Genomic DNA, 55556 nt, shown 5'->3' on the forward strand with positions numbered 1-55556 from the left:
ATGGCAGCACCGGCACGCGACGAGACGGCGATCCTCGATCGCGTGAACGCCCGTCTCAAGGCGCAGCTCGGCCCCGATGTCTTCGCCTCCTGGTTCGCCCGCCTGAAGCTCGAGCACGTCGGCAAGGGCATCGTTCAGCTGTCGGTGCCGACGGCGTTTCTCAAATCGTGGATCAACGGGCATTACCGCGATCTTCTGCTGCAGATCTTCGCCGAGGAGGTGCCGGGCACGCTGAAGGTGGACGTCGCCGTCCGCTCGGCCGTGCGCGGCGCCAGCGTTCTGCCCCCGGCCGCCAATGCCGACCAGCCGACGCCGGCGGCGGGCGACGCGCGCACGGTGGGAAGCGTCGCCCCGCGCGTCGCCGCCCCGACCGAGCGCACGGCGCCCACCGAAGGCGCGCGCGCCGAATTCGGCTCGCCACTCGACCCGCGCTACGTCTTCTCGACCTTCGTCGAGGGCGCGTCGAACCGCGTGGCACTCGCCGCCGCCCGCTCGATCGCCGAGAACGGGCCGCAGTCCGTGCGCTTCAACCCCCTGTTCCTCCACGCCTCGGTGGGCCTCGGCAAGACGCATCTCCTCCAGGCGATCGCCAACGCGGCCGTCGCCCGCGAGGACAAGCCCCGCGTCGTGTACCTCACGGCGGAATACTTCATGTGGCGGTTCGCCACCGCGATCCGCGACAACCAGGCGCTCGACTTCAAGGAGAACCTGCGCGGCATCGACATCCTGATCATCGACGACATGCAGTTCCTGCAGGGCAAATCGATCCAGCAGGAGTTCTGCCATCTCCTCAACGCGCTGATCGATTCGGCGCGTCAGGTGATCGTGGCGGCCGACCGCCCGGCCTTCGAGCTCGAATCGCTCGACAGCCGCGTGCGCTCGCGCCTGTCGGGGGGCGTCGCGATCGAGATGGTGTCGCCGGACTACGAGATGCGCCGCGGCATCCTCGCCTCGCGCGTCTCGGCGATGAAGGCGGGTGATCCGAGCTTCGCGATCCCCGAGACGGTGGTGGACACGATCGCGCGCCGCGTGGTCGGCTCGGGCCGCGACCTCGAGGGCGCCTTCAACCAGATCGCCTTCCGCCACGCGGTCGGCCAGCCGCTGTCGGCCGAGCATCTCGACGACCTCCTGAATCAGCTGACGCGGGCCGGCGGCGAGAAGCGGGTGCGCATCGAGGACATCCTGAAGTTCGTCTCGCGCCACTACAACGTGTCGCGCACCGACATCCTGTCGGCCCGGCGCACGCGCACGATCGTGCGCCCGCGCCAGATCGCCATGTATCTAGCCAAGACCATGACGCCGCGCTCGCTGCCCGAGATCGGCCGCCGCTTCGGCGGGCGCGACCACACGACGGTGCTCCATGCCGTGCGCAAGATCGAGGCCGAGCGGGCGGGCGACGAGAAGCTGTCGGAGGAGCTCGACGTCATCCGCCGCATGATCGAGGAGTGAGGCTGCCGGCCTGACCCGTGCCGCCGGAAACGCGACGTTTCCGGCGGTTTTCCTTTGCGCCCGCCGGCCTTTGCTCTAAAACGTCGGGACCTTTTCTCGGAGGGGTCCGACGGGCTCGGCGCCCTTTCGACCCTGCGAACGGTTGTCGTCCATGCGTATCATCATCGAGCGGTCGAACCTTCTGAAGTCGCTGAGCCACATCCAGCGTGTGGTGGAGCGGCGGAACACGATCCCGATCCTCTCCAACGTCCTCCTGAAGACCGAGGACGGGGCGATGCGCCTGAAGGCGACCGACCTCGACATCGAGATCACCGAAAGCGTGCCGGCGAGCGGCGACGTGCCGGGCGCGACGACGGTTCCGGCCCACCTTCTCTACGACATCGTGCGCAAGCTGCCGGACGGCTCCGAGGTCAAGCTCGAGACGACCGGCGACGGCGCGCAGATGACCGTCTCGGCCGGGCGTTCGACCTTCCGCCTCCAGTGCCTCCCCGAGGCCGACTTCCCCGACATCACGGCCGGCGCCTTCACCCACGCCTTCACGCTGAAAGCGTCCGATCTCGCGCGGCTCGTCGAGCGCACGCAGTTCGCGATTTCCACCGAGGAGACGCGCTACTACCTCAACGGCATCTTCCTCCACACGATCGAGACCGGCGGCGCCCTGACGCTGCGCGCGGTGGCGACCGACGGCCATCGCCTGGCGCGCGCCGAGATGCCCGCGCCCGCAGGCTCGGAGGGCATGCCGGGCATCATCGTGCCGCGCAAGACCGTGGCCGAGATCCAGAAGCTTCTCGGCGAAGGCGCCGAGACCGTCTCGATCGAATTGTCGGACTCCAAGATCCGCTTCTCGCTCGGCGCCGTGGTGATGACGTCGAAGCTGATCGACGGCACCTTCCCGGACTACCAGCGCGTCATCCCGACCGGCAACGACAAGGCGCTGACGCTCGACCGCCAGAGCTTTTCGGCCGCCGTCGACCGCGTGTCCACCATCTCGTCGGAGCGCGGGCGCGCGGTGAAGCTCGCGCTCTCGGGCGGCCAGCTCGTCCTCACCGTCAACTCGCCGGACGCGGGCACCGCGACCGAGGAACTGCCCGTCGGCTACGAGGCAGAAGAGATCGAGATCGGCTTCAACGCCCGCTACCTCCTCGACATCACCGGCCAGCTTTCCGGCGACAGCGCGGTCTTCATGATGGCCGATCCCGGCTCGCCGACCCTGATCCGCGACGGCGGCGACGAGGGCACGCTCTACGTCCTGATGCCGATGCGCGTCTGACGCGGCGCATCGCCGCGCCGATGGACCCCGCCCGCGATGCCCGGATCCGCGTGACCGGGATCGGCCTCGTGGACTTTCGCAACTACGAGACGCTGAACCTCGTCATCCGCTCGCGCTTCGTCGTGCTCCATGGCGACAACGGCTCGGGCAAGACGAACCTCCTGGAAGCCCTGTCGCTCCTGTCGCCCGGCAAGGGCCTGCGCCGCGCCGCCTATGGCGAGATTGCGCGCAGCACGGGCGGCGCTGCGACGGGCGGCTTCTCCGTGCGCGCGCGCCTCGCCGCGCCGACGCCCGAGGACGAGCCGACCGACGTCCTGACCCTTGTGCGCCCCGACGAGGGCACGCCCGCGCGCGTCCTGCGCATCGACGGCACCACCGCCCGATCGATCGACGAGCTTCTCGACGTCCTGCGCGTCGTCTGGCTGACGCCCGCGATGGACGGGCTGTTCACCGGCCCCGCCACCGAGCGCCGCCGCTTCCTCGACCGCATGGTGCTGACGGTCGATCCCGAGCACGGGCGGCGCACGCTCGACTACGAGAAGGCGATGCGCGGGCGCAACCGTCTCCTCTCGGAGGATCGCCTCGACGACCGCTGGCTGGCCGGGATCGAGCGGCAGATGGCCGAACTCGGGCTGGCGATCGCGCTGGCGCGCGCCGATCTCGTCGCCCGCCTCGCCGGGCTCCTCGATGCCGCCTCCGCCTCGCCCTTCCCGGTGGCCGAACTCGATCTCCAGTCCGGCTACGACGACCTCCCGCTCGAAGGCGCGGCGGTGGACCTCGAGGACCGCGTCACCGAGCGCCTGGCGCGCCGACGCATGGTCGACCGCGCCGCCGGCCGCACGCTGGAAGGCCCCCATCGCGGCGACCTCGCCGTCACGCACCGCGCCAAGGCGATGCCGGCCGCCCTCTCCTCGACCGGCGAGCAGAAGGCACTCCTGATCGGCCTAGTCCTCGCCCATGCCCGCCTCGTCGAGGCGGCGTCCGGCATGGCGCCGGTCCTTCTTCTCGACGAGATCGCCGCCCATCTCGATCCCGGCCGCCGGGCCGCCCTTTTCGACATTCTCGACGATCTCGGCGTCCAGTCCTTCCTGACCGGCACCGACGCCGCGCTGTTCGAGGCGCTCGACGGGCGCGCGCAGATGCTCCTCGTCGCCAACGGAGCCGTGACATGACGCTCTCGCCCTCCCCTCCCCCGCTCTCCGCCGACGAGCTCGGCCGCTACGCCCGCCACATCGTGCTGCCCGAGATCGGGGGGCCAGGGCAGCAGCGGTTGAAGGGAAGCCGCGTGCTCCTCGTCGGCGCCGGCGGCATCGGCTCGCCGGCCGCTCTCTATCTCGCGGCGGCCGGCGTCGGCACGATCGGGCTCGTCGACGACGACCACGTGTCGCTGTCGAACCTCCAGCGGCAGGTGCTGTTCGAGACCGCGGATCTCGCCCGGCCGAAGGTGGAAGCTGCGGCCGAAGCGCTGGGGCGGCTTAACCCGCATGTCGCGATCGAGGCCCATCCCGTCCGCCTCGATGCGTCGAACGGGCCGGCCCTCGTGTCGCGCTACGACGTCGTCGTGGACGGCTCTGACAACTTCGCGACGCGCTTCCTCGTCGCCGATCTCTGCGAGGCCGCGAGGGTCCCCCTCGTCACGGTCGCGGTCCAGCGCTTCTCCGGATCGCTGACGACGCTCATGCCTCACAGGCCAGGCCCGGACGGGCGGCTCTCGCCCCGCTACCGCGACCTCTTCCCCGAGCCGCCCCCCGAGGGCACCGTGCCGACCTGCGCGGAGGCCGGAATTCTCGGCGTCGTCACCGGCATCATGGGCACGATGGGCGCGGCGGAGGCCATCAAGCTCGTCGCCGACGTCGGCGATCCGATGGTCGGACGCCTGCTTCTCGTCGACATCCTGCGAATGCGCTTCGAGGAAATCCGCTACCGCCGCCTGGCCGATCCATCGCCGTAAGGTGCTGCCGCTACGGAACACGTCAGGTGTCCTGACGGACGATCTTCGTTAGCCTTAAGTCGAGATACCCATCATGGGAGGGTCACGGGCCCGTGATTTCATCGAATTGCGAATGTATCCTTCCCCCATTGTTCACCGACGATCTGCTTAGGTTCGCTCGACGAATGGGGAGAAGACGATGAAGCCGATCGCGGTACTGGGAGCGGGTCTCGCCGGATTGACGGCCGCGGCCGAACTCAAGCGACGCGGCCTGCCGGCGGTGGTGTTCGAGGCGGGCAAGGCGGTCGGCGGCATGGCGGCCTCCTTCAAGGACGCCGAGGGCTTCTCCTACGACTACGGCGCGCACTTCATCTCCAACCGGCTCGCCAAGGCGCTCGGCGCGGAGGACATCTGCCGTACGGTTCGCCACTACGGCGAGGCGGTGCGTATCGACGGTCGCGACCGGAGCCATCCCTTCGGCCTGATGGCCGAGCCGCGCTTTCTGGCGAGCGCCCTGAAGAGCCGTTTTGCCAGCCGTCCGAAGACGCCCGCCGCCAACGCCGAGGACTGGATGCGCCGCTCCTACGGCGACGCCATGGCCGAGGAGGTGGCGATGCCGCTGGTCGAGGCCTGGTCGGGGGCGCCGGCGCGCGAGCTCTCGTCCTCGGTCGGCGAGAAGTTCGGCAACAGCATCGTCAAGTCGCTCTATCTCAGCGCCGCCGCCAAGGTGACGCGGCGGGCCGTGTGCAACGGCTACACCCGCACGATGCCGGAAGGGGCGGGCGTCTATCACGTCTATCCCGAGGGCGGCCTCGCCCGGATGCTCGAGCCGACGCTGCGCAAGCTCGACGGCGCGGTGCGCCTCCAGTCGCCAGTGGAGCGCATCCTCGTCGACAAGGGCCGGGTGGTCGCGATCCGCAGCGCGGGAACCGAGATCCCGGTCTCGGCGGTCATCTCCACCGCGCCGGTCAACGTCCTGCCGCGTCTCGTGGAAGGCACCGATGCGCTGAAGCCCCTTTCGGCGTTCCGCTACCGGCCGATGATGTTCGTGAACCTCCGGTTTTCCGGTCGCGCCATCCTGCCGAACACGATGGTCTGGGTGCCCGACCGCAGCCAGCTGTCGTTTCGCCTCACCGAGGCGCCGATCTCGATGCCGTGGCTGGCGCCCGAGGGCAAGACGCTGGTCACCTTCGACATCGGCTGCGAGGTTGGCGACGCACGGTGGACGATGAGCGACGAGGACCTCGCCCGCACCTGCCTCGACCAGATCTGCGCGCTCTACGGCGAGGAGCTTCGCGGGCGGTATCTGGGCGCCGGCGGCACGATCCGCACCCCGATCTCCTATCCCGTCTATCTCGGCGCCTACGAGACCGAGCGCAAACTTTTCTCCATGTCGACCGGCGTCGACGGCCTCTACAGCGTAGGGCGCAACGGCGAGTTCGCCCATATCCTGATGGAGGACGTGTTCTGGCGCACGATCCGGAGGATGGAGGACGTCGCGCGCTACGTCGCGTCCCCGTCCGAAGGCAGCCAGCCCGCCGTATCCCTGGAGGAGCGTCTGGCGGGGCTCGGCCTCTCGGCTCCCGGACTGTCGCAGCCGGCCTGAGAGGCGCGCTCCGATCAGCTTCGGGCAAGGGGTTGTTAACCCCGATGCGCGATCATGGCGATGCGTCGGGCATACGGGTCATCTTTTGAAAAGATCCTTGTGCGCCCGGCTACCCGGCTCCGCCGGGCCGAAGCCGTCCCGCATGTCCGGAGCCCTCCCCCCGTGTCCCGCTCGTCCCTTCTCGCCTCGATCGCCCTTGCCCTTCTCGCCGCCCTGCCGTCGGTCGGCGCGGTGCATGCCCAGTCTCCGGCCGCCGCCGCGACGCCGCCGGTGGCCGCACCGGCCGCCGCTGAGGAAGGCGAGGACGCCGAGATGCAGCGCAAGCTGCCGCTGCCGCGCTTCGTCTCGCTGAAGTCCGCCCGCGTGAACCTTCGCGTCGGCCCCGGCAAGGACTACGCGGTGTCCTGGCTCTACCTGAAGCCCGGCCTGCCGGTGGAGGTGATCCAGGAATACGACCTCTGGCGCCGCATCCGCGACTCCGAAGGCACCGAGGGCTGGGTCTACCATTCGCTCCTGTCGGGTGAGCGCACGGCGCTCGCGGCTCCCTGGCTGAAGGGCAAGACGCAGGCGACGATCACCATGCATCGCTCCGCCGCGACCGACGGACCGATCGTCGCCGAGATGGAGCCGGGCGTCCTGACCAAGGTCCGCGAGTGCTCGTTCGGCTGGTGCGAGGTCGAGGCCGCCGGCCGGCGCGGCTTCGTCACCCAGAAGGAAATCTGGGGTGTCTACCCCGACGAACGGTTCTGAGGCGCCTCGTCCCCCCGCCTCGAAAGCAGGAAGGCCGGTCACCCGCTGGGGCGACCGGCCTTCTTCGTTTCTGCTGCTTGGATCGTGACGTCAGGCGTACGGCTTCGCACCCGTCTTGCGGCGCAGGCGTACCACGACGTCGACATTGACGATCTCCATGCCCTCGGGCGGCTCGGGCAGGTTGTCGATCGTGATCGTTCCGTCGGGAATGTCGATCATCGTGTTGTCGGCCTCCACGAAGAAGTGGTGGTGGTCCGACGTGTTGGTGTCGAAATAGGTCCGCTGCCCCTCGCCCGAGAGCGGGCGTACGAGGCCGGCGTCCGTGAACTGGTGCAGCGTATTGTAGACGGTGGCCAGCGACACCGGCTCGCCCGCCTTGTGCGCTTCCTCGTGCAGCTCTTCCGCCGACAGGTGGCGGTCGCCGGCACCGAAGATCAGGTTGCACAGCGCCACGCGCTGGCGGGTCGGCCGGAGGCCCGAGGCGCGCAGGCGCTCGAAGACGCAGAAGCTCTGAGGCCGACCGGCCGTGCGCGCGTCCGCTGCCGCGAGGGGCTTGGCCCGATTGTCCATGACGTCGACCACCGAAAACTTGACTCTTCTATTCACCTTTAGACGAGCGTCATACGCCGCCGCAAGGCCTTGCCGCGATTCAATATAGTCGGATTTCGCACCGCGAACAACGGACGGCCTCACGGCGCGGCGCAGGCCGGTGCGAGCGCTGCGATCGCGCGGCCCGACCCGGCGAGCGGCAGGCGGACATGGCCGGCCGGGCTCGACACTTCGAGGCTCCGCCCCCGCTTGAGGGCGGCGAGCAGCGACGCTGCGTCCTTGCCTTCGACGGTGCGCACGAAGCGCGAGCCGCCGCCCGCCCCCTCCGGCTCGACGCGGGCCTCGCCGGCATAGGCCATGCCGTCGACCGACAGGATCAGCGTCACCGGCCGGTCCGCCGGAAAACGCGCCCCGTTGCCGGCCGCCGTGACGCCGAGCCGGCCGCCGGGAAGGCACGCGATCTCGGCACCGGCCGGACGCCCCTTCAGGGTGAAGTAGGCGCGCGCGCCCTCGCTCCCGCCGCTCGCGCGCCACTCCTGCGACAGGGCGGGGCCGATCGAGGCGGCGAGGGCGATCAGCACGAAAAAGACACGCATGTCGGCTCCATGACGGCGGCGCCCGGCGCGAAACCGTGACACCTCTCTAGACGTTAACGGATTTGCCCTCGGGCGCTCGCGTGGTAAGGGCCGTCCCGCGAACGATTTGAGACAAGTTGGAACGGCGGCGGCATACCGTTCCCCAACCGGACGGATCAATGGACACGGTGAAGACCTATTTCGGCAAGGACGAGATTCTGGCATGCGGCCGGGGCGAGCTCTTCGGCGCGGGCAACGCGCAGCTCCCCCTGCCGCCGATGCTGATGTTCGACCGGATCACCGAGGTCACCACCGACGGCGGCGAGTTCAGCAAGGGCTCGATCCGCGCCGAGTTCGACGTCTCGCCCGACCTCTGGTTCTTCGACTGCCACTTCAAGGGCGATCCGGTGATGCCGGGCTGCCTCGGCCTCGACGCGCTCTGGCAGCTGACGGGCTTCTATCTCGGCTGGCTCGGCGAGCCCGGCCGCGGTCGCGCGCTCGGCGTCGGCGAGGTCAAGTTCACCGGCCAGGTGACGCCCAAGGTCAAGCTTGTGGAATACGGCGTCGACTTCCGCCGCGTGATGCGCTCCAAGCTCAAGCTCGGCATCGCCGAGGGCTGGATGAAAGCGGACGGCGTCGTCATCTATCAGGCGAGCAACCTGCGCGTCGGCCTGTTCCAGGACGAGCAGGCGGACGAGACGGCCGGCGGCTGATATCCGCCCGCCCATCGAAGAATCCGGGTCCTTGAGACCCTTGCAAGGGAGTTTGCCATGCGGCGCGTCGTCGTGACCGGAATGGGCATCGTGTCCTCGATCGGCAACGATCTGAACGAGGTCACCGCCTCGCTGCGCGAGGCGAAGTCGGGCATCAGCTTCGCCCCGGACTTTGCCGACAACGGCTTCCGCTGCCGCGTCTGGGGCAAGCCCGAGATCGACGTCTCGGACATGGTGGACCGGCGCGCCATGCGCTTCCTCAGCCAAGGCGGCGCGTGGAACCACGTCGCCATGCGCCAAGCCATCGCCGACTCAGGGCTGCCCGAGAGCGACATATCCGGCAACGAGCGCACCGGCATCATCATGGGTTCGGGCGGTCCCTCGACGCGCACCCTGATCGAGGCCGCCGACATCACCCGCAAGAACAACTCGCCGAAGCGCATCGGGCCCTTCGCCGTGCCGAAGGCGATGTCGTCGACGGCCTCCGCGACGCTTGCGACCTGGTTCAAGATCCACGGCGTCAACTACTCGATCTCGTCGGCCTGCTCGACCTCGGCGCACTGCATCGGCAACGCCGCCGAGATGATCCAGTGGGGCAAGCAGGACGTGATGTTCGCGGGCGGCCACGAGGACCTCGACTGGACGATGTCGAACCTCTTCGACGCCATGGGCGCCATGTCCTCGGACTTCAACGACCGTCCGTCGGTCGCCTCGCGCGCCTACGACAAGAACCGCGACGGCTTCGTCATCGCCGGCGGCGCGGGCGTCGTGGTGCTCGAGGAGTACGAGCGGGCGGTGGCGCGCGGCGCCAAGATCTACGCCGAGCTCGTCGGCTACGGCGCGACCTCGGACGGCTACGACATGGTGGCCCCGTCCGGCGAGGGCGCGATCCGTTGCATGCGCCAGGCGCTGTCCACCGTGAAAGGCCGGGTCGACTATGTGAATACGCACGGCACCTCGACGCCGGTCGGCGACTCGAAGGAGATCGGCGCGATCCGCGAGGTGTTCGGCGACGACATGCCGTTCGTCCAATCGACCAAGTCGCTGACCGGCCATTCGCTGGGCGCGGCGGGCGCGCAGGAGGCGATCTACTCGCTCCTGATGATGCAGGCCGGCTTCATCGGCGAGAGCGCCCATATCGAGGAGCTCGACCCCGAATTCGAGGGCGTTCCGATCGTGCGCAAGCGCATCGACGACGCGAAGATCGACATTGCCCTGTCCAATTCGTTCGGCTTCGGCGGCACCAACGCCACGCTTGTGTTCCAGCGCGTCGGCGCCTGAGGAAGCTTCCCTGATGACCGGACTGATGACGGGCAAGCGCGGCCTCGTGATGGGCGTCGCCAACCACAATTCGATCGCCTGGGGCGCGGCGCGCTCGCTCGCCGCCCAAGGCGCCGAGATCGCCTTCAGCTACCAGGGCGAGGCCTTCGGCAAGCGGCTTCGCCCGCTCGCCGCCGAGATCGGCTCCACCCTCCTCGTCGATTGCGACGTCGAGGATATCGCCTCGGTCGACAACCTTTTCGCCACGCTCGAAAAGGCGTGGGGGCGCATCGACTTCGTAGTCCACGCGATCGGCTTCTCCGACAAGAACGAGCTGAAGGGCCTCTACGCCGACACGACGCGCGAGAATTTCACGCGCACCATGGTGATCTCCTGCTTCTCGTTCACCGAGGTCGCCAAGCGCGCCGCCGCGATCATGAACGAGGGCGGCTCGATGGTGACCTTGACCTATGGCGGGTCGATGCGCGTCATGCCGAACTACAACGTGATGGGCGTCGCCAAGGCCGCGCTGGAAGCCTCGGTGCGCTATCTCGCGGCCGATTTCGGCCCCCGCGACATCCGCGTCAACGCCGTCTCGGCCGGCCCCTTGCGCACCTTGGCCGGTGCCGGCGTCTCCGACGCGCGCCTGATGCTGAACTACCAGCGCCGCAACTCCCCGATGCGCCGCAACGTGACGCACGAGGAGGTCGGCAATTCGACGCTCTACCTCCTGTCCGACCTGTCGCGCGGCGTCACCGGCGAGATCCACTATGTGGACGCCGGCTACAACATCATGTCGATGCCCGCGCTGGACGAGCTGAAAGCGCAGGAGCGCAGGGCCGAGATCGCCGGCGAGGCCGACGCCACGGCCGGCTGACCGGCCCTCACTCCTGGCGGAGACGCTCGCCGATCTCCGCCATCGAGCCTGACACATGGTCGGCCCCGGCGGCCCGGAGCGCTTCCGCCGCGTCCGGCCCGGCGTGGCTCGCGCCGATATAGCCGATGGCCCTCATCCCGGCGGCCTTGGCCGCCGCGATCCCGTAACGCGAATCCTCCACGACGACGCAGCGCCGGGGATCAACGCCCATGCGCGCGCTCGCGTGGAGAAAAAGGTCCGGCGCCGGCTTGCCGCGGGGGACTTCGGACGCCGAGAAGACGGCATCCACCGGAAAATACGCGTCGAGGCCGGTGACGGAGAGGCTGAGCCGCAGGCGGTCGGGGTGCGACGACGAGGCGACGCAGCGGCGAAGGTCGGAGGCGGTCAGTAGGTCGACGACGCCCTCGCAGGGTTTCAGCCGCTCGCGAAACACCGCCGCCGTCGCCGGCCAGAGGTCGGCCTCCGCGCCCGGCGGCAGCGCCCGGCCCGTGCTGGCTGCGAGCGCCGCCAGTCCGTCGACGGTCTTCATGCCGATGATGCCGGCGAAAAGCTCGGCCGAGACATCGATCCCGTGCGTGCGGTGAAGCGCGCGCAACGCGTCACCGGCGAGATGCTCGCTGTCGACCAGCACCCCGTCGCAGTCGAAGATCACGAGATCGGGCACGCCCCGTCTCAGGCGAAGCGCGCGCGGATCGCGGCTGCGACCCGCATCGGCGCCTCGAGGCTCGGCAGGTGCCCGCATTCCTCCAGGAGCACGAACTCCGCATCGGGCATCGCCTCCGCCATCGCGCGCCCGGCGTCCGGCGCGGAGAAGCTGTCCGCCTCCCCCCAGACGAGAAGCGAGCGGCAGGCGAGGCGTCGGAGATCCGCCGTGCGGTCGGGCCGCGTCATCAGCGCCTCGTTCTGGGCGAGGAGCCGGTCGGTGCCGGCGCGCGCCGCCATCGCACGGAAGATGTCGGCCGCCTCCTGGCCGCGCCCGTCCGGCTCGAACACGATCGCGCGCGCCATCTCTTCCAGCATGTCGGCGCCGCCGTCCGCCTCGATGGCGGCCCTGCGCCGGTCGAACGGCTCGCGGCTCGCCGGCCCCTGCGGCGCTGCTCCCATGACCACGAGGCCCTGAACGAGCGAGGGCGCGGCCAGCGCCGCCTCGCGCGCGACATGCCCGCCGAACGACGTCCCGGCGACGACGAACGGCTTGCCCTCCGCCGCGTCCACGACCTTGCGGGCGCAGGCCGCCATGTCGGGCGCGGCCGGCACGACCGTGCGGCAGTCGAAGTCGGGCCGCAGGAGCGCGATCAGCGGCTCGTAGAGATCGCCGTCGCAGGCGAAGGCGGGCACGAGGATCAGGCGCATGGACACTCCGGCGGTCGGGATGGAGGCCCTGATCTAGGGCACGGGCATGAGGATGCGATGACAACCCCGCCGTTGCCGCCGGGGCGATGCAGGTCTAAAGCGAAGGCGAAACGCCCCTCCCCTCACCCTACGCTCTCGGAACCCATCATGCAGCAACGACCGCTCGGGCGCACGGATCTGCGCGTCAGCCGGATCTGCCTCGGCACCATGACCTTCGGCGAACAGAACACGGAAGCCGAGGCGCACGAGCAGCTCGACCGCGCCGTGGAGCGCGGCGTCAACTTCCTCGACGCGGCCGAGCTCTATCCGATCCCGCCCAAGGCGGAGACGCAGGGGCGCACGGAGGCCTATATCGCCTCGTGGCTGCGGGCGCGCGGCAACCGCGATCGCATGGTGATCGCGACCAAGGTGGTCGGCCGCTCCACCTCGACCTGGTTTCGCGCCGACGGCTCCGAGCCGCGCCTCGACCGTCGCAACGTCATCGAAGCCGTCGAGGGGTCGCTGAAGCGCCTCGGCATCGACTGCATCGATCTCTACCAGATCCACTGGCCGGACCGCCCAACCACGGGCTTCGGCTCGGTGCCGACGCGATGGAAGACGCCCGATCCCGTTCTGGACGAGGTAGCGATCGAGGAAACGGCGGACGTCTTCCAGGACCTCGTGCGGGACGGCAAGATCCGCCACGCCGGCCTGTCGAACGAGAGCGCCTGGGGCACGATGCGCTGGCTGACGCTTGCCGACGCCGGACGAGCGCCACGCATGGCGAGCATCCAGAACGCCTACAATCTCCTGAACCGCACGTTCGAGACGGCGCAGGCCGAGATCGCCGTGCGCGAAGGTGTCGGCCTCCTCGCCTACTCGCCGCTGGCGCAGGGCTATCTCACCGGCAAGTATGCCGGCGGCGCGCTTCCTGCGGGCTCGCGCAAGGCGCTGTTCGACCGGTTGCAGCGCTACGAGAAGCACGGCACCGCGGAGGCCGTCGACGCCTATGTGGCGCTCGCCCGCGAGTTCGGTCTTGCCCCCGCCACCTTCGCGAACGCCTTCGTGCTGGCGCAGGACTTCGTCACGGCCTCGATCATCGGCGCGACGACGATGGCGCAGCTCGACGAGTGCCTCGCCGCCGAGGACGTTGCATGGACGGCGGAGATGCAGGACGCGGTGGACGGCGTGCACCAGCGCGTCGGCAACCCGGCCCCTTAGGCCTTCAGCCGTCGTTCGGGGCGGCGGCATCGCCGCCCCGCCCCGACACCGCGTCGCGCAGCCGGCGCGCATCGGCGGTCATCTCCCGCAGTCGGTCGAGGGGCAGTCCGGCCGACGCCACCAGCGCCTCTCCCAGGCAACGGCTGCGGTCGGCGAGGGCGCGGCCGGTCTCCGTCAGCCGCACGATGACCTGACGCGCGTCGACCGTATCGCGCTCGCGCGTCACGAACCCCGCCGACGCCAGACGCGTGACCAGCGGGGTCATCGTGCTCGGCTCGAGATCCAGCCGGGCGGCTAGGTCGCCGACGCGCTGGCCGTCTTCCTCCCACAGGACCGACAGCGTCAGGTACTGCGGATAGGTGATGCCCCATTCGTCGAGGATCGGCTTGTAGAGCCGGCCGATCGCCATCGACGCGCCGTAGAGCGCAAAGCACAGATGGTCGTCGAGCGGCAGCGGCGGTTTCGCGCGCGTCATGGCTTCAGCCTCGGTTCGGTCGGCTTTTTGTTTATCACAATAATTTTCCGCTGGACAGGCGATAGCTTCCCCTATACATCTGCGTTTATCGCAATAATAAATTGCGCCGAGAAGGAGAAGGTTCCATGCCTGTCGACACGATCTACAAGACCCGCGCCACCGCGTCCGGTGGCGGCCGCGACGGCCATGTCCGCTCCGAGGACGGCAATCTCGACCTGAACCTCGTCGTCCCCAAGGAAATGGGCGGACCGGGCGGTGACGGCGCCAACCCGGAGAAGCTGTTCGCCGCCGGCTACTCCGCCTGCTTCCTCGGCGCCATGCGCGCCGTCTCCTCGAAGGTCGGCGTGAAGGTGCCGAACGATGCGACGGTGACCGCCGAGATCGGCTTCGGCCCGCGCTCGGAAGGCGGCTACGGCATCACCGCCGATCTGACGATCTCGCTGCCGGGCCTCGACCGCGCCGATGCGCAGAAGCTCGTCGACACCGCCCATCAGGTCTGCCCCTATTCCAATGCGACCCGCAACAACCTCGACGTCGGCCTGACGATCGTCTGATCGCATCCGCGGTACTCGAGACAAGGCCCCGGCGGACACCCCGCCGGGGCCTTTTCGTTTCGCGGCGTTCCTTCGCCCAACAAAAAGGGGCGGCCCGTCGGCCGCCCCTTCGATCGTCACTAGCGAGACGGGATTACTCCGCGTCGTCTTCCTTGGCGGGCTTCTTGATCTCCTCGCCGGTCGCCTGGTCGACGACCTTCATGGAGAGGCGGACCTTGCCGCGCTCGTCGAAGCCCATGAGCTTGACCCAGACCTTCTGGCCTTCCTTGACGACGTCCTGCGTCTTCTGGACGCGGTCGGCGGCCAGCTGCGAGATGTGGACGAGGCCGTCGCGCGAGCCGAAGAAGTTCACGAAGGCGCCGAACTCGACGCACTTCACCACCGTGCCCTCGTAGATCTCGCCGACTTCCGGCTCGGCCACGATCGAGTGGATCCACTTCTTGGCCGCCTCGATCTCCTTGCCGGAGGACGAGGCGATCTTCACGGTGCCGTCGTCCTCGATGTTGATCTTGGCGCCGGTCTTTTCGACGATCTCGCGGATCACCTTGCCGCCCGAGCCGATCACGTCGCGGATCTTGTCGGTCGGGATCTGCATGACCTCGATGCGCGGAGCGAACTCGCCGAGCTCGGAGCGGGCCGAGCCCAGAGCCTTGTTCATCTCGGCGAGGATGTGCTCGCGGCCGCCCTTGGCCTGCTCGAGCGCGATCTTCATGATCTCCTCGGTGATGCCCTGGATCTTGATGTCCATCTGCAGCGAGGTGATGCCCCGGTCGGTGCCGGCCACCTTGAAGTCCATGTCGCCGAGGTGGTCCTCGTCGCCGAGGATGTCGGACAGGACCGCGAAGCGCTCACCCTCGAGGATGAGGCCCATGGCGATGCCGGCCACCGGGCGCGCCAGCGGCACGCCGGCGTCCATCAGCGCGAGCGAGGTGCCGCAGACGGTCGCCATCGAGGACGAACCGTTCGACTCGGTCACCTCGGACACGGCGCGGATCGTGTAGGGGAAGGCTTCCTTGGCCGGCAGCATCGGGCGGATGGCGCGCCAGGCGAGCTTGCCATGGCCGATCTCGCGGCGGCCGGGCGAGCCCATGCGGCCCGTCTCGCCGACCGAGTACGGGGGGAAGTTGTAGTGAAGGAGGAAGGTCTCCTTGTAGGTGCCGGTCAGGCTGTCGACGTACTGCTCGTCCTCGCCGGTGCCGAGCGTCGCCACGACCAGCGCCTGCGTCTCGCCGCGCGTGAAGAGCGCCGAGCCGTGGGTGCGCGGCAGGATGCCGGCCTCGGAGACGATCTGGCGCACGGTCGACAGGTCGCGGCCGTCGATGCGGCTCTTGGTGTCGAGGATGTTCCAACGCACGATCTTGGCCTGGAGCTCCTTGAAGACGGTGCCGACGTCTTCCTTCGGAGCCTTCGGGTCCTGACCCTCGGGCAGGAAGTGCGCCATGACCTTCGCCTTCACCGCGTCGACGGCGGCGTAGCGGGCCTGCTTGTCGGTGTTCTTGTAGGCGTCGCGCAGCTCTGCCTCGGCAAGGCCCAGCATCTCGCTCTCGAGCGCCGAGTGATCGGGCACCGTGTGGTTGCGCGGCTCCTTGGCGGCGTGCTCGGCGAGCTTGATGATCGCCTCGATCACCGGCTGGAAGCCCTTGTGACCGAACATGACGGCGCCGAGCATCGTCTCTTCGTCGAGCTCGTGCGCCTCGGATTCCACCATCAGCACCGCGTCCTGCGTGCCGGCGACCACGAGGTCGAGCTTGGACTCGCCCATCTCGTCGACATGCGGGTTCAGCTTGAACTCGCCGTTGATGTAGCCGACGCGCGCGCCGCCGATCGGGCCCATGAAGGGAACGCCCGAGAGCGTCAGCGCCGCGGAGGCCGCGACCATCGCTAGGACGTCCGGGTCGTTCTCGAGGTCATGCTGCAGGACGGTGACGACGACCTGCGTGTCGTTCTTGTAGCCTTCCGCAAAGAGCGGGCGGATCGGACGGTCGATCAGGCGCGAGACCAGCGTTTCCTTCTCGGAGGGACGGCCCTCGCGCTTGAAGTAGCCGCCCGGGATCTTGCCGGCGGCGAACGCCTTTTCCTGGTAGTTGACGGTCAGCGGGAAGAAGTCGAAGCCGGGCTTGGGCGCCTTGGCCGAGACGACGGTCGCGAGCACGGCGGTCTCGCCATAGGTGGCGAGCACCGCGCCGTCGGCCTGACGGGCGATCTTGCCGGTTTCGAGGGTCAGCGTGCGGCCGCCCCATTCGATCTCGACCTTGTGGGTATTGAACATGCGATAGGCCTCGTGTCTGCGCCGCGACGGATCGCGGCCGGGCAAAGGGAAACGCGCATGGGCAAGACGGCGGGAGGCTTCCGGTCGCGGCGCGGCTAGAGGTCAGCGGCGCCCGGGCACGATGGGTTCCGTCCGGCGCGCGGCCGTCGGGATCATGCCGGGAAGCATCCGGCAATCCTGCCCCATGAGCGTTGGGCTCTCTGGCGCGGCGCTCGTCTGAGCCGCCGGCCGGGACAGGCTTTCCCCGCCGGGGCGGGAGAAGCTGGTTCGAAATGCGGGCGCGGCGCTCAAGGACCTTGAGCGCCGCGCCGAATGACGGATTTAGCGACGCAGGCCGAGACGGCCGATCAGCGCGGTGTAGCGCTCTTCCTCGCGCTCCTTCAGATAGTCGAGGAGGCGGCGACGCTGGGACACCATCTTGAGAAGGCCACGACGCGAGTGGTTGTCCTTCTTGTGGCCCTTGAAGTGTTCGGTCAGGTTGGCGATGCGCTCCGACAGAAGGGCGACCTGCACCTCGGGCGAACCGGTGTCGCCTTCCTTGGTGCCGTACTCCTTCATGAGTTCGGCTTTGCGCTCGAGCGTGATCGACATCGGATATCCCTTTCTTGGAGAATTTGGAGGGTTGGGACGCCCGAGCCGGGATGTCGTCCAGCCAGGGCCATGAAGCGACGCCCGGACGGAACGGCCAGGCACGCGAGGCGGGTATAGGCGCATTCCGCAGGGAATGCCAGCCCGGAACGACGAGGGCGCGTTCTAGCCGCGCCCGCCGAAGACGCGCTTGGGGTGGAACGAGCCCTGGTCGATCGAGCCGATCGCGACGAGGCGCCCCTGCCCGGTGGCATAGGCTTCGTCGCAGAAGGCCGGCGCATCGCGCCCGCGCAGGAGCACCGGATTGCCCGACAGCACCCGCCCGGCCTGATCGTCGGTCAGCGCCACCTCGTAGAGGTCCGAGAGCGCGGTTGCCGCGTCGAGCACGATCTCGTCGAGCGCGGTGAAGTCGGTGATGCGGGCGCGCGCACCGGCTTCCGCCGCCTCCGGCGTCAGCTCCTCGAGCCCCTCTTCGGCGGCATCCATCAGCTCATCGAGCGTGACCATGTCGTCCTCGTCGAACGATCCGACGCGCACGCGGCGAAGTTCGGTGATATGGCCGAAGCAGCCGAGGTCGCGCCCGAGGTCGCGCGCGATGGCTCTGACATAGGTGCCCTTGCCGCACTCGGCCTCGAAGGTCGTGGTCGAGGCGTCGGGCATTTCGACGATCGCCAGCCGGTGCACCGTCACGGTGCGCGCGGCGATCTCGACGGTCTCGCCGGCGCGCGCCAGATCATAGGCGCGCTCGCCCTCGATCTTGATCGCCGAGAAGGCGGGCGGCACCTGGGAGATCTCGCCGGTATAGTTCGGCAGGAGGGCCTCGATATCGGCGCGGGACGGGCGGCGGTCGGAGGCGTTGACCACCGGGCCTTCCGTGTCGTCGGTCGTCGTCTCCGCGCCCCAGGACACGGTGAAGCGATAGGTCTTCTGCCCGTCCATCACGAAGGGGACGGTCTTCGTCGCATCGCCGAGCGCGATCGGCAGCATGCCGGACGCCAGCGGATCGAGCGTGCCGGCATGGCCCGCCTTCTGCGCGAAATAGAGCCACTTGATCTTCGAGACGGCTTCCGTGGAGCCCATGCCTTTCGGCTTGTCGAAGATCACCCAGCCGGAAATCGGGCGGCCCTTCGGCTTCTTCCCGCGACGTGCCATCAGTTGTCGTCCTCGTCGTCTGCCGTCCCTTGCGTGTCGCGCAGGACCTCCGGCGAGCGCAGGAGCGCGTCGATCCGGGCATAGTTGTCGAAACTGTCGTCCTGCCGGAAGCGGACCTCCGGCATGTACTTCATCTGCCTGAGCGCCGGCGTAAGCCGACCGCGCAGGAACCGCGCATGGCCGTTGAGGGCCTGCACGTAGGGGTCCACGTTCTCCTGCCCGAACACCGTGACATAGGCGGTGGCGAGCTTCAGGTCGGGACTCATGCGCACTTCCGTCACGCTGATCACGGCGTTTTCGAGGAGCGGGTCCAGGATCTCGCGACGCTGCAGGGTTTCGGTCAATGCGTGGCGGACCTTCTCGCCCACCGACAGCTGACGCTGCGAGGGCCCTTTCGGGGCTTTGGTATGCTTGGCCATGGCTGGTTGCTCCTAGGCGGGAGGCCGCATCGTCCCTCGTGCGAACGCAACTGCAAAGCCCGGCGTTGCCGCCGGGCTTTGCGCATTGGGTCCGGTCGGGCGGTCCCCTCGAGGACCGCCGTCTTAGGATCAGAGCGTGCGGGCGATGTGCTCCACGCGGAAGTTCTCGATGATATCGCCGACGCGGATATCCTCGTAGTTCTGGAAGGCCATGCCGCATTCCTGGCCGCCCGGCACCTCGGCGACTTCGTCCTTGAAGCGCTTGAGCGTCTTGAGCGTACCCTCGTGGATGACCACGCCGTCGCGGATGAGGCGTACGCCCGCACCGCGCTCGACCTTGCCTTCCGTAACGCGGCAGCCCGCGACCTTGCCGATCTTGGTGATGTGGAACACCTCCAGGATCTCGGCATTGCCGAGGAACGTCTCGCGCCGCTCGGGCGACAGGAGGCCCGACATCGCCTGCTTCACATCATCCACGAGGTCGTAGATGATGTTGTAGTAGCGGATCTCGATCCCCTCGCGCTCGGCGAGCTGACGGGCCTGCGCGTTGGCACGCACGTTGAAGCCGATGATCGCGGCGTTCGAGGTGGCGGCCAGCTGGACGTCCGACTCGGTGATGGCACCGGCGCCCGAATGGACGATGCGCGCCTGCACCTCGTCCGTGCCGAGCTTTTCGAGAGCCGTCCCAATCGCCTCGACCGAGCCCTGCACGTCGCCCTTGACGAGCAGCGGGAAGGTCTTGAGGCCGCTCGACTGCAGCTGGTTCATCATCTGCTCGAGCGAGCCGCGCTGACCGGCCGACTTGGCGACCGCCTTCTCGCGGGTCAGGCGCTGGCGGTACTCGGTGATCTCGCGCGCCTGCGCCTCGTCCTTGACCACAGCGAAGCGGTCGCCGGCGAGCGGCGTGCCCTGCATGCCGAGGACCTCGACGGGGGTCGACGGACCGGCCTCCTTCATCTGCTTGCCCTGGTCGTTGACGAGGGCGCGCACGCGGCCCCACTGGTCGCCGGCGACCACGATGTCGCCGACGCGCAGCGTGCCGGCCTGGACGAGCGTCGTCGCCACCGGGCCGCGGCCACGGTCGAGCTGGGCCTCGATCACCACGCCTTCGGCGGTGCGGTCGGGGTCGGCCTTCAGGTCGAGGATTTCGGCCTGCAGCAGGATCGCCTCGAGGAGCTTGTCGAGGTTGGTGCCGGCCTTGGCCGAAACCTCGACGTCGAGCACCTCACCACCCATCGATTCGACGAACACCTCGTGCTGGAGGAGCTGCGTGCGAACCTTCTGGGCGTCGGCGGCCGGCTTGTCGATCTTGTTGATCGCCACGATGATCGGCACGCCGGCCGCCTTCGCGTGGCTGATCGACTCGATCGTCTGCGGCATGACGCTGTCGTCGGCCGCCACCACCAGGATCGCGATGTCGGTCGCCTGGGCGCCGCGGGCACGCATCGCCGTGAAGGCGGCGTGGCCCGGCGTGTCGATGAACGAGATCTTCTGCCCGTTCTGCTCGACCTGGTAGGCGCCGATGTGCTGCGTGATGCCGCCGGCTTCGCCGGACACGACGCTGGTCTTGCGGATCGCGTCGAGGAGCGAGGTCTTGCCGTGGTCGACATGGCCCATGATCGTGACGACCGGCGGGCGCGTGACGAGCTTCTCGGGATCGCTCGCCACGTCGAACATGCCGGTCTCGACGTCCGATTCCGCGACGCGGCGAACCGTATGGCCGAACTCGGACGCGATGATCTCGGCGAGATCGGCGTCGATCACGTCGCCCGGCTTCATCATCTGACCCTGCGCCATCAGGAACTTGATGACGTCCACGGCCCGCTCCGACATGCGGTTGGCGAGTTCCTGGATGGTGATGGTCTCGGGGATAATCACTTCGCGGGCAATCTTCTCGCGGGTCTGGTTCTGCTGCGAGCGCTTGAACTTCTCCTGGCGACGACGCATCGACGACAGCGAGCGGCCGCGCGCGTCCTCGTCGGACAGCGCACGCTCAACGTTGACGCGGCCGGCACCACGGCGGTCGTCGCCGGTGCGGGCGCGCGTCGGCTTGGCGGCGTCGGCGGCCGGCGCGCGTGCCGGACCACGAGCGGCGCCCGGACGGCGACGATCGTCCTCGTCGTCGGCCCGCGTCTTCTTGGTGAGGTCGGTACGACCGGCCGGGCGCAGGCCCAGGCCGTCGTCCACCGGCGGCGGGCCGGGGATGACGTTGACGTTGGCCTTGCCGCCGCCGGTGCGGGCGACGGGCTTGTTGGCGGCGCGGCGGGCCGCATCCTCCTCGGCCTTCTTGCGGGCGGCGGCCTCGAGCTCGAGACGCGCGTTCTCCTCGGCCTGACGGCGCTCGGATTCCTCGCGCTCGGCGCGGCGACGCTCGTCCTCGGCGACGCGGCGCGCCTCCTCGATCTGGAACAGGCGGCGGTCCTCGGCCTCGCGCTGCTGCGCGAGGATCAGGGCGCGACGACGCGCATCCATTTCCTTTGACGACAGATCCGACAGGACGGCACCGCGCGGCTGGCGGGCACCGGGCGCGGCAGCGGCCGGCGCGGGACCGCGACGGTCGTCACGCCCGCCCGGCTGGCCCGGACGACCGGCCTGCGCCGGCTGGCCGGGGCGCTGCTGGCCCGGCGCGCCGGGGCGGCCGGCCTGCGAGCCGGCATAGCCGGGACGCGCCGGCTGGCCCGGACGCTGCGCGCCGACCGGGCCGCCGGCGGCGGGGCGGGCGGGCGCAGGCGCGCCCGGACGCGGTGCCGTGCCCTGCGGGGCGCGGGGCGCGGCGGACGCGGCAGCCGGAGTGGCAGTCGGGGTGGCCGCGGGCGCGGCGGTTTTGGCGGTATCGTTCAAGGAAGGCTTCGGTGACTCGGGTTCGGAAGGGGGCGTGGAGACGCTCGGCGTCGCGGCAGGAGCCTCGGCGACGGGCGCAGCAGGAGCGGGAGCCGGAGCAGCGGCGGCCGGTGCGGGCACGGCAGGCGCCGCCTCGGCCGCGGGCGCCGTCTCGGCGGCCTTGGCGACCGGTTCCGTCTGGGCGGCCGGCGCCACGGGGCGATCGGGGGTGACCGGCGCCTGCGGGTTCTTGGCCGCATGCTCCAGCGCCGCCATCTGCGCGGGCGTCAGGGTCGGGCGTGCGGGCGCCGCCGCAGCCGGTGCGGGCGCGGGTGCTGCAGGCGCCGCTGCGGCCTCGGACGCCGCAGGCGCTTCCTTTGCCGTTTCGCCGGGGACCGAGAACTTGCGCTTCTTGGTCTCCACGACGACGCTCTTCGTCCGCCCGTGCGAGAAGTTCTGCCGCACCGTGGACTGCGAAACGCTGCCGCTCGGCTTCAGGGACAGGGTCTTCTTCGGGGTGACGCTCAGCGTCTTGTCATCGCCCGATTTCGTATCGCTCATTACCGCTTCCGCTTCCTGCGCGGGTTTGTTCCCCGCGCCACTATCCGTGCCTAGAGCATTTTTCAACCGTGCTCAGCCGTTGATCTTAATGGTGGCTTCACGAAGCCGGCTGGTGACCGGCATCCGCTTCGTTGGTTTCCCGGGCGCTTGCGCCCCGGTAGGTCTCCAGCGCATCGAGGCGCTCGATCAGGGCCGCTCCAGCTCCACCGGGCAGGATGGCCGCGTGTATCACATTCAGGTCGCCCATGGCCAAACCGATTTCGTCGGCGGTCAGCGACTGGTAGGCCGGCACCGGCCGCCCTCCCGTCTCGGCGGCCCGCGCATGGCGCGCTCCGTCGAGCTTTCGAATTCCGTCCGCCGCGCCATCCGAGGCGTGGAGGACCGCGAGAGCCTTGCCCGCGCGCAGCGCGGCATCGACCTTGGTCGACCCGGTCGTCAGCTGGCCGGCCTTGCGGGCGAGCGCCAGAGCGCCCGTTGCCGAACGAACCAGAAGCGCTTCCAAATCGTCGGCCAGCGTTTCGGTTCCCGTCAGCTCGCGCTTCAGGGCCCGCGCCAGAAGCTTGCGCTTCATCGCCGTCTCGACCACCGAACGCCGCGCCTCGATATGGGCGCCGCGTCCGGGCAACCGTCGCTTGAGGTCCGGCACGACCTGCCCGTCCGGGCCGGCGACGAAGCGGATCAGGGCGTCGGCCGGCAGCGAGCGGCGCGACACGATGCACATGCGCCCATTCATCACCGCCGCCTCCAGATCCGCGTCCTCGTCCATTCCCTCGCTCAGACCTCCTCGGCCTCCTCGTCGCTCTCGACCGCCGGCTCCTCGGCCTCGACCCAGCCGGCCATCACGCGGGCCTGCATGATCATCGCCTCGGCGTCCTGACGGCTCACGTCGAACGCCGAGAGCGCGCCGGCGAACTTCTTCGTCTCGCCGTCCTTGCGCTCGGTCCAGCCGACGAGATCGTCGGCCGCGCAGCCCGCGAAGTCCTCGACGCTCTTCACGCCGTCCTCGCCGAGCGCGACCAGCATGGCCGTCGTCAGGCCCTCGATCTGGCGCAGGTCGTCCTCGACGCCGAGCGCGCGGCGCTTGTCGTCGAGCTCCTTCTCGCGCTGATCCAGGAACTCCTTGGCGCGGTTCTGGATCTCGGCCGCCGTATCCTCGTCGAAGCCCTCGATCGAGGCGACCTCGGAATTGTCGACGTAGGCGACTTCCTCGACGCTCGCGAAACCCTCGGACGCCAGGAGCTGGCCGACCATCTCGTCGACGTTCAAGGCGTCCATGAACAGGGCGGAGCGCTCGGTGAACTCCTTCTGGCGACGCTGTGACTCCTCCTCTTCGGTGAGGATGTCGATGTCCCAGCCGGTGAGCTGCGAGGCGAGGCGCACGTTCTGGCCGCGACGACCGATCGCAAGGCTTAGCTGGTCATCCGGGACCACGACTTCAATGCGCTCGGCGTCCTCGTCGAGCACGACCTTGGCGACTTCCGCCGGCTGCAGCGCGTTGACGAGGAAAGACGCCGCATCCGGCGACCAGGGAATGATGTCGATCTTCTCGCCCTGCAACTCGCCGACGACGGCCTGGACGCGCGAGCCGCGCATGCCGACGCAGGCGCCGACCGGATCGACCGACGAATCGCGGCTGACCACCGCGATCTTGGCGCGCGAGCCGGGATCGCGGGCGACCGCCTTGATCTCGATGATGCCGTCGTAGATTTCCGGCACTTCCATGGTGAAGAGCTTCGCCATGAACTGCGGATGGGTGCGCGACAGAAAGATCTGCGGGCCCCGCTGCTCGCGGCGCACGTCGTAGACGAAGGCGCGCACGCGATCGCCGTAGCGGAAGAGCTCGCGCGGGATCTGCTCGTCGCGGCGGATGATGCCCTCGCCCTTGCCGAGATCGACGATCACGTTGCCGTACTCGACGCGCTTGACCGTGCCGTTGACGATCTCGTTCACGCGACCGATGAACTCGTCGTACTGCTTGTCGCGCTCGGCCTCGCGCACCTTCTGCACGATGACCTGCTTGGCGGACTGGGCGGCGATGCGACCGAACTCCATCGGCGGCAGCTGCTCGGCGATGAAGTCGCCGGGCTCGGCGTCGGGGTTCTTGTCGCGGGCGAGATCGAGATAGATCTGCGTCGCCGGATCCTCGACCTCCTCGACGACCTCCAGAAGCCGCTGCAGCTTCATCTCGCCGGTCTTGGTGTTGATGTCGACGCGGATGTTGGTTTCCTGGCCGTAGCGCGAGCGGGCGGCCTTCTGGATCGCGTCCGCCATCGCGGCGATCACGATCTCCCGATCGATCGACTTCTCGCGCGCCACGGCATCCGCGATCTGCAGAAGCTCGAGTCGGTTCGCACTGACTGCCATGTTCACGTCTCCTGTCGAAAGCCGCCGGGCATCCAAGGCTCCGGCCCTTCGGAAAGGATGGCCCACGCCCTCCGGCGCGACGCCTCCCATCGTCTCATCAATGCGCGCCGGGCTCTCCGGCTGCGTCCAAGGTCTCGTCTTCGTCGTCGATCGGCAGGCCCTTCGCCTTGCGGGCGGCCTTGTCGGCCTTCAAGGAGGCCGCGATCAGGTCGTCGGTCAGGATCAGCCGGGCCTCGGCCAGGGCATCGAACGGCACCTCGACGACCTTGTCCTCGCCATCCGACACGGCGTCGCGCTCCAGCCGGAAGCCCTCGTCCGACACGGACAGGATGCGACCGCGGAAGCGCTTGCGGTTGGCGACGAGGCGCGTCGTCTCCAGCTTCATCAACTGGCCGGCCCAGGCCTCGAAGTCGCCGACACGCACCAGCGGACGGTCGATGCCGGGCGACGAAATCTCGAGGTGGTAGGCGCGGTCCATCGGGTCCTCGACATCGAGCACCGGGGAGATGCCGCGCGACACCGCCTCGCAGTCCTCGACGCTCATCGAGCCGTCCGGCCGCTCGGCCATGATCTGCAGCGTCGTGCCGTTCATCGCCGACACGCGAATGCGCACGAGGCGGTAGCCGAGCTGTTCGATCACGGGCTCGAGCAGAGCGGCGATGCGGCCCTCGAGGCCCTGTTCGGTAATGATGCGCTTGTCCGTCACGAAGTCTCCGGTCGTGCCTCGGGACGCTCATTGAAGCCGTCCCGCCTGCGGCGACCGCCGGATCTCCTGCCGAGGCTATGCCCCTAACAAAAAAGAGCGGGACCGGGAGGACCCACTCTCACGATCGCATCGCAGAGAATTTGAACCCCATATACAGCCGAAGCGCCGCCATGGCAAGGCGAACGCCCCGCCCTCGTCAGAGGCGGCGGAAGGTGAGGTAGGCGCCCTTGCGGCCCTCGCGATGGGCCTTCGCCTCGTAGCGCGTGCCCGGCCAGCCCTCGTAGGGCGTGTGCCAGTCGGCCGGACCGTCCGCCTCCCAAGCGAACGCGGGGTGGTTGCGCAGATGCTGCAGCGTCCAGTCCACGTAGGTCTCGATGTCGGAGGCGAAGCGGAAGCGCCCGCCGGGCTTCAGGACGCGCGCCATGCGCTGGAGCGTGCGCGGGTTCACGAAGCGTCGCTTCCAGTGTTTCCGCTTCGGCCAGGGGTCCGGGTAGAACAGGTCGATCCCGTCGAGCGAAGCGTCCGGCAGCCAGTCGAGGAGCAGCGTCGCATCGTCGCCGAAGAGGCGAAGGTTCGCGCGGGGGCCCTCCTCCAGCGCCACCAGCATCTTCGCCATCGAGTTGACGAAGGGCTCGACGCCGATGAAGCCGGCGGTCGGATGGCGGCCGGATTCCAGATGCAGGTGCTCGCCGCCGCCGAACCCGATCTCGAGCCGCACCGTCTCGACGGGCGCCAAAAACAGGGTGCGAAGGTCGGCAGGCGCTGCTCGAGAGAGGTCGAGCGCCAGCGAGGGCAGCGCCTCCCGCAGGAGCCCGGCCTGCAGCGGTCGCAGCGTCTTGCCGCGCGAGCGTCCGAAGAAGTTCTCCCGGACGCGCGTTCGCTCGCCGTTCGTCCGTCGTTCAGCGGCCAAGTTTCGCCTTCAGCTTGGCGACGAGGTCGGTCCGCTCCCAGGAGAACGAGCCGTCGCGACCGGGCTTGCGGCCGAAATGGCCATAGGCCGAGGTCTTGGCGTAGATCGGGCGTGCGAGGTCGAGATGCTCGCGGATGCCGCGGGGCGTCAGGTCCATCAGCTCGCGCAGCGCCTTCTCGAGCGCCGTCTCGTCGACCTTGCCGGTGCCGTGCAGATCGACATAGACCGACACGGGCTCGGCGACGCCGATCGCGTAGGAGAGCTGGATGGTGCAGCGGTCGGCGAGGTTGGCCGCGACCACGTTTTTCGCAAGATAGCGCGCGGCATAGGCGGCCGAGCGATCGACCTTGGTCGGGTCCTTGCCGGAGAAGGCGCCCCCGCCGTGCGGGGCCGCGCCGCCATAGGTGTCGACGATGATCTTGCGGCCGGTGAGCCCGGCGTCGCCGTCCGGCCCGCCGATCACGAACTTGCCGGTCGGGTTGACGTGCCAGACACACGTCTCCTCGATCGGCAGACCGCTCGTCGCCTCGCGCACGAAGGGCTCGACCAGCCGGCGCACGTCGGCCGAGGTCAGGCTCTCGTCGACATGCTGCGTCGACAGGACGATCGAGGAGATCGAGACGGGCTTGCCGTCCTGGTAGCGCACGGTCACCTGGCTCTTGGCGTCGGGGCCGAGCACACCGGCGCCCCCCTCGCCCGAGCGGCGCGCCTCCGACAGGCGCTCCAGGATCTTGTGCGCGTAGAAGATCGGAGCGGGCATCAGCTCGGCCGTCTCGCGGCAGGCGTAGCCGAACATGATGCCCTGGTCGCCCGCGCCCTCGGTCGCCTTCGAGCCGGCGTCGACGCCTTGCGCGATGTCGGCCGACTGCTCGTGCAGGAGAACGTCGATCTTGGCGGTCTTCCAGTGGAAGCCGTCCTGCTCGTAGCCGATCGCCTTCACGGCGCGGCGGGCGGCGGAGCGCACCTTGGAGCGGAGCTTGGGCGAATCGAGCGTCGAGCGTACCTCGCCAGCGATGACGATCCGGTTCGTGGTGGCCAGCGTCTCGCAGGCGACGCGAAGCTGCCAGGCGTCCATCTTGGCCTTGCGGGCCTCGCGGTAGAGGAGATCGAGCACCTCGTCCGAGATGCGATCGCAGACCTTGTCCGGATGCCCCTCCGAAACACTCTCGGAGGTGAAGAAGTACTCGCCGCTGCGCATCCGCCTGTGGTCTCTCAGCTGTTGGGACTTCGATCGGGGTCGCCGTCCCTTATCAGGGGTTCCCCGCGGCGCAAGGCTTTTCTCGCGCCGGCGCGTCGAGGTGCCGCTACTTGGCCTCGCCGATCTCGGCCTCGGCCTCGGCCAGCGAGCGCACGAGCTCGAGGATGCGGCGCCGGACCTTCGGGTCCTGGATCTTGCCGAAGGCGCGGTTGAGCTGGATGCTTTCGGCCGAAACCGGATAGTCGGTGACAAATTCGGCATCGGGCTCGCGCATCCCGACGGGCGGCGCATCCCCGCCCTTGTAGCCCTCGAAGAAGAACGACACGGGTACCTGCAGCACCTCGGCGATCTTCTGCAGGCGGCTGGCGCCGACGCGGTTGGTCCCCTTCTCGTACTTCTGGACCTGCTGGAACGTGACGCCGAGCGCTTCGCCGAGCTTTTCCTGGCTGGTGCCCATCATCGTGCGCCGAAACCGCACCCGCGCGCCCACATGCACGTCCACGGGATTTGGTTTCTTGCTCTCGATCGCCATCGATGACCCCTCGGGCGCCGCGGCTCGTGACCGCGACCCCAGCTGGATCGACCCCCGCCATCCAGCACCTAACCCTATACGCGGTTATTTAGATGATACGACTTAGACGAGCAATCGCGCCATCATCACGCACGACCGGACCGTACGGATGTCACGATCGCCAGAAGCGCGAAAAGACTGACAATTGCGGCGAACGCAAGATTGCCGATGCGCGAGTAGAGGGTCGGCGGGCCGGCGACGGGCAGCGCAGCGTCGACCGTGCCGCCCTCCCCGAGCGAGAGGCCTGCGACCGGTCGCCCGACGCTGTCGGTGACGACGGAGATGCCAGTGTTGGCGGCGCGAACCAGCGGGAGGCCGAAGGCGGCGGCCGTCAGCTGCGCCTGCTTCAGGTGCTGGTAGGGGCCGGGCGTGTGGCCATACCAGGCGTCGTTGGTGACGTTGAGGAGGAAATCCGGGCGCGATTCGCCCGAGCCCAGGATCTCGTCGGGGAAGATCGCCTCGTAGCAGATCAGCGGCAGGAAGCTCGGACCGCCCTCGCCCGCCCGCATGATGCGGCGCGACGAACCGGCGGAAAAACCGCCCGGCAGCATTGTCAGCTGCGTGATCCCGAGGCTTTCGAGCGTCTCCTGGAACGGCAAGTACTCGCCGAACGGCACGAGATGAAGCTTGTCACCGGCATCGCGCACCGCGCCGCTCGAATCGATCACGTAGAGCGAGTTGTAGAAGCGGGCGCCGGGATCGGAGGTTTCGCCCTCGACGCGCGTCGCGCCCGCCATCAGCGTATCGGTCGGCGCCAAGGCATCGGCAAGGCGCGTCACCGCGTCCGGGCGGTCGGTGAGGATGAAGGGAAAGGACGATTCGGGCCAGATCACGAGGCGCCGCGTGTCTTCGGCCGCCGGCTCACCCCCGCTGGTCAGCGACAGGAGCTTCTCGAAGTTCGCATCCGCCTCGGCGGGGTCCCACTTCTCCGACTGGAGGATCGCCGGCTGCACGATGCGCAGCGCGACGTCCGGCACGGTGCCGACCGGCGCCTGCGACAGGTGCCAGGCGCCATAGCCCGCATGCGCGGCGAGAATCGCAAGGCCGAAGGCGACGGTGAGCGCACGGCCTCTCGGCGCGCCGGCGAGGAGCGCCGGCAGGGAGAACACGAAGACGGCGAGGATCGTCAGGCCGTGCAGCCCGATCAGCGACAGGCTGCCCATCAAGAGCGGGACGGGCGCGGCGAGGACGCCGAGTTCATTCCAGGCGAAGCCGGTGAGAAGCGTGCCGCGCAGCCATTCGAAGCCGGCGAACGAGGCGGCCAGCGCGAAGAGGCGGCCGACGCCGTCGCTCCAGGCGAGGCGCGCCACGGCCGCGGCGAGGCCGTGATAGACGCCGAGCACCATGGGCAGGCCGAGTACGGCGAGCGGCAGGGCCCACAGGAAGGCGGTGCCGCCCTGGAGGACCGCGGCGCCGAGCCACCAGAGACCGCCGAGAAAATAGCCGAAGCCGAAGCACCAGCCGATCCGGAAAGCCGGCGCGACGCGCCTGAAGAGCCCAGCGCCCGGACGGCCGCTGGCCCCGTCGAGCAGCCAGACGAGCACCGGGAACGAGAGGAAGCCGACAGCCGGAATGTTCACCGGCGCAAGGCCCAGCGTCGCCAGAAGGCCGGCGGCGAAGGCCAGAAGCGCCCGCCGCCAGCCGTGGAGAAGCATGATCCGTCCGGCCAGTCTGTCCAACGTCGATGTCCCCGCTCGCTCCAGCCCTGCCGGAACCCGTCATGCGCCGAACGGACGCACCCTCCAACGGTGGTAGAGGACGGGACTGTCGCGAAGCCTGCCGGAAGGGCGTCCGCGGGTCAGCTGTCGAGAACCGTCGCCGCGCCTTCCGGGAAGCGCACGATACGCAGCCGCTTCACGCGCCGCGGATCGGCGTCCATCACCTCGATCTCGAAACCGTCCACGGCTTCCACCACTTCGCCCTGTGCCGGCATGCGGCCGAGCGCGTTGACCACGAGACCCCCGATCGTGTCGGCGTCCTCCTCGTGTTCGCTGGTGTCGAAGTCGGCGCCGACGATCTCGCGCACCTCGTCGAGATCGGCGCGCCCGTCGGCATAGAAGACACCGTCGCCGGCATGGGTCACCAGCGCTTCCTCGTCGTCGTGCTCGTCCTCGATGTCGCCGACCACCATCTCGAGAATGTCCTCGAGCGAGACGAGCCCGTCGGTGCCGCCGTATTCGTCGATCACCAGCGCCATCTGGATATGGCTCGCCTGCATCCGCTGCATCAGCTCGGCGGCGTGCATGGAGGGCGGCACGAAGAGGATCTGCCGAAGAAGACCGAGGTCGGAAATCGTGTGGGCGAGATCGACGCGGCCAAGGTCGAGCGCCGAGCGCACCGGCGCGTCCGCCCCGCCGTCCTCGTGGCGGAAGCACAGGGCGGCGCGCGTGACGTGGCCGATCACGTCGCGGATGTGGACCATGCCCAGCGGGTCGTCGAGCCCATCGCCATAGACCGGCATGCGGGAATGGCCTGTCTCCTCGAAGCGCGCCATCAGTTCGCCGAGCGTCGCGGAGGACGCGATGCCCTCGATCTCGGTGCGCGGGATCATGACGTCCTCGACGCGCACGTCATGCAGTTGAAGGATGTTGTTGAGGAGGAGGCGCTCGTTCGGCGTGAAGCCGGACGCCTCGGTCTCGGGCCGCGTCAGGGCCTCGGCGATCTCCTCGCGAAGCGAATGCGAGACACGCGGGCGCAGGAACGCGACGAGCGAATCCAGAAATCCCGGCTCGGCGGGCACCTGTGCCGCGCGCCGGGGACGGCGACTTCGCGTCTCTGCGGGGGTTTCCGACGCGGCCGGCTCCTGGCCGGTCTCGTCTCCGTAGGGAGGCATACTCATGTGATTCACCAAGGGTCCCTTCTAGGTGAGCGCGTCGGCGGAATGATCGGCGTCGGCATAGGGGTCGGCGATGCCGAGCCCGGCCAGGATCGCGATTTCGAGGGCTTCCATCTCCTCGGCCTCCGGCTCGCTCTCGTGGTCGTAGCCCAAAAGATGCAGCACGCCGTGAACGAGGAGATGAAGGAAATGGTCGTCGGGGGATTTCGCTTCGTCCCGTGCCTCGCGCTCCAGCGTCTGCCGGGCGAGGATGAGATCACCGAGCATCGGGCCGGGCGCGTCGCCGGGCCGGAGCGGCATCATCGGGAAGGAGAGGATGTTGGTCGGCTTGTCCTTGCCGCGCCATTCGGCGTTGAGGGCGCGCACGTCCTCGTCGTCCGACAGGGTGACGGAGACCTCGGTCTCGACGGCCGGGCGGAGCCCTGCCCCGGCCGCGGCGGCGAACACGGCCTCGCGCACCAGTTCCTCGGCGGGGCGCGACAGGAGCGTGCCCCAGGCGTCGTCCTCCACCGACAGGAGGATCCGCGGCCCGGTCCGGGCCGCGGCGGAAGATCGGCCGTCGTTCATGGCGCCGCCTTGGCCCGCGTCTGCGTCGCGTCGGCCTCGTAGGCCTCCACGATCGCCTGCACGAGGCGGTGGCGCACGACGTCCTTGGCCTCGAAGCGCACCGACACGATGCTGGAGACGCCCTCCAGAACGCGCAGCGCCTCGACGAGGCCGGACTTCACGCCGGGCGGCAGGTCGATCTGCGAGGGATCGCCGGTCACCACCATGCGCGCGTTCTCGCCAAGACGCGTCAGGAACATCTTCATCTGCATGGTGGTCGTGTTCTGCGCCTCGTCGAGGATGACGGCGGCGTTGGCGAGCGTGCGGCCGCGCATGAAGGCGAGCGGTGCGATCTCGATGGCGCCGGCGGTCAACGCGCGCTCGACCTTCTCGGCCGGCATCATGTCGTAGAGCGCGTCGTAGAGCGGGCGCAGGTACGGGTCGACCTTGTCCTTCATGTCGCCCGGCAGGAAGCCGAGGCGCTCGCCCGCCTCGACCGCGGGGCGCGAGAGGATGATGCGCTCGACCTGGCCGCGCTCCAGAAGCTGGGCGGCATGGGCGACGGCGAGATAGGTCTTGCCGGTGCCGGCGGGGCCGACGCCGAACACCAGTTCGGCCCGCTCCATCGCGCGCATGTAGGCGTCCTGCGTCGGCGTGCGGGCGTAGATCGTCTTCTTGCGGGTGGAGATCTGGGCGAGCGCGAGGCGGCCCTTCTTCTCCAGCGTCGGAAGCACGAGCTGGTCGTCCTGCGCCACCGCCATGCGGATCGCGCCCTCGACATCGGAGACCTGGAGGTCGTGGCCGGACTGGAGGCGGGCGTAGAGGATGTCGAGCGTGCGGCGGGCCTGCTCGGCCGCCACCGGATCGCCGCGCAGCTCGACCTTGTTGCCGCGCGCGCGCGCATCCACCGACAGCTTCTGCTCGATCTTCGCCAGATGCTCGTCGAACTGCCCGAACAGGGCGCTCGCCAGCCGGTTGTCGTCGAAGGTCAGCACGATATGGGCCATGTCCGATGCGCCGGAGGTCGGAAGCACGCCGCGGGCTGCCTTCATGCGATCTTCCTCAACTGGGGCTCGGACGCTGCCGGAGCCGAAACGACCGGCTCGGCGCCGGCGGCCATCGCAGCCGGCTCGGCGCCGGCCGCCATCAATGAATTGGGGCGCGTTTCGGAAATGCGAACCGTGACGATATCACCCACCTCGCCCGCCGAGGACGGGACCACGACCGGCAGGAGGAAGGGCGAGCGGCCGATCATCTGGCCGGGGTGACGTCCCGGCTTCTCGATCAGGACCTCGGTGTCGCGCTCGACGAAGGACTCCTGGAAGGCGACCTGCTGCTCGCGGATCAGCGCCTGCAGGCGCTCCAGCCGCTCGGTCTTCACGTCTTCCGGCACATGGCCGTCCATCGTGGCGCCGGGCGTTCCGGGCCGGGGCGAATACTTGAACGTGTAGGCGGCGGCGTAGCGCACGGTGCGCACGAGATCGAGCGTCGCCTCGAAATCCGCATCGGTCTCGCCGGGAAAGCCGACGATGAAGTCGCCGGACAAGGCGATGTCGGCGCGCACGGCGCGGATGCGGTCGAGGAGCGCGAGATAGTCCGCCGCCTTGTGACGCCGGTTCATCGCCTTCAGGATCGGGTCCGAGCCCGACTGCACCGGCAGATGGAGATAGGGCATCAGCGCGCGGAGGTCGCCGTGGGCGGCGATCAGGTCGTCGTCCATGTCGCGCGGGTGCGAGGTCGTGTAGCGAAGGCGCGCAAGGCCCGGAACGGCGGCAAGCTCGCGCAGGAGGCCGGCCAGCCCGATCGGTCGGCCGGACGCGTCCGTGCCGGCCCAGGCGTTGACGTTCTGGCCGAGCAGCGTCACCTCGCGCACGCCCGCCTCCGCCAGCCGGCGCGCCTCGTCCATCACGGCCGCATAGGGCCGCGAGACCTCGGAGCCGCGCGTGTAGGGCACGACGCAGAAGGTGCAGAACTTGTCGCAGCCTTCCTGCACGGTCAGGAACGCGGTGACGCCGCGCCGGGCGATCGCCGACCTGGCCGAGGCCGGCAGATGGTCGAACTTGTCCTCGACGGCGTAGTCGGTCTCGACCACGCGCTCGCCGCGGGCGACGCGCTTCAGCGCGTCCGGCAGGCGATGGTAGGTCTGCGGGCCGATCACCAGATCGACCACGGGGGCGCGTTCGATGATCTCGGCGCCTTCGGCCTGCGCGACGCATCCGGTCACGCCGACGCGAAGCTCGCGGCCAACCGCTGCCCGCTCGCTCTTCAGCACGCGGATGCGCCCGAGCTCGGAATAGATCTTCTCGGCGGCCTTCTCGCGAATGTGGCAGGTGTTGAGGAGCACGAGATCGGCGTCCTCGATCACCTCGGTCTGCCGGTAGCCATCCCGCTCCAGCGCGTCGCCCATGCGCTGCGAATCGTAGACGTTCATCTGGCAGCCATAGGTCTTGATGAAGACCTTGCGTTCGCCGCGTGCGCTCTCGTCGGTTGTGTCCATGCGTCCTTTGCGGGCTCCGTCCCGTCCTGCCGAGCGGCGGGACGCTGGAACCCATCGGGAAGTCCTCGACGTCGCCGCACCGCCGCGCTATGCCCGCCGGCCCGGCCTTCTCCTTTCTATATCGACCCCCAGCCCCTCCGACGCAAGCGACGTTTTCGCGTCAGGGGTTGCGTGCGGTTTCGTCAGCCGAAGGGAAGCCGAAGCTCGCGAGCAGCATCCGGCGCACCTCGGCCTCGCAGCGGCGGGCCACCGCCTTGCGATCGCTGCCGGGCGTGACGCGGATCGGCTCGCCGAAGGAAATCTCGACGTCGATCGCCCCTTCGCGCAGGAAAGCCGACAGATGGGGCATCAACTCGACCTCGCCGGGCCAGGCCGCAAGGGGACGGCCGAAGCGCCCGAGCGCCATGCCGTTGGCGCCGACATAGGCGATTGCGACCGGCTGGACGAGCACCTCGTCGGCGCCGGACGCCTTCAAGGCTGCCTGCGCCGCGCCGAAGAGCGCGGTCTTGAACGGCAGGACCGTGTTGCCGTCCGAGGTCGTGCCCTCGGCAAACAGCACCATCGCGTCGCCCGCCCCCAGCCGTTCGGCGATGGAATCGGCCTGCGCGCCGGTGCGCCCGCGCGCGCCGCGCTCGACGAAGACCGTGCGCTGGAGGCGCGCCAGAAGCCCGAAGACCGGCCAGCCCTCGACGTCGGATTTCGCGATGAAGGACAGGGGCATCACCGAGCCGAGCGCCATGATGTCGGCCCAGGACTGGTGATTGGAGACGAGAAGCAGCGGTCGACCGGCGGCCGGCGCACCGCGACGGTGAACTCGCAGCCCCGCGACGCGCACCGCGATGCGCTGCCAGAGGAACGGGAGAACGCCCGCGAGCCTCCACCGAAAGCGGATGGCGAGAAGCTGCAGCGGCGTCAGGACCAGCGTCGTCAGCGCCAGAACGAGAGCGATCGCGGCAAGGCGCGCCGTCGCGACGGGATCGCGCGACAACGAGCCCGGCTCCGCGACGCGCGCGCTCCCGGCGTCAGTAAGGGCCAAGGGTCCGCTTCAGGATCAGGGCGTTCTGCCCCTGCCCGTCGGCGCCGACATAGTAGGCCGGTCGCCGACCGACCTCCTCGAAGCGCAGGTGCCGGTAGAGTTTCAGGGCCGGCGTGTTGGTCTCCTCGACCTCGAGGAAGAGGCTCGCGGCGCGCTCGGCGTGAAGATGCTGAAGGACGTTGTCCATCAGGAGCCGCCCGAAGCCCTTGCCGCGCGCGGCGCGGTCGACGACGATGGTCAGGATCTCCGCCTCGTCGGCAGCGGTGCGGAAGAGGACGACGCCGAGCGGCCGGACCTGGCCCGTGCGCCGAACGACGAAGCCGAAGGTGCCGTTCTGGGACAGGAGCGAGGCGAATTCGTCGCCGGACCACGGCTGCGAGAAGGCCTGGCTATGCAGCGCCGCCGCCCATTCGACGTCGTCGGCGGCCATCGGCTCGGCGACGACGTCGACCGGCGTGATGATGCTGTCCCAGAAGGACAGGGTCCAGGCCCATGGCAGATACCAGTACATGCCCTCCTCCTCCGGAAGGATCGCGGCCGGACCGGAATCGCCGGCCAAGCCACGACTATCGGCCTCAAGAGTTAACGGGGCCTGTCGAAGCCGCGGCCCGAAGTCCGGCCGGCGTCTGCGCCTTGGCGTCCGCTCCTCTCAGGTAGAGCGGAAGCGGGGGTGCGGCGACGGGACGGGGCGCGGCCAAACGCGCAAGGGCCCGGATCGGCGCGGAGCCCTCATGGCTGGCGATGTGGGCCGCGTCGAGCCCGAGCCGCTCGGCTGCGATCGCGGCGCCCGACCCGACGAGGCGAAGATCGCCGGGCGCCAACGCCGCGAGCCCGGCGAGAGCGTCCGGCGCGAGCGCCTGCGGCTCGGCGAGCACCGCGCCGCCGCGACCGAACAGGGCCGCGTAGACCTCGCCGCGCCTGGCGTCGTGGACGGCCAGCACCGGCGCCTCGCCCCAGAAGGGTTCGGCCTGCGCCTCCAGCGTGGTGACGCCGACGCTCGGCACACCGAGCGACAGCTCGAAGCCGCGGGCGGCGGCGACCGCGACGCGGATGCCGGTGAACGAGCCCGGACCGATGCCGACGCCGAGCTTGGCGATGTCGCCCCAGGTTGCGCCGGCGAGCTCAAGCGCCTCGGCCACCGTGTCCATCAGGACCTCGGCATGGCCGCGGCCGATGACCGGATCGAGGGCGGACAGAACCCGGCCGTCGTCAAGACGCAGGACCGCCGCCGAGCAGCGCTCGCCCGCCGTGTCGATCGCCAGAAGCAGGCCGCCGCTCATCGGACGGTTCGGCCGGTCAGGCCGCTTCCATCGCCTCCACGGCCTCCACCTCGGGCACGAAGTGGCGCAGGAGGTTCTCGATGCCGTGCTTCAGGGTCGCGGTGGAGGACGGGCAACCGGCGCACGAGCCGCGCATGTTGAGGAACACGACGCCGTCGCGGAAGCCGCGGAAGGTGATGTCGCCGCCGTCCTGCGCGACCGCCGGGCGTACCCGCGTCTCGAGCAGCTCCTTGATGGTCGAGACGACGGTCTCGTCGCCCGGCTCGAAGAACTCCTCGCCCGAATCATCGGCTTGAGCCCCGCCTGCAGCACCCGGTGCCATCACCGGCTCGCCCGACAGGAAGTGCTCCATCAGGCCCGCGAGGATCGCCGGCTTCAGATGCTGCCAGCCGGTCTCGTCCTTGGTGACGGTGACGAAGTCGTAGCCGAAGAAGACGCTGCGAACGCCCTCGATGCCCATCAGCTTGGCGGCGAGCCTGGAGCGGGCCGCGGCGTCGGCCGCGTCGAGGAACTCCGCCGTGCCGTTCTCCAGCACCACCCGGCCGGGCAGGAACTTCAGGGTCTGCGGATTGGGGGTGGATTCGGTTTGGATGAACATGGGCACGCCTCGGTTCAGCGGCGGAAAGATCGTGCCTTCCAGATAGTCGGCGCAGCCGCGCGCCGCAAGCGAAGGGAGAGCGACGCTGCGTTCGCTCGCGCGTCGCGCGGCTTGCGCGGCCCCTTCCTTCGCGCCATGGGTCGGGCTGCCCGTTTGATGTGCCGGATGCCCAGAGAATGACCACCTTGTTCCGTCGCCTGCTGCCCGACCTTCCCCACGTCAGCTGGCAGGAACGGCTGCGCGTCGTGATCGGTGCGCTCCTCGGGCTGCTCGTCACGGGCCTTGTCTGCCGGGCGGCGGTCGGCCCGGGATCGGCGCTGCCGATCCTCGTCGCACCGATGGGCGCCTCGACCGTGCTCCTGTTCGCGGTACCGGCGAGTCCCCTCGCCCAGCCCTGGTCGATCCTCGGCGGCAATACGATCGCTGCGCTCATCGGGGTCGGCGTGAGGCTGCTGGTGCCCGATCCGCTGCTGGCGGCGGCGACGGCGGGCGCGGCGGCGATCCTCGCGATGCTCGTCCTGCGCTGCCTCCATCCGCCGAGCGGCGCGGTGGCACTGACGGCGGTGCTCGGGGGGCCGGCGGTCTTCGACCTCGGCTTCGGCTTCGCCCTATGGCCGGTCGCGGCGAACTCGGCGCTCCTCCTCCTCACAGCGCTTGCCTACAACAACCTGACCGGCCGCCCCTATCCGCACCGCGCGCCGCGCCCGGCGGCCGGCCACGCAACACAAGACCCGCCGCCGAGCGAGCGCATCGGCTTCTCGACCGCCGATCTCGACGCGGCGCTTGCCGAGACCGACCAGCTCCTCGACATCTCGCGGGCCGACCTCGAGGCGCTTCTGCGGCGCACGGAACTGCATTCCTTCGCGCGGCGGGCGCGGGCAACGCGTGCGGCCGACATCATGTCGCGCGATGTCGTCGCGATCTCGCCCGACGCCTCGTTTCGCGAGGCGCTCGACACCTTGCGCCGCCATCACATCAAGGCGCTGCCGGTGACGGACGACAGCGCCCGCGTCGTCGGCATCCTCACGCAGACCGACCTTCTCGACAAAGCCGCCTGGGACGCGCGCGGGCCCCGCATGGGCGCACGCGAGCGGATGGCGCTCACGATGCGGCGCGGCCGGGCCCCGGCCGCCAGCGTCGCCGACATCATGACCGCGCCGGTGACGACGATCGGGCCGGACGACGCGATCGCCGACGTCGTGCCGGCGATGTCCGCGCTCGGCATCCACCACCTGCCCGTCACCGGCCCGGACGGACGCCTCGTCGGCATCGTCTCGCAGACCGACCTCGTCGTGGCGCTGCTGGCCGATGCCGCGCGGCGCGGCGAGCCGGCGGACTGATGCGAAAAGGGCGACGCCGCGGCGCCGCCCCGTCCCTTCACCGCTGCCGAACGATCAGCTCTCGAAGCGCTCCTTGCGCAGCGATCCGTCGGCATTGAGCTCGATGCGCACGTCGCGGCCCGCGGCGTCCTTCGCATCGGCCTCGACGTGGTTCTTCTTCACCTCGAAGTCGCCGCCATAGGTGTAGCCGAGCTTCTCGATCGCGGCACGCGCCGCATCCTCGGCCATCGGCGCGACGTAGGGCTCACGCTCGGCGAGGCGGTTGTCCTCGTCGACCTTGACCGCCCACATCTGGCCCGCGGCATCCTTGGCCGTGAACTCGGCGTGGTGCTTCTTGGTGTCGGTGAGCGTCACCTCGGTGTAGCCGGCATCGGTCAGCGCCTTGGTCGCCGCCGCCTCGTCGACGCCGCCGCCGAACCAGCCGCGATCGGCGCGCTCCTCGCGGGGCGGCGGCGGGCCGTCCTCGCCGCGGGGGCCATGGCGCGGACCGTCGCGATCGGGACCACGACCCGGGCCGCCAGGGCCGCGCGGGCCGTCATGCTCCGGGCGCGGGCGCTCCAGCGCGATGCGCTCGGCGCCGCCCACGCTGATCGAGCGGGCATCGATCTGGCCGCGCGCGAAGCGCCCGTCGACCGACACCGTGTCGCCGACCTTCACGAGATCGCCGCGCTCGCCGCGCGGTCCGAGTTCGACCAGCGTGCGGCCGGTCGCATCCTCCAAGACGAAGCGGTTGCCGAAGACCTCGGCGACGCGGCCCTCAAGGCGAAGATCGTTCATGTCGCGAAGCTCGTTGACGGTGGCGGTGCGGGGAGCGGGCGGGGCAGGAGGCATCGCGCCTGTCGTGGCGCCCTGTGCGAAAGCCAGCGTCGAGCCGGCGAGGAGCGGAACCGCGAGGGCGGCGAGGCCGAAGCGGCGCTTGGGCGAGAGGGTCGTCTTCATGATCGACAAATCCTTGTCGGTTGCTGATGACGCTCCTTCTATCCCCCGGCCTGAAACCCCTCCTGAACCGCGCGGTTCAGATTCCGTTCAGCTGCCCGGACTAGGCGGGGCGGCTATCCAATCAAAGGACGAACCCCTCCCATGCGCGTGCTTCTGGTCGAGGACGACGCCGGCCTGGCCGCCGAGATCGCGGGCGCGCTGCGGGCCGAGAACTTCGCGGTCGATCATGCCGACAACGGCATCGACGGCCTGCATCTCGGCGATACCGAGCTCTTCGACGCCGCGGTGCTCGACCTCGGCCTGCCGGGCCTCGGCGGCATCGAGGTGCTGCGCGGCTGGCGCGCTGCCAAACGCGACCTGCCGGTCCTCATCCTCACCGCGCGCGACGGCTGGAGCGACAAGGTGCAGGGGTTCAAGGCCGGCGCCGACGACTATCTCGTCAAGCCGTTCCGCGTCGAGGAGCTGGTGATGCGCCTGCGCGCGCTGGTGCGCCGCTCGCGCGGCCATGCCGACGCGCGCATCGCCTGCGGCCCCCTCACCTTCGACGCGCAGGTCGGCACGTTCGAGCGCGACGGCCTGCCCCTGAAGCTCACCGCGCTGGAATGGCGCGTCCTCTCCTGCCTGATGCTGCGCAAGGAGATCGTCGTGCCGCGCGCCGACCTCATCGAGCGCGTCTACGAGGGCGATGCCGAGGTCGATTCGAATTCGGTGGAGGTCATCATCGCGCGGCTGCGCCGCAAGATCGGCCATGCTATGATCGAGACCGTGCGCGGCCTCGGCTATCGCCTCACGGCCGGGGAGGCGACGGGATGACGCCCCATCGCCCACCGTCCCATCCGCCGCATCCCCACGCTCCCCCTCACCCACCGGCCCGCCGCCCCCGCGCGCTGCGCGACCTGTCGCTGCGGGCGCGGCTGACCCTGTCGGCGGCGCTCTTCGTGCTCGCCGCCATCGTCGTCACCGGCGTCCTCATCGGAACGGTGCTGGAGCGGTTCGTGCGCGGCGAAGTCGCCGGCCGTCTCGACCTGCAGATCGCGACACTCCAGACCGCCTTGCTGGCGCCCCCGCCGCCCGACGAGCCACGTCGCGGACGGCGACCGCCCGAGCCGCCCTCGCTGGCCCGCGCGCTCGCCGAGGTCGACGGCGCCCCGTTCGACAGGCCGCGCGGCGACTGGTTCTGGCAGGTGGACGCGGACGGTCGCGTGCTCGCACGCTCCCGCTCGCTCGGGGGGCGCGATCTCGTCCACGAGGACGACGCCTCGTCGATCGGCGGCGGCGCCGACCGGCTGGACCTCGGACGCGGGCCGGACGGGCAGGCGATCGTCCTGCGAGAGGACGAGATCGCGTTGCCCGGCGGCCGGGAGGCCCGCATTCTGGTGGCCGCTCCCCGCGGGGCGATCGACAAGCCGCTGCGCGACGTCACGCTCCAGGTCGCCGTCACCCTCGCCGGCCTCGGCGCGCTTCTCGTCGCCGCCATCTTCGCGCAGGTCCGCTTCGGCCTGAAGCCGCTCGACCGGCTGCGCACCGCGCTCGTTCGCGTGCGTTCGGGCGAGCGCGAGACGGTGGAGGGGCGCTATCCCGCCGAACTCGAGCCGCTGCAGCGCGAACTCAACGCGCTGATCGAGCAGGACGCGGCCAACCTTCGCCAGTCGCGGCTCCATGTCGCCAACCTCGCGCATGGCCTCAAGACGCCGCTCGCGACGCTCTCGGCCGCCGCCGAACGCCTGCCCGATCCCGACGCGCGCGCCCGCTTCCTCGACCTCTCCGCCCTGATGGACCGGCGGGTGCGCCATCACCTCCGCCGCGCCCGCTCCGCAGCGCTGGGCGGCCCCGTGCGCCAGCGCACGGATCTCGCCCGCCACGCCGAGGACCTGGCCTCGACGCTCCGGAAGTTCGATCCGCGCGTGGCGATCGAGACCCGGCTGGCGCCCGGCCTCTTCGTCGCGGTCGACCAGGAGGATCTCGACGAGATGCTCGGCAATCTTCTCGACAACGCCTGCCGGCACGCGGCCGGGCGCGTCGTTCTGGAGACTGCGCAGGAGGGCGCGCAGGCCGTCGTGCGCATCGCCGACGACGGGCGGGGTCTCTCGGCGGACGAGATCGCCGCCGTCCTCCAGCCCGGCCGCCGCCTCGACGAGACGCGCCCCGGCCACGGGTTCGGCCTGCCGATCACCGCCGAGATCGCCGGCCTCTACGGCGGGCGCCTCGCGCTCGGCCGCGCACCCGAAGGCGGGCTCGAGGTCCGGCTGACGCTGCCGCTGTCGGCGGCGGGCGCCTGACCTCTAGCAGAGGCTTTCGATGTCCTCGTCGGTGAGCGTCGCCGGCACGATAGTGACCGGGACCGGGAAGGCCGAGCCCGAGCCCGCCACGGCCGAGACCAGCGGCCCCGGCCCTTCCGCGGCGTCGCTCGCGGCCAATACCAGGATCGCGATCTCGCGGTCGGCCTCGATCAGGCCGCGGATTTCGGCCACCGTCTTGCCCTCGCGCACCAGCGTCTCGGGCTCGATGCCGACCGCCTCCCGGACCTCGTCGGTCACCCGCGCCATGCGCGTTTCCGCCTCTTCCATTGCCTCGGCGCGCATGATGTCGCCGACCCCCAGCCATTGCTGGAAGTCCGCGCCGTCGATCACGTAGAGGAACACGACCGCGCCGCCCGACGCCTTGGCGCGCCGCGCCGCATAGGCGGCGGCACGCCCGCATTCGGGCGTCTCGTCGATGACGGCCAAGAACTTGCGGCGGCCGCCTTCGCCGCGCCCGAGTCGCTTCGATACCATGGCCGGACCATGCCAGCGCCGCGCCGGGGCGGCAAGCGGGCGAGCGGGCGTGGAGAGGCGGGGCTGCCGCCCCGGTCCCCGCTCGGGAAGGAATTCCCGAACCCTTCTTCTCATTCGACGATCTTTCCAAGAATGACGGGGGCCAGCGACCCCCGTCACCCCCGGACACTCTTCGAGTGAGGAGGGGTCCCAGGGACATCATGTCCCCTGGCGGGGTGCAGGGGCAGCGCCCCTGCCTGACCACCTCAGCCGTTCAGCAACCCGACGATGGACTTCACGTCGGCGAGCGTGCGGCCGGCGATGGCGCGGGCGCGCTCGGCGCCGTCGCGTAGGGTCCGGTCGATCTCGGCGGGATCATCGAGGATGCGGCGCATCTCGGTCGCGATCGGCGCGAGCTTGGCGACCGCGAGGTCGGCCAGCGCCGGCTTGAACTCGGAGAACGGGCGGCCGCCGTATTCGCCGAGGATGTCGGCCTTCGACCGGTTGTCGAGCGCGGCGAAGATGCCGACGAGGTTGTCGGCCTCGGGGCGCCCGGCGAGGCCCGCGGTCTCGGAGGGCAGCGCGTCCGGATCGGTCTTCGCCTTGCGGATCTTGCGCGAGATCGTCTCGGCATCGTCCGTCAGGTTGATGCGGCTGAGGTCGGACGGGTCCGACTTCGACATCTTCTTCGAGCCGTCCTTGAAGCTCATGACGCGCGTCGCCGGCCCCTCGATCAAGGGATCGGTCATCGGGAAGTAGCCCTGCACGGTCTCTTCGCCCATCGCGATCGGGTGCCCGAGGCCCTTGCCCGCGATGCGATCGGAGTAGTCGTGGTTGAACTTGGCGGCGATGTCGCGCGTCAGTTCCAGGTGCTGCTTCTGGTCCTCGCCGACCGGCACGAGCGTCGCGCGGTAGGCGAGGATGTCGGCAGCCATCAGGCTCGGATAGGCGAAGAGCCCGAGCGAGGCGCGCTCGCGATCCTTGCCGGCCTTTTCCTTGAACTGCGTCATGCGCTCCATCCAGCCGAGGCGGGCGACGCAGTTGAAGATCCAGGCGAGCTCGGCATGCTCGGGCACCCGGCTCTGGTTGAAGAGGATGTGCTTCTTTGGGTCGATGCCGCTCGCGATGAAGGCGGCGGCCACCTCGCGGATCGAGCGCTCCAGTTCCTCCGGCTCCTGGAACACCGTGATCGCATGAAGATCGACCACGCAGAACAGGCAGGGATACTGGTCCTGCAGCGCGACCCAGCGCCGGATCGCGCCGAGATAGTTGCCGAGATGCAAGTTTCCGGTCGGCTGGACGCCGGAGAACACGAGCGGCTGGAACGCGGCCATGGGACAGCTCCGAAGGCTTCAGCGGCCGTCGCGGCCGGTCGCGCGCTTATGGCGAAGCGGGACGCGCGCGGCAAGTCGCGCCGTGTCTGCTGGTTCTCGTCATTGAGCGAACGCCGGGCGTCGCTGGGAACCAACCGCACAACCCTTGCGTCTTCGCTGCACACCCGCTGCGCCCGGCAGCGGCCGCATAAGACACGAGGACACCTCCCATGAGCTTCTTCGACCGCATCAAGTCCAAGATCTTCGGCTCCGCCCACGCCGAGACGCCCGCCACCGAAGCCGCGCCGCAGGCCGGCACCGGCCCCGCGGCGACGCCGGCCTCGACCAGCCTTGGCGGCACCGCCGCGCCCGCCGGCCAGGCGACCGCGCCGAGCCCGCAGATCACGGCGCCCGCGAGCGGCGCGCCGGGGACCTCCGAGGTCGTGTCGCCGGCAACGGCGGGAACGTCGAGCCCGGTCGCCTCGACGCCCGGCGCCTCCAGCCTTCCTGCCTCGGCTCCGGCGGGCGCGGTGGATGTCGCCGCGATCCTCGACGGCAAGGCCAAGGGGGCCGGCCAGACGCTCAACTGGCGTCACTCGATCGTCGATCTCCTGAAGCTCCTCGACCTCGATTCCAGCCTCTCGGCCCGGCAGGAGCTGGCGAAGGAGCTCGGCTACACCGGCGACCACAACGATTCGGCCGCGATGAACACCTGGCTCCACCGGCAGGTGATGACGAAGCTGGCCGCCAACGGCGGCATGGTGCCGGCCGAGCTGCGCGACTGACGACCCTGGAGCCGGGCGGCCCTAGCCGGCCGCCCGTTTCCGCCGCACGAGCTTCAGCACCATGGCCCGGTCGGCCGCCCCGGTGAGGAAGGCCACTGCGAAGTAGATCAGCATGGCGACACCCGCGAGCGCCAGAACGGCCAGCGACTGGTGGATGACGTTGGGGTCCGATCCCATCCAGCGCTCCAGCGCCTCCAGCATCACGAGGAGCGCGCCGCCCATCAACGCGGCCGACAGGAACACCAGCCCGGCGCGGCGCAGGAGCTTGCCGTCGACGTGCCAGAGCCCCTGGCGCCGCAGTCCCTCGAACAGGAGGGCCGCGTTGATCCAGCCGGCCAGCGTCGTCGCAGCCGCGATGCCGCGCTCGGCGTAGAACCAGAACAGGACGAAGGACAGGACGGTGTTGGCGAGCGCCGAGATGCCGGTGACGATCATCGGCGTGCGCGTGTTCTCGCGCGCGAAGTAGCCGGGCGAGAAGACCTTGATGAGAACGAAGGCCGGCAGGCCGAGGGCGTAGAGGCCGAGGACGGCGGCGACCTTCTCGGTCGTGTCCGGCCCGAACGCGCCGCGCTCGTAGATCAGCCGGATGATCGGCTCCGGCATCACGAAGAGCGCGACGGCCGCCGGCACGGTCAGGAACAGCGCGAACTCGAGCGAGCGGTTCTGCGTGTGCTGCGCCTCCTCCAGCCGACCCGCCTTCAGGGCGCGTGCGAGCTCGGGCAGAAGCACGACGCCGATCGCGACGCCGACCATCCCGAGCGGCAGCTGATAGGGCCGGTCGGCATAGGTGAGGATCGACACGGCGCCGGGCTGGTAGGAGGCGATCGCCTGCCCGACGAAGAGGTTGATCTGGGTGATGCCGCCGATGAGGGCGGCGGGACCGGCGAGGATCAGGAGCCGCTTCAGGCCCGGCGTCCAGCGCGGCCGCCCGAGCAAGACCGAGAAGCCGGCCAGCCGCATGGCGAGCGTCACCATCAGAAGCTGGCCGACGCCCGCGGCGAGCACGCCCCAGCTCATCAGGAAGCCGATCGTCTGCTGGTCGGCCTTCGTCCACCACGCGTAGGCGAGGACGCCGATCAGGATGAAGTTGAGGAGGGTCGGCGCGGCCGCGGCGGCGAAGAAGCGGCGGAACGCGTTGAGGATGCCCGACACCATCGCCATCAGCGACATGCAGGCGAGATAGGGAAACATGATGCGCGAGAAGGCGACGGTGATGCCGAAGCGGTCCTCGCAGGAGAGCTGCTGGCGAAGCGTCTCGGGATCGTCGATGCAGGCGGCAAGGCCCGGCGCGATGATGGTCTTCACCAGGAACGGCATGAAGATCATGGCGACGACGGTCAGCCCCATCAGCACCACGAAGAGGGTCGCGAAGATCTCGGACGCGAAGCGCCGCGCGCCGGCCTCGCCCTCCTCCTCCAGCGAGCGGGCGAAAAGCGGGATGAAAGCGGCGTTGAACGCGCCTTCCGCAAACAGGCGCCGGAAGAGGTTGGGAAAGCGGAAGGCGAGGTTGAAGGCGTCCGCGACCGGCCCGATGCCGAGCGCGGAGGCCATCATCATCTCGCGCGTGAAGCCGAAGACGCGGCTGACGAGCGTCGCGCCACCGACGGTCGCGAATTTCTTGAGAAGGCTCAACTGACGATCCCGAAGGCAACCGGCGTCGGCTTGACGGAGGGGGAGGAAAGCTCGCCGTCCGGGTCCTCGAAGACCGAGAGGAGACGGCGGCGGATGCGGTCCGAACGTCCCTCGCCCGTCACCTTCATGCCGAGGAGATCGGTCACGTAGAAGACGTCGACCACCTTCTCGCCGTAGGTCGAGATATGGGCCGAGCGGATGTCGAGCGAGAGGTCGGAGATCGCGCCGGTGAGATCGGCCAGAAGCCCTGGCCGGTCGAGCCCCTCGACCTCCAGCACCGTCAGGCGGTTCGACAGCTCGTTGTGGATGTCGATGCGCGGGGGAAAGGCGAAGGACGGGCTTGTGCGGGGCGAACGACGACGGGCGATCAGCGCCGGGATCGCCTCGCGCCCGTTGAGGAGGCTCTCGATCGTGGCGGCGATGCGCGTCGCGCGGCGGAGCTCGTCGGCGTCCTCCGCGAACTCGCGGTTCAGCGTGACGATGTCGAGAGCCCGTCCGTCGGTCATCGTGAAGATTTGCGCGTCGGCGATGTTGGCGCCAGCCGAGGCGCAGCCGCCGGCGATCAGCGACAGGAGGCGCGGATGGTCGGGCGCCAGAACCGTGATCTCGGTCACGCCCCGGAACCGGTCGGTGCGCGCGATGGTGGCGAAGGTCCGCGCGCCGGCGTCGGCGTCGCGCACGAACTCGGCGTGGCGCACCTGCTCATCGATCGGCACCGACAGGAAATAGTTCTGGTAGTGGTGGTCGACCGCCGCCTCGCGCGCCTCAGCGTCCCAGGCCGACAGGCGGGCGCGCAGTTCGGCCTTGGCGGCCTGCGTGCGCTGCTCGCGCGAGGATTCTGAATATCCGCCGGTGAGCATCGGCTCGGTTTCGGCATAGAGCGTGCGGATGAGCTGGCCCTTCCAGCCGTTCCAGACGCCCGGGCCGACGGCGCGGATGTCGCAGACCGTCAGGATAGTCAGGAGCTTCAGCCGGTCCAGCGTCTGCACGCGGGCGGCGAAATCGCGGATCGTCTTGTGGTCGTTGAGGTCGCGCTGCTGCGCCACCATCGACATCACGAGGTGGTCGCGCACCAGCCAGGCGACGAGTTCGGTCTCGCCGGCATCGAGGCCGAGGCGCGGGCAGAGTTCCTCGGCGATCTCGGCGCCCGCGACCGAATGGTCCTCCGGCCGGCCCTTGGCGATATCGTGGATGAGAAGCGCGACGTAGAGCGGCACGCGGTCGCGGATCGTCGAGATGAAGCCGGAAGTCACCGGCAGCTCGCCGCCGAGATTGCCGCGCTCGAGCTTGGAGAGTTCCGCGATCGAGCGCAGGAGATGCTCGTCCACCGTGTAGTGGTGATACATGTTGAACTGCATCATCGCGACGATCTTGCCGAAGTCGGGCACGAAGCGGCCGAGCACCCCGGCCTCGTTCATCCGGCGCAGGTGGAAGGCCGGGTCCTCGCGGTCGGTCAGGACGTCGATGAAGAGGGAGTTGGCCTCCGGATTGCGGCGCAGGTCGTTGTCGATCAGGCGCAGCGAACGGCGGATCAGCTTCAGGGCGTCCGGGTGGTACTCCAGCCGATGGACCGCCGCGAGCTTGAAGATGCGCAGGAGGTTGACCGGATCAGCCACGAAGACGTGCCGGTCGGCCACGTTGATGCGGCCGTTGTCGACGAGGAATGACAGCGTGCCGGGAATGTGGCGCGAGCGGCGGCGCAGCGACTGGACGAAGCCGCGGATGCCCGGCACGTCCTTGGCCTTCTCCTCCTCCAGCGCCGCGCAGAAGATGCCGGTGAGGTCGCCGACGTCTTTCGCGATCAGGAAGTAGTGCTTCATGAAGCGTTCGACGTCGGTGAGGCCCGGATGCGACGTGTAGCCGAGACGCGCGGCGATCTCCGGCTGGATGTCGAAGGACAGGCGCTCCTCGGCCTTGCCGGTCAGGAAATGCATGTGGCAGCGCACGGCCCAGAGGAAGTCCTCGGCCTTGCCGAAGATCTGGCCCTCGCGCCGCGAGAAGACGCCGGCCGCCACCAGCGCCTCGCGCGTGTCGACGCGATAGTGGTCCTTGGCGATCCAGAACAGGGTGTGAAGGTCGCGAAGCCCGCCCTTGCCTTCCTTGACGTTGGGCTCGACGAGATAGCGCGTGTCGCCGCCCTTGGCGTGGCGCGCATCGCGCTCGGCGAGCTTGGCGGCGATGAAGGCGCGGCCCGTGCCCTCGACCACCTCGGCGTCGAAGCGGCGGCCGAGTTCGGCGAAGAGTTCGGCATCGCCGCAGATCAGCCGCCGCTCCAAGATCGCGGTACGGATGGTGAAATCGCTCTCCGACAGGCGCACGCTCTCCTCGACCGAGCGGGTCGCGTGGCCGACCTTCAGTCCGAGGTCCCAGAGAAGGTAGAGAAGATACTCGGCGACCTGCTCGCCGAGCGCCGTCTGCTTGTAGGGCAGGAGAAACAGGAGATCGATGTCGGAGCCGGGCGCCAGCGTCCCGCGCCCGTAGCCGCCGACGGCAAGGATCGCCATGCGCTCGCCGGACGACAGGTTGGTGGCGGCGAAGACGTGGTGGAGGGCGAAATCGTAGACGGCGCGGATCAACTCGTCCTGCAGCGCCGAGATGCGCGCGGCGCAGGGCAGCCCCCCACCGTCGGCGAACAGCATCGCCTCCGCGGCCTTCCGCCCGGCGACGTTGGCGGCCTTGAGGACGGCCAGCACCTTGGCACGAACCTCGGGCGTCGCGCAGGCCCCCGGCTTTTCCGACGGCACGAGGGCCCAGAGCGCCGCGCGCAGCGCCGCCGGGTCGACGATCTCGGCAAGGCGCAGGTCCTCGCCGTCGAGCGGGTGGCGCGCCGCGAAGCGGATGCCGGGTTTGGAGTGAACGCTCATCGGACTGCCTCATGCCGGCGCAACGCCGCCGCCGGTCGGCGGGCGTGAAAGCCCGTCCGTCCGGCGGCGGCGCTCTAGCATGGGCGAGCGGCCCTGACAAAAGGTTGCGCCGGGAGGGCCTCCACTCGGCGCGCGCGCGTTCAGGCGCCGACGATGGTCCCGCCGTTCGGGTGCATCACCTGTCCGGTAAAGTAGGAGCCGTCGTCGGAGGCGAGGAACAGGAGCGCCGAGGCGACCTCGTTCGGCTGGCCGGCGCGCTTCATCGGCACCTGGCTGCCGAAGCTCGCGACCTTCTCCTCGTCCATCGCCATCGGGATGAAGGGCGTCCAGATCGGACCCGGCGCGACGCCGTTCACGCGAATGCCCTTTTCCACGAGGTTGGAAGCCATCGAACGCGTGAAGGCGGTGATGGCGCCCTTGGTCGAGGAGTAGTCGATCAGGGTGTCGTTGCCCTTGTAGGAGTTGACCGAGGTCACGTTGACGATGGCCGCCCCGCTCTTGAGGTGATCGAGCGCGGCCTGCGTCATGTAGAAGTAGCCGTAGATGTTGGTCTCGAAGGTCTTGGCGAGCTGCTCCTCGGAGATCTCTCTGAGATCCTCCACCTCTTCCTGGTGGGCGGCGTTGTTGACGAGGATGTCGAGCTTGCCGAACGTGGCGACGGTCTTTTCGACGGCGTCCTTGCAGGCGGCCTTGGAGCGCACGTTGCCCTTGATCAGGAGCGCCTTGCGGCCCTCGCGCTCGACCAGCGCCTTGGTCTCCTCGGCGTCGCGGTCCTCGTCGAGATAGAGGATCGCGACATCGGCGCCCTCGCGCGCGAAGAGGACGGCGGTGGCGCGACCGATGCCGGAATCCCCACCCGTGATGATCGCCGTCTTGCCGGCAAGGCGACCGGATCCGGGAAAGCGCGGCTCGTAGTCCGGCCGCGGCGTCATCTCGTGCTCGAGGCCGGGATCGCGGGACTGGTGCTGGGCGGGAAAGTTCGACATGGCGCATGGCTCCTTCTGCGCGCCACCGGGGCGGCGCATCCGGGCAAGGAAGGCCGACGCGCCGCGGGCGTTCCCGCCCGGCTCCCCGCGCAAAGCGTGGCCGGGTAACGATCCGCGCGGTGCGTCAGGGCTTGGTGGCGACAAGCCCCTTCAGTCGATAGAGCGCTTCCAGCGCCTCGCGTGGGGTCAGGGCGTCCGGGTCGAGCGCTGCGAGCGCGTCCAGCGCGGGCGACGGCGGTGGGGCGGCAGGCGCGCGGGCGGCCTGCGAGAAGAGCGGCAGGTCGTCGAGGAAGGCGGTGCGCTTCTCGCCCTGGCCGGACCGCTCCAATTCCGACAGGATCTGCCGCGCCCGCTCGACCACGGCCGGCGGCAGGCCGGCAAGGCGCGCGACCTGGACACCGTAGGAGCGGTCGGCGACACCCGACGTCACCTCATGGAGGAAGATCACCTCGCCTTCCCACTCCTTGACGCGCACCGTCGCGTTGCGCAGGCGCTTCAGCCGCCCGGCCAGCGCCGTCATCTCGTGGAAGTGGGTGGCAAAAAGCGCACGGGCCCGGTTCACCTCGTGCAGGTGCTCGACCGCCGCAAAGGCGATCGACAGGCCGTCATAGGTCGAGGTGCCGCGTCCGATCTCGTCGAGCACGACCAGCGTACGCTCGGTCGCCTGATTGAGGATCGCAGCGGTCTCGACCATCTCGACCATGAAGGTCGAGCGACCTTCGGCAAGGTCGTCGGACGCGCCGACGCGGCTGAACAGGCGATCCACGACGCCGATATGGGCCTTCGTCGCCGGCACGAAGGCGCCGATCTGCGCGAGCACCGCGATCAGCGCGTTCTGGCGCAGAAAGGTCGACTTGCCGCCCATGTTGGGACCGGTGATGAGCCAGATCGCGCCGGCACCGCCCGCCTTGCCGGACACGCCCTGCGGCGGCGACAGGTCGCAGTCGTTGGCGACGAAGGACTGGCCGCCGCCCTTCAGCGCCGCCTCGACCACCGGATGGCGGCCGCACTCGATGAAGAAGGCGAGCGAGCCGTCGACCACGGGCCGGACCCAGTCCGCGGCGACCGCGAGTTCGGCGAGCCCCGCCGACACGTCGATCACGGCGAGAGCGTCGCTGACGGCGCGGATGGCGTCGATCTCGGCGAGCACCGCGTCACGCAAGCCCGAGAAGAGCGCAAGCTCGATCGCAAGAGCCTTCGAGCCCGCCTCGGTGATGCGGGCCTCGAGGTCGGCGAGTTCCGGCGTCGAGAAGCGCATGGCGGAGGCGAGCGTCTGGCGATGGTGGAAGCCGTCCCCCGCCAGCATCGCCGGCCCCTGCGCCTCCGGCACCTCGACGAAATAGCCGAGCACGTTGTTGTGCTTGACCTTCAGGGAGCGGATACCGGTCTCGCCGGCATAGCGCGCCTGCAGTTCGGCGACGACGCGGCGCGAGTGGTCGCGCAGTGCCCGCGTCTCGTCGAGATCGGGATCGGCCCCGGCGCGCACGAAACCGCCGTCGCGGCGCTGCAGCGGCAGATCGTCGGCGAGCGTGTCGGTGAGGCTTACGGCGAGCGCCTGCGGCCGGGCCTCGAGCGCTGCGAGCGCCTCGGCCAGCTCGTGCCCGAGGTCCGCGCCAGCGAGTTCGCGCGCGATCGCGCCGGCCCGCTCCAGCCCTTCGGCGAGCGCGCCGAGATCGCGTGGGCCACCACGATCGAGGCCAAGCCGCGACAGGGCGCGCTCGATGTCGGGCAGGCCGCGCAGGCATTCGCGCAGGCGACGGCGCAGCGTGCCCTCCTCCGCCAAAACCGCCACGCTGTCCTGCCGTTCGGAAATCCCAGCCGGATCGGTCAGCGGCAGGGCGAGGCGCGCGCCCAGAAGTCGGGAGCCCGCGCCCGTCAGGCAGCGGTCGATCGTGGCGAGCAGCGAGCCCTGCCGCTTGCCCGCGACGGTGCGGGTCAGCTCGAGGCTCGCGCGCGTCGCCGGGTCGATCCTAAGATACGAGCCCGCTTCCACGCGGCGCGGCGGCGAGAGCGGCGGATGCGCCTTCAGCTGCGTGCGGGCGAGATAGGCGAGAAGCGCCGCGCCCGCCGACAGCTCGGCCCGCCCGAACGTGCCGAACCCGTCCAGCGTGGAGACGCCGAAGAAACGGCACAGGCGCTCCTCGGCCGTCGCGCCGTCGAAGAGCACCGCCGGCTCGACGCGCAGGCGCCGCCCCAGCCGCTGCACGAGCGGGCCGAGCGCCTCGTCGGTGGCCAGCGTGTCGGCGACCACGACCTCGGACGGCTCCATCGCCAAGACGTCGGCGGCAAGCTGATCGGCGCTCGTCTGCGCGATGCGGAAAAGGCCGGTCGACAGGTCGGTCCAGGCGATCGCATAGGCGCCCGCGGCCCCGCCGATTCGCGACAGGCACATGAGGTAGTTCGGCCGGCCGGGCTCGAGCAGCGTTTCCTCGGTGATCGTGCCGGGCGTGACGAGGCGCACCACGTCGCGCCGCACCACCGACTTGGCCCCGCGCTTCTTGGCCTCGGCGGGATCCTCGACCTGCTCGCAGACGGCGACGCGAAAGCCGAGGCCGATCAGCTTCTGCAGATAGTCGTCGGAGGAGACGACCGGCACGCCCGCCATCGGGATGTCGGCGCCCAGATGCTTGCCGCGCTTCGTCAGCGTGATGCCGAGCGCAGCGGAGGCCTCCACCGCGTCGTTGAAGAAGAGCTCGTAGAAATCGCCCATCCGGTAGAACAGGAGGCAGTCGGCGTGACGCTCCTTAATCTCGAGGAACTGCGCCATCATCGGCGTCGGCGCGGCGTCGCCCACGGCAGCCGGCCCCATGTCGGGGGCCTGTCGCGGTTCGCGGTCGGGTCGCAGGATGTCGAGCATGGGTGCATGGATAACGGCGCCTGCCCCGGGGCGGAAGCCTGACGCCCCCTGCCGTCCCCAGGATTTCCGAGGGAACACGCACCATTCATCGGGCATTCAACAACCGCATGCGAGACTGACGGTCTGCAGGCGTCCATGATTTTGCCGAAGGCTAGTGCTAGAACGCGATCAGGATGGATTTTGCTCGATGCGCGGTGCTGAAGGCTGCGCGTCCGGGGACAGGCGATGACACGGATCGACGGATTTTCGAGGATCGGCGGGGCGGCGCTGGCGGCGCTCCTTCTCATGGGCGGTGCCGGTGCGGCGCTGGCGCAGGACCAGAAGGAGCGGGTCAACGTCTACCAGTACGCGGTCGACCACCCGCAGGCCGACGCGCAGATGAGAAGCGCGCCGAGCCTCGGCGCATCGGTTCCCCAGACGGTGGAACTCGCCCGCGTCGAGGGCGACCAGGACTATGGCTACTTCTACTTCGACGGGCGCCCGGTGCTGGTCGACATGCGCACCCGCTCCGTGGTCCGCGTCGACCAGTAGGGATCGGCTCGCAGCCGGGCGGGCTCAGGCCGCGAAGCGGCTCGCGTCGGCCCCATAGTGACTGACATAGCGAGGGTTGATCCGCGACACCGGTAGCACCACGAGAACGTCGGTGGTGCCGAACTGGTGGTCGACCACCGCATCCTCGCCGACATAGCCGCCGATCCGCAGGTAGCCCTTCAGGAGCGGCGGCAGCGTGCCCAGCGCACGTTTGGGATCGGCGCAGACGGTGCCGGCCGGCAGCGTCAAGCGGCGTCCGGTGACCGCGCGCACGCGCCATTCGTCCGGCGCCGGCGCACTGTCGCGCAGGAGCGCCAGGGCGTCGGACAGCTTGGACAGGTCCGTGCCGGCGAGCGAGGCGCAGCCGAACAGGACGTCGATCCGGTGCTCCAGCACATAGGCCCAGATGCCCTGCCACAGGAGTTCGACGGTGCGCTTGCCGCGATAGTCGGGCAGGACGCAGGAGCGGCCGAGTTCGAGGAAGCGAAGCCCGGCATGGCGGGCGACCAGACGGTCGATCTCGAACTCGCCGGCCGTGTAGAAGCCGGGCGAGCGGCCCTTGGTGGCCTGCCGCAGGAGGCGATAGGTACCGACGATCTGCGCCGTGCCCTCGCCCGCCCTCGCGCGGTCGAAGACGAGAAGATGATCGCAGAAGCGGTCGAACCCGTCGGCGTCGCGACGCGTCATCTTCTGGAGCGGCGACGGCTTGGCGCTCATCTCCTCGTAGAAGACCTGGTAGCGCAATTCCTGCGCCGCCCGGATCTCGGCCTTGGTGCGGGCCAGCCGCACCTCGAGCCCGCCCAGACGCCCGAGGACCGGCGCGCGCGGGTCGAGCGGCGCGGTGAGGCTGCGCGGCGCCGAGGGGATCAGCGAGAGCATGCGCTTCGACAAGGGCTCGCCGGTGCGGGCGGCGTGCGAACCGAGGGTGGCGGCAAATCCCATCTTCGCGTCTCCTGCTGGCGATCGAACCATCGGGTCGCCCTCGAATTAGCCGATGGCGGCGACGGTTTCGTGACGAGCGTCTCGCGTCGAGACGGCCGCTCCGGATCGCCCGTCCCGTGTTTCCGCTCCTTTCACGAAAACGTCAACTGTCCGCCGTCTTGCCACCCTCGGCGTCGCGCTTCTTCCGGTGGAGGACGAACTCGTCGAGGAGGATCAGCGCCGCGCCGACCGAGATGAACGCGTCGGCGAGGTTGAAGACGGCAAAGCTCCAGACCGGCGTGTGGAAGAGGATGTAGTCGACGACATAGCCGAGCGAGACGCGGTCGATCAGGTTGCCGATCGCGCCGCCCACGATGATGGCGAAGCCGAACTGCGTGAGCTTGCGGTCGGCGGGCGTGTTCCACCAGAGCCAGCCGACGAAGCCGAGCACCACGACCGAGATCGCGGCAAGGCCAAGGCCGTGGAAGCCGTCCAGCATGGAGAAGGCGATGCCCTCGTTGCGGGCGTGGAAGAGGGCGAGGAACGGCAGGACCTCGATCACCTCGCCGAGCCCCATCGTGTCGACGACGAGGCGCTTGATGCCCTGGTCGAGCGCCACCGCGAGCGCGACGATCGAAAGGGCGGACAGGAGACGGGGCATCACAGCGAGAGGCTCCCGCGGCGCGCTTCGAAGATCATCAGGCCGGTGGCGACCGCAAGGTTCAGGCTGTCGGCGCGCCCGACCTGCGGAATGCGTACCAGCGTGTCGCAGGCGCTGGCGAGCGCGTCGGACAAGCCGGACTGCTCGTTGCCCATCAGGAGAAGCGTCGGCTTCGACCCGTAGGCCGGCTTGCGGAAGTCGGTCTCGCCGCGCATGTGCGTGCCGACGACGAGACCGGAGAAGCCCTTGCGGAAGGCGAGGAAGGCGGCCTCGTCGGCCTTGGCGACGGGCACTGCGAAGATCGAGCCCATCGTCGCGCGCACGGCCTCCAGCGAGAACGGGTCCACGCTCTCGCCGACGAGCACGACGCCCTTGGCGCCCGCGGCGTCGGCGGTGCGCAGGATCGTGCCGAGATTGCCGGGATCACGCACCCGGTCGAGGACGACCAGCAGCCCGTCGCGCCCGAGATCGATCCGGTCGAGCCGCGCCGTCTTCTGGCGGAACACGCCGATCGCGCTCTGCGGGTTGTCGCGGCGCGAGATGGCGGCGAGCACCTTGTCGCTGGCCTCCAGCACGTCGGCCCCGCCGGCCACCGTGCGCGCGGCGGTCTTCGACAGGAGGTCGGAATGCAGCTGCGTCTTGGCGGCGATCAGGGTGTCGATCGTCCAGCCCGCGTCGAGCGCGTCGATCACGAGCTTCAGCCCCTCGGCCAGAAACAGGCCGGTCTCCTCGCGGTGCTTCTTGAGCGCGAGGTTGCGGATGTCCTTGACGATCGGGTTGGAGACGCTCGTCACCTCCTTGACCCGGCCGGGCGCCGAGGTGGCGGGGCGGCGGGGGGCTTCGCGGTCGGTCAAGCGGACACCCATCTGGAAAAGAGCGAGGTGGACAGGTGGCGGGCGTCCTCGCCCTCCTCCCGGATGACGAGTTCGCCGGATTCCACCGTGCCGCCAAGGCCCCGCATCGCCTCGCCCATCAGCGCCGAAAGCGAGTAGAACGAGGAGCGGATGGAATAGGCGGTGAGAACGAGCGCGAGCGGACGGTCCGACAGGAGCTGGCGCATCA

52 protein-coding genes and 1 pseudogene (1 of these 53 running past the window's edge) are annotated in these 55556 nt (G+C 69.6%); 16 read left to right on the top strand and 37 right to left on the bottom strand.

The window, feature by feature from the left end:
- From dnaA to ACLNGM_RS00030, 6 genes are all read left to right on the top strand, one after another.
- Nucleotides 1-1449, top strand: a complete 1449-nt coding sequence (dnaA, locus tag ACLNGM_RS00005) for a chromosomal replication initiator protein DnaA (RefSeq protein ID WP_416356663.1) — start codon at nucleotides 1-3, stop codon at nucleotides 1447-1449.
- Between the two features lie 151 nt (nucleotides 1450-1600).
- Nucleotides 1601-2719: a DNA polymerase III subunit beta gene (gene dnaN, locus ACLNGM_RS00010; RefSeq protein WP_416356664.1), complete on the top strand. Its 1119-nt coding sequence runs from the start codon at nucleotides 1601-1603 to the stop codon at nucleotides 2717-2719.
- A 20-nt stretch (nucleotides 2720-2739) separates the two neighbouring features.
- Nucleotides 2740-3891 (top strand): DNA replication/repair protein RecF, encoded by a 1152-nt coding sequence (recF, locus tag ACLNGM_RS00015; RefSeq protein WP_416356665.1) that lies wholly within the window; start codon nucleotides 2740-2742, stop codon nucleotides 3889-3891.
- Nucleotides 3888-4670, top strand: coding sequence for a HesA/MoeB/ThiF family protein (locus tag ACLNGM_RS00020; RefSeq protein WP_416356666.1), 783 nt, complete (start codon nucleotides 3888-3890; stop codon nucleotides 4668-4670). Before recF ends, ACLNGM_RS00020 begins: the two co-directional genes overlap by 4 nt.
- A gap of 178 nt (nucleotides 4671-4848) precedes the next feature.
- Entirely contained in the window at nucleotides 4849-6255 is a 1407-nt protein-coding gene (locus ACLNGM_RS00025) for a protoporphyrinogen/coproporphyrinogen oxidase (protein ID WP_416356667.1), read from the top strand.
- A 213-nt stretch (nucleotides 6256-6468) separates the two neighbouring features.
- Complete coding sequence (locus tag ACLNGM_RS00030) at nucleotides 6469-7005, top strand: SH3 domain-containing protein (protein ID WP_246716993.1); 537 nt, start codon at nucleotides 6469-6471, stop codon at nucleotides 7003-7005.
- A gap of 90 nt (nucleotides 7006-7095) precedes the next feature.
- Here ACLNGM_RS00030 and irrA read toward each other — a convergent pair whose 3' ends face one another.
- Together irrA and ACLNGM_RS00040 are read right to left on the bottom strand one after the other, a co-directional pair.
- Complete coding sequence (irrA, locus tag ACLNGM_RS00035; protein ID WP_416356668.1) at nucleotides 7096-7575, bottom strand: iron response transcriptional regulator IrrA; 480 nt, start codon at nucleotides 7573-7575, stop codon at nucleotides 7096-7098.
- Between the two features lie 119 nt (nucleotides 7576-7694).
- The gene (locus ACLNGM_RS00040) at nucleotides 7695-8150 is read right to left on the bottom strand and encodes a hypothetical protein (RefSeq protein ID WP_416356669.1); all 456 of its coding nucleotides are present in this window, start codon (nucleotides 8148-8150) and stop codon (nucleotides 7695-7697) included.
- 158 nt (nucleotides 8151-8308) lie between these two features.
- Between ACLNGM_RS00040 and fabA the strand changes: the two genes are divergently transcribed.
- Genes fabA through fabI form a run of 3 tightly spaced genes read left to right on the top strand, consistent with a single transcriptional unit; the run spans nucleotide 8309 to nucleotide 10979 of the window.
- Nucleotides 8309-8842: a 3-hydroxyacyl-[acyl-carrier-protein] dehydratase FabA gene (fabA, locus tag ACLNGM_RS00045; protein WP_416356670.1), complete on the top strand. Its 534-nt coding sequence runs from the start codon at nucleotides 8309-8311 to the stop codon at nucleotides 8840-8842.
- Nucleotides 8843-8899: 57 nt separating this feature from the next.
- On the top strand, nucleotides 8900-10123 hold the full coding sequence (gene fabB, locus ACLNGM_RS00050) for a beta-ketoacyl-ACP synthase I (RefSeq protein WP_416356671.1): 1224 nt from the start codon (nucleotides 8900-8902) through the stop codon (nucleotides 10121-10123).
- Nucleotides 10124-10136: 13 nt separating this feature from the next.
- On the top strand, nucleotides 10137-10979 hold the full coding sequence (gene fabI / locus ACLNGM_RS00055; RefSeq protein ID WP_416356672.1) for an enoyl-ACP reductase FabI: 843 nt from the start codon (nucleotides 10137-10139) through the stop codon (nucleotides 10977-10979).
- Nucleotides 10980-10986: 7 nt separating this feature from the next.
- Here fabI and ACLNGM_RS00060 read toward each other — a convergent pair whose 3' ends face one another.
- Nucleotides 10987-11643, bottom strand: a complete 657-nt coding sequence (locus ACLNGM_RS00060) for an HAD family hydrolase (protein WP_416356673.1) — start codon at nucleotides 11641-11643, stop codon at nucleotides 10987-10989.
- Between the two features lie 8 nt (nucleotides 11644-11651).
- Nucleotides 11652-12332, bottom strand: coding sequence for an alpha/beta fold hydrolase (locus tag ACLNGM_RS00065; protein ID WP_416356674.1), 681 nt, complete (start codon nucleotides 12330-12332; stop codon nucleotides 11652-11654).
- Nucleotides 12333-12479: 147 nt separating this feature from the next.
- Here ACLNGM_RS00065 and ACLNGM_RS00070 point away from each other — a divergent pair, with 147 nt between their 5' ends.
- The gene (locus tag ACLNGM_RS00070; RefSeq protein WP_416356675.1) at nucleotides 12480-13532 is read left to right on the top strand and encodes an aldo/keto reductase; all 1053 of its coding nucleotides are present in this window, start codon (nucleotides 12480-12482) and stop codon (nucleotides 13530-13532) included.
- Between the two features lie 4 nt (nucleotides 13533-13536).
- Here the strand turns inward: ACLNGM_RS00070 and ACLNGM_RS00075 are convergent, their stop codons facing one another.
- A complete protein-coding gene (locus ACLNGM_RS00075; protein ID WP_416356676.1) occupies nucleotides 13537-14007 on the bottom strand; it encodes a MarR family winged helix-turn-helix transcriptional regulator in 471 nt (156 codons plus the stop codon).
- A 125-nt stretch (nucleotides 14008-14132) separates the two neighbouring features.
- On the opposite strand from ACLNGM_RS00075, the gene ACLNGM_RS00080 reads away from it, so the two are divergent.
- The gene (locus ACLNGM_RS00080) at nucleotides 14133-14561 is read left to right on the top strand and encodes an organic hydroperoxide resistance protein (protein WP_055893546.1); all 429 of its coding nucleotides are present in this window, start codon (nucleotides 14133-14135) and stop codon (nucleotides 14559-14561) included.
- 133 nt (nucleotides 14562-14694) lie between these two features.
- On the opposite strand, the gene pnp is transcribed toward ACLNGM_RS00080, so the two are convergent.
- From pnp to ACLNGM_RS00185, 21 genes and pseudogenes are all read right to left on the bottom strand, one after another.
- A complete protein-coding gene (pnp, locus tag ACLNGM_RS00085) occupies nucleotides 14695-16830 on the bottom strand; it encodes a polyribonucleotide nucleotidyltransferase (RefSeq protein WP_416356677.1) in 2136 nt (711 codons plus the stop codon).
- Nucleotides 16831-17151: 321 nt separating this feature from the next.
- Nucleotides 17152-17421: a 30S ribosomal protein S15 gene (gene rpsO, locus ACLNGM_RS00090; RefSeq protein WP_055893552.1), complete on the bottom strand. Its 270-nt coding sequence runs from the start codon at nucleotides 17419-17421 to the stop codon at nucleotides 17152-17154.
- Nucleotides 17422-17583: 162 nt separating this feature from the next.
- Nucleotides 17584-18570: a tRNA pseudouridine(55) synthase TruB gene (gene truB, locus ACLNGM_RS00095; RefSeq protein WP_416356678.1), complete on the bottom strand. Its 987-nt coding sequence runs from the start codon at nucleotides 18568-18570 to the stop codon at nucleotides 17584-17586.
- Nucleotides 18570-18989 carry a 30S ribosome-binding factor RbfA gene (gene rbfA, locus ACLNGM_RS00100; protein ID WP_090963806.1) on the bottom strand — a complete coding sequence of 140 codons (420 nt, stop codon included), beginning with the start codon at nucleotides 18987-18989 and terminating at the stop codon, nucleotides 18570-18572. Before rbfA ends, truB begins: the two co-directional genes overlap by 1 nt.
- A 129-nt stretch (nucleotides 18990-19118) precedes the next feature.
- Nucleotides 19119-21461, bottom strand: a complete 2343-nt coding sequence (gene infB, locus ACLNGM_RS00105) for a translation initiation factor IF-2 (RefSeq protein WP_416358522.1) — start codon at nucleotides 21459-21461, stop codon at nucleotides 19119-19121.
- A gap of 657 nt (nucleotides 21462-22118) precedes the next feature.
- Nucleotides 22119-22370 (bottom strand): annotated as a pseudogene (locus ACLNGM_RS00110) (translation initiation factor IF-2 associated domain-containing protein); the annotation flags it as partial.
- A gap of 97 nt (nucleotides 22371-22467) precedes the next feature.
- A complete protein-coding gene (locus tag ACLNGM_RS00115; protein WP_416358523.1) occupies nucleotides 22468-23103 on the bottom strand; it encodes an RNA-binding protein in 636 nt (211 codons plus the stop codon).
- A 41-nt stretch (nucleotides 23104-23144) separates the two neighbouring features.
- Nucleotides 23145-24734: a transcription termination factor NusA gene (gene nusA, locus ACLNGM_RS00120; protein ID WP_416356679.1), complete on the bottom strand. Its 1590-nt coding sequence runs from the start codon at nucleotides 24732-24734 to the stop codon at nucleotides 23145-23147.
- A 97-nt stretch (nucleotides 24735-24831) separates the two neighbouring features.
- Nucleotides 24832-25440 (bottom strand): ribosome maturation factor RimP, encoded by a 609-nt coding sequence (rimP, locus tag ACLNGM_RS00125; protein ID WP_416356680.1) that lies wholly within the window; start codon nucleotides 25438-25440, stop codon nucleotides 24832-24834.
- Between the two features lie 196 nt (nucleotides 25441-25636).
- The gene (gene trmB / locus ACLNGM_RS00130; RefSeq protein WP_416356681.1) at nucleotides 25637-26350 is read right to left on the bottom strand and encodes a tRNA (guanine(46)-N(7))-methyltransferase TrmB; all 714 of its coding nucleotides are present in this window, start codon (nucleotides 26348-26350) and stop codon (nucleotides 25637-25639) included.
- Entirely contained in the window at nucleotides 26340-27548 is a 1209-nt protein-coding gene (metK, locus tag ACLNGM_RS00135) for a methionine adenosyltransferase (protein WP_416356682.1), read from the bottom strand. Before metK ends, trmB begins: the two co-directional genes overlap by 11 nt.
- 106 nt (nucleotides 27549-27654) lie before the next feature.
- On the bottom strand, nucleotides 27655-28080 hold the full coding sequence (locus ACLNGM_RS00140) for a helix-turn-helix domain-containing protein (RefSeq protein WP_090963819.1): 426 nt from the start codon (nucleotides 28078-28080) through the stop codon (nucleotides 27655-27657).
- Between the two features lie 125 nt (nucleotides 28081-28205).
- Nucleotides 28206-29798, bottom strand: coding sequence for an apolipoprotein N-acyltransferase (gene lnt, locus ACLNGM_RS00145; protein WP_416356683.1), 1593 nt, complete (start codon nucleotides 29796-29798; stop codon nucleotides 28206-28208).
- Nucleotides 29799-29917: 119 nt separating this feature from the next.
- Nucleotides 29918-30958: a hemolysin family protein gene (locus tag ACLNGM_RS00150; RefSeq protein WP_416356684.1), complete on the bottom strand. Its 1041-nt coding sequence runs from the start codon at nucleotides 30956-30958 to the stop codon at nucleotides 29918-29920.
- Nucleotides 30959-30979: 21 nt separating this feature from the next.
- Entirely contained in the window at nucleotides 30980-31522 is a 543-nt protein-coding gene (ybeY, locus tag ACLNGM_RS00155; RefSeq protein WP_416356685.1) for an rRNA maturation RNase YbeY, read from the bottom strand.
- The gene (locus ACLNGM_RS00160) at nucleotides 31519-32553 is read right to left on the bottom strand and encodes a PhoH family protein (RefSeq protein ID WP_416356686.1); all 1035 of its coding nucleotides are present in this window, start codon (nucleotides 32551-32553) and stop codon (nucleotides 31519-31521) included. Before ACLNGM_RS00160 ends, ybeY begins: the two co-directional genes overlap by 4 nt.
- On the bottom strand, nucleotides 32550-33998 hold the full coding sequence (miaB, locus tag ACLNGM_RS00165) for a tRNA (N6-isopentenyl adenosine(37)-C2)-methylthiotransferase MiaB (protein ID WP_416356687.1): 1449 nt from the start codon (nucleotides 33996-33998) through the stop codon (nucleotides 32550-32552). The genes ACLNGM_RS00160 and miaB overlap by 4 nt, the downstream gene beginning before the upstream one ends.
- Before the next feature lie 160 nt (nucleotides 33999-34158).
- Nucleotides 34159-34986 carry a lysophospholipid acyltransferase family protein gene (locus ACLNGM_RS00170; protein WP_416356688.1) on the bottom strand — a complete coding sequence of 276 codons (828 nt, stop codon included), beginning with the start codon at nucleotides 34984-34986 and terminating at the stop codon, nucleotides 34159-34161.
- Nucleotides 34987-35020: 34 nt separating this feature from the next.
- A complete protein-coding gene (locus tag ACLNGM_RS00175) occupies nucleotides 35021-35593 on the bottom strand; it encodes a GNAT family N-acetyltransferase (protein ID WP_416356689.1) in 573 nt (190 codons plus the stop codon).
- A gap of 16 nt (nucleotides 35594-35609) precedes the next feature.
- The gene (tsaB, locus tag ACLNGM_RS00180; protein WP_416356690.1) at nucleotides 35610-36314 is read right to left on the bottom strand and encodes a tRNA (adenosine(37)-N6)-threonylcarbamoyltransferase complex dimerization subunit type 1 TsaB; all 705 of its coding nucleotides are present in this window, start codon (nucleotides 36312-36314) and stop codon (nucleotides 35610-35612) included.
- A gap of 16 nt (nucleotides 36315-36330) precedes the next feature.
- Nucleotides 36331-36912 (bottom strand): NifU family protein, encoded by a 582-nt coding sequence (locus ACLNGM_RS00185; protein WP_294641535.1) that lies wholly within the window; start codon nucleotides 36910-36912, stop codon nucleotides 36331-36333.
- Nucleotides 36913-37088: 176 nt separating this feature from the next.
- Here ACLNGM_RS00185 and ACLNGM_RS00190 point away from each other — a divergent pair, with 176 nt between their 5' ends.
- The gene (locus tag ACLNGM_RS00190) at nucleotides 37089-38252 is read left to right on the top strand and encodes an HPP family protein (protein ID WP_416356691.1); all 1164 of its coding nucleotides are present in this window, start codon (nucleotides 37089-37091) and stop codon (nucleotides 38250-38252) included.
- A 54-nt stretch (nucleotides 38253-38306) separates the two neighbouring features.
- Here ACLNGM_RS00190 and ACLNGM_RS00195 read toward each other — a convergent pair whose 3' ends face one another.
- Nucleotides 38307-39191 carry a hypothetical protein gene (locus ACLNGM_RS00195; RefSeq protein ID WP_416356692.1) on the bottom strand — a complete coding sequence of 295 codons (885 nt, stop codon included), beginning with the start codon at nucleotides 39189-39191 and terminating at the stop codon, nucleotides 38307-38309.
- A gap of 141 nt (nucleotides 39192-39332) precedes the next feature.
- Between ACLNGM_RS00195 and ACLNGM_RS00200 the strand changes: the two genes are divergently transcribed.
- Both ACLNGM_RS00200 and ACLNGM_RS00205 read left to right on the top strand, forming a co-directional pair.
- Entirely contained in the window at nucleotides 39333-40004 is a 672-nt protein-coding gene (locus tag ACLNGM_RS00200) for a response regulator transcription factor (RefSeq protein WP_416356693.1), read from the top strand.
- Entirely contained in the window at nucleotides 40001-41470 is a 1470-nt protein-coding gene (locus ACLNGM_RS00205) for a sensor histidine kinase (protein ID WP_416356694.1), read from the top strand. Before ACLNGM_RS00200 ends, ACLNGM_RS00205 begins: the two co-directional genes overlap by 4 nt.
- A gap of 3 nt (nucleotides 41471-41473) precedes the next feature.
- Here ACLNGM_RS00205 and ACLNGM_RS00210 read toward each other — a convergent pair whose 3' ends face one another.
- Together ACLNGM_RS00210 and trpS are read right to left on the bottom strand one after the other, a co-directional pair.
- Complete coding sequence (locus ACLNGM_RS00210; RefSeq protein ID WP_055893609.1) at nucleotides 41474-41965, bottom strand: universal stress protein; 492 nt, start codon at nucleotides 41963-41965, stop codon at nucleotides 41474-41476.
- A gap of 245 nt (nucleotides 41966-42210) precedes the next feature.
- Nucleotides 42211-43278: a tryptophan--tRNA ligase gene (gene trpS / locus ACLNGM_RS00215; protein ID WP_416356695.1), complete on the bottom strand. Its 1068-nt coding sequence runs from the start codon at nucleotides 43276-43278 to the stop codon at nucleotides 42211-42213.
- Between the two features lie 209 nt (nucleotides 43279-43487).
- On the opposite strand from trpS, the gene ACLNGM_RS00220 reads away from it, so the two are divergent.
- Complete coding sequence (locus ACLNGM_RS00220; protein ID WP_416356696.1) at nucleotides 43488-44042, top strand: DUF3597 domain-containing protein; 555 nt, start codon at nucleotides 43488-43490, stop codon at nucleotides 44040-44042.
- A gap of 21 nt (nucleotides 44043-44063) precedes the next feature.
- On the opposite strand, the gene murJ is transcribed toward ACLNGM_RS00220, so the two are convergent.
- The 4 genes from murJ to mutS form a co-directional block, all read right to left on the bottom strand.
- Nucleotides 44064-45674 carry a murein biosynthesis integral membrane protein MurJ gene (murJ, locus tag ACLNGM_RS00225; RefSeq protein ID WP_416356697.1) on the bottom strand — a complete coding sequence of 537 codons (1611 nt, stop codon included), beginning with the start codon at nucleotides 45672-45674 and terminating at the stop codon, nucleotides 44064-44066.
- The gene (locus tag ACLNGM_RS00230; protein ID WP_416356698.1) at nucleotides 45671-48538 is read right to left on the bottom strand and encodes a [protein-PII] uridylyltransferase; all 2868 of its coding nucleotides are present in this window, start codon (nucleotides 48536-48538) and stop codon (nucleotides 45671-45673) included. The genes murJ and ACLNGM_RS00230 overlap by 4 nt, the downstream gene beginning before the upstream one ends.
- Before the next feature lie 140 nt (nucleotides 48539-48678).
- Complete coding sequence (locus ACLNGM_RS00235) at nucleotides 48679-49524, bottom strand: SDR family oxidoreductase (protein WP_416356699.1); 846 nt, start codon at nucleotides 49522-49524, stop codon at nucleotides 48679-48681.
- 124 nt (nucleotides 49525-49648) lie between these two features.
- Nucleotides 49649-52333 carry a DNA mismatch repair protein MutS gene (gene mutS, locus ACLNGM_RS00240; RefSeq protein ID WP_416356700.1) on the bottom strand — a complete coding sequence of 895 codons (2685 nt, stop codon included), beginning with the start codon at nucleotides 52331-52333 and terminating at the stop codon, nucleotides 49649-49651.
- A gap of 273 nt (nucleotides 52334-52606) precedes the next feature.
- On the opposite strand from mutS, the gene ACLNGM_RS00245 reads away from it, so the two are divergent.
- The gene (locus ACLNGM_RS00245) at nucleotides 52607-52912 is read left to right on the top strand and encodes a DUF1236 domain-containing protein (protein ID WP_416356701.1); all 306 of its coding nucleotides are present in this window, start codon (nucleotides 52607-52609) and stop codon (nucleotides 52910-52912) included.
- Nucleotides 52913-52936: 24 nt separating this feature from the next.
- Here the strand turns inward: ACLNGM_RS00245 and ACLNGM_RS00250 are convergent, their stop codons facing one another.
- The 4 genes from ACLNGM_RS00250 to ACLNGM_RS00265 form a co-directional block, all read right to left on the bottom strand.
- Nucleotides 52937-53791 carry a GNAT family N-acetyltransferase gene (locus ACLNGM_RS00250; RefSeq protein ID WP_416358524.1) on the bottom strand — a complete coding sequence of 285 codons (855 nt, stop codon included), beginning with the start codon at nucleotides 53789-53791 and terminating at the stop codon, nucleotides 52937-52939.
- A 205-nt stretch (nucleotides 53792-53996) separates the two neighbouring features.
- Nucleotides 53997-54494, bottom strand: coding sequence for a signal peptidase II (lspA, locus tag ACLNGM_RS00255; protein WP_416356702.1), 498 nt, complete (start codon nucleotides 54492-54494; stop codon nucleotides 53997-53999).
- Complete coding sequence (locus ACLNGM_RS00260; protein WP_416356703.1) at nucleotides 54494-55360, bottom strand: TrmH family RNA methyltransferase; 867 nt, start codon at nucleotides 55358-55360, stop codon at nucleotides 54494-54496. Before ACLNGM_RS00260 ends, lspA begins: the two co-directional genes overlap by 1 nt.
- Nucleotides 55345-55556, bottom strand: partial view of a class I SAM-dependent methyltransferase gene (locus ACLNGM_RS00265; protein ID WP_416356704.1) — the final stretch only. It continues 913 nt past the right edge of the window; 212 of the gene's 1125 nt are visible here — the last part of the coding sequence; the start codon falls outside the window, past its right edge; the stop codon is at nucleotides 55345-55347. The genes ACLNGM_RS00260 and ACLNGM_RS00265 overlap by 16 nt, the downstream gene beginning before the upstream one ends.

Origin of the sequence: Aureimonas phyllosphaerae (assembly GCF_047943035.1) — a bacterium.
Lineage (GTDB): Bacteria > Pseudomonadota > Alphaproteobacteria > Rhizobiales > Rhizobiaceae > Aureimonas > Aureimonas phyllosphaerae.

Excerpts from the sequence above, each read along its gene's own strand:
- dnaA (WP_416356663.1), top strand. The coding sequence starts at position 1 with ATGGCAGCACCGGCACGCGACGAGACGGCGATCCTCGATCGCGTGAAC.
- dnaN (WP_416356664.1), top strand. The coding sequence starts at position 1,601 with ATGCGTATCATCATCGAGCGGTCGAACCTTCTGAAGTCGCTGAGCCAC.
- recF (WP_416356665.1), top strand. The coding sequence starts at position 2,740 with ATGGACCCCGCCCGCGATGCCCGGATCCGCGTGACCGGGATCGGCCTC.
- ACLNGM_RS00020 (WP_416356666.1), top strand. The coding sequence starts at position 3,888 with ATGACGCTCTCGCCCTCCCCTCCCCCGCTCTCCGCCGACGAGCTCGGC.
- ACLNGM_RS00025 (WP_416356667.1), top strand. The coding sequence starts at position 4,849 with ATGAAGCCGATCGCGGTACTGGGAGCGGGTCTCGCCGGATTGACGGCC.
- irrA (WP_416356668.1), bottom strand. The coding sequence starts at position 7,575 with ATGGACAATCGGGCCAAGCCCCTCGCGGCAGCGGACGCGCGCACGGCC.
- ACLNGM_RS00040 (WP_416356669.1), bottom strand. The coding sequence starts at position 8,150 with ATGCGTGTCTTTTTCGTGCTGATCGCCCTCGCCGCCTCGATCGGCCCC.
- fabA (WP_416356670.1), top strand. The coding sequence starts at position 8,309 with ATGGACACGGTGAAGACCTATTTCGGCAAGGACGAGATTCTGGCATGC.
- fabB (WP_416356671.1), top strand. The coding sequence starts at position 8,900 with ATGCGGCGCGTCGTCGTGACCGGAATGGGCATCGTGTCCTCGATCGGC.
- fabI (WP_416356672.1), top strand. The coding sequence starts at position 10,137 with ATGACCGGACTGATGACGGGCAAGCGCGGCCTCGTGATGGGCGTCGCC.
- ACLNGM_RS00065 (WP_416356674.1), bottom strand. The coding sequence starts at position 12,332 with ATGCGCCTGATCCTCGTGCCCGCCTTCGCCTGCGACGGCGATCTCTAC.
- ACLNGM_RS00070 (WP_416356675.1), top strand. The coding sequence starts at position 12,480 with ATGCAGCAACGACCGCTCGGGCGCACGGATCTGCGCGTCAGCCGGATC.
- ACLNGM_RS00075 (WP_416356676.1), bottom strand. The coding sequence starts at position 14,007 with ATGACGCGCGCGAAACCGCCGCTGCCGCTCGACGACCATCTGTGCTTT.
- ACLNGM_RS00080 (WP_055893546.1), top strand. The coding sequence starts at position 14,133 with ATGCCTGTCGACACGATCTACAAGACCCGCGCCACCGCGTCCGGTGGC.
- pnp (WP_416356677.1), bottom strand. The coding sequence starts at position 16,830 with ATGTTCAATACCCACAAGGTCGAGATCGAATGGGGCGGCCGCACGCTG.
- rpsO (WP_055893552.1), bottom strand. The coding sequence starts at position 17,421 with ATGTCGATCACGCTCGAGCGCAAAGCCGAACTCATGAAGGAGTACGGC.
- truB (WP_416356678.1), bottom strand. The coding sequence starts at position 18,570 with ATGGCACGTCGCGGGAAGAAGCCGAAGGGCCGCCCGATTTCCGGCTGG.
- rbfA (WP_090963806.1), bottom strand. The coding sequence starts at position 18,989 with ATGGCCAAGCATACCAAAGCCCCGAAAGGGCCCTCGCAGCGTCAGCTG.
- infB (WP_416358522.1), bottom strand. The coding sequence starts at position 21,461 with ATGGATGCGCGTCGTCGCGCCCTGATCCTCGCGCAGCAGCGCGAGGCC.
- ACLNGM_RS00115 (WP_416358523.1), bottom strand. The coding sequence starts at position 23,103 with ATGAATGGGCGCATGTGCATCGTGTCGCGCCGCTCGCTGCCGGCCGAC.
- nusA (WP_416356679.1), bottom strand. The coding sequence starts at position 24,734 with ATGGCAGTCAGTGCGAACCGACTCGAGCTTCTGCAGATCGCGGATGCC.
- metK (WP_416356682.1), bottom strand. The coding sequence starts at position 27,548 with ATGCGCAGCGGCGAGTACTTCTTCACCTCCGAGAGTGTTTCGGAGGGG.
- ACLNGM_RS00140 (WP_090963819.1), bottom strand. The coding sequence starts at position 28,080 with ATGGCGATCGAGAGCAAGAAACCAAATCCCGTGGACGTGCATGTGGGC.
- ACLNGM_RS00150 (WP_416356684.1), bottom strand. The coding sequence starts at position 30,958 with ATGAGTATGCCTCCCTACGGAGACGAGACCGGCCAGGAGCCGGCCGCG.
- ybeY (WP_416356685.1), bottom strand. The coding sequence starts at position 31,522 with ATGAACGACGGCCGATCTTCCGCCGCGGCCCGGACCGGGCCGCGGATC.
- ACLNGM_RS00160 (WP_416356686.1), bottom strand. The coding sequence starts at position 32,553 with ATGAAGGCAGCCCGCGGCGTGCTTCCGACCTCCGGCGCATCGGACATG.
- miaB (WP_416356687.1), bottom strand. The coding sequence starts at position 33,998 with ATGGACACAACCGACGAGAGCGCACGCGGCGAACGCAAGGTCTTCATC.
- tsaB (WP_416356690.1), bottom strand. The coding sequence starts at position 36,314 with ATGAGCGGCGGCCTGCTTCTGGCGATCGACACGGCGGGCGAGCGCTGC.
- ACLNGM_RS00185 (WP_294641535.1), bottom strand. The coding sequence starts at position 36,912 with ATGTTCATCCAAACCGAATCCACCCCCAATCCGCAGACCCTGAAGTTC.
- ACLNGM_RS00190 (WP_416356691.1), top strand. The coding sequence starts at position 37,089 with ATGACCACCTTGTTCCGTCGCCTGCTGCCCGACCTTCCCCACGTCAGC.
- ACLNGM_RS00195 (WP_416356692.1), bottom strand. The coding sequence starts at position 39,191 with ATGAAGACGACCCTCTCGCCCAAGCGCCGCTTCGGCCTCGCCGCCCTC.
- ACLNGM_RS00200 (WP_416356693.1), top strand. The coding sequence starts at position 39,333 with ATGCGCGTGCTTCTGGTCGAGGACGACGCCGGCCTGGCCGCCGAGATC.
- ACLNGM_RS00205 (WP_416356694.1), top strand. The coding sequence starts at position 40,001 with ATGACGCCCCATCGCCCACCGTCCCATCCGCCGCATCCCCACGCTCCC.
- ACLNGM_RS00210 (WP_055893609.1), bottom strand. The coding sequence starts at position 41,965 with ATGGTATCGAAGCGACTCGGGCGCGGCGAAGGCGGCCGCCGCAAGTTC.
- trpS (WP_416356695.1), bottom strand. The coding sequence starts at position 43,278 with ATGGCCGCGTTCCAGCCGCTCGTGTTCTCCGGCGTCCAGCCGACCGGA.
- ACLNGM_RS00220 (WP_416356696.1), top strand. The coding sequence starts at position 43,488 with ATGAGCTTCTTCGACCGCATCAAGTCCAAGATCTTCGGCTCCGCCCAC.
- ACLNGM_RS00230 (WP_416356698.1), bottom strand. The coding sequence starts at position 48,538 with ATGAGCGTTCACTCCAAACCCGGCATCCGCTTCGCGGCGCGCCACCCG.
- ACLNGM_RS00235 (WP_416356699.1), bottom strand. The coding sequence starts at position 49,524 with ATGTCGAACTTTCCCGCCCAGCACCAGTCCCGCGATCCCGGCCTCGAG.
- mutS (WP_416356700.1), bottom strand. The coding sequence starts at position 52,333 with ATGGGGCCGGCTGCCGTGGGCGACGCCGCGCCGACGCCGATGATGGCG.
- ACLNGM_RS00245 (WP_416356701.1), top strand. The coding sequence starts at position 52,607 with ATGACACGGATCGACGGATTTTCGAGGATCGGCGGGGCGGCGCTGGCG.
- ACLNGM_RS00250 (WP_416358524.1), bottom strand. The coding sequence starts at position 53,791 with ATGCTCTCGCTGATCCCCTCGGCGCCGCGCAGCCTCACCGCGCCGCTC.
- lspA (WP_416356702.1), bottom strand. The coding sequence starts at position 54,494 with ATGCCCCGTCTCCTGTCCGCCCTTTCGATCGTCGCGCTCGCGGTGGCG.
- ACLNGM_RS00260 (WP_416356703.1), bottom strand. The coding sequence starts at position 55,360 with ATGGGTGTCCGCTTGACCGACCGCGAAGCCCCCCGCCGCCCCGCCACC.